This window comes from Thermoplasmata archaeon, from assembly GCA_038851035.1.
Taxonomy (GTDB): domain Archaea; phylum Thermoplasmatota; class DTKX01; order VGTL01; family VGTL01; genus JAWCLH01.
In genome coordinates, this window is sequence record JAWCLH010000007.1 from 1 (window position 1) to 57,671 (window position 57,671).

Below are 57,671 nucleotides of genomic sequence, written 5' to 3' on the forward strand. Positions count from 1 at the left end.
AGCTAGCTCGCGACTTCATAAAGGAAGGCGACGGGGAGGCGGCGATGCAGTTTGCGATGGAGGCGAGGGCGGCGCTGGGAGGAGTGGGGGGAGGGGTAGCGGGCCGGGCTGGGGGAGGACCCGCTGTTGCGGAGGGGCAAGCGAAAAAGCCAAGGGGCGGTCTCAGATGCCCCTCGTGCGGCGAGGCGCTTGAGCCCGAATGGCCCGTGTGCCCGGCATGCGGGCACAGAACGAGGTGATGTCCTTAGGCAGGGCATGCGGTCTAGAGTGGAGTAAGAAGGAAGACCTGAGAACGTGATAGTCCCATGACAATAAGTGCCGTGAGAATGGGTCGCCTCTGCTCCATGTTATTAAGCTCCATGCGTTGGATTTAGATAGTAGGACTTTGATATACCCCCCAGACAGACCATCGAGATGATGGTTCGAGGTATGCACCCCGCAAGGGGCGGCAAAGGCGAACTGGTTCTCGAAGAGTTTGTCGATAGAGAGTGAGAAACATGGAGTTTGGAGATAGAGGCGACAGGCGCAGAGGCGGCTTTGGTGGCCCGAGGGAGATGCACCCTGCGAAGTGCTCGGACTGTGGGAAGGACTGCGAGGTGCCGTTCAAGCCCACGGAGGGCAGGCCAGTCTACTGCAGGGAATGCTTCCAGAAGCACCGCCCGCCGAGAAAGTTCTGATTTCGAGAACCGGTTCGGCCCGGGAGACCGGGCACAGGGATAGCCCGATTTTTAGGGCGCATCTTTTTATTTTTTGTTTACCTTCAGCCCCGCTTTCGCTCCGCCGGGGCCTTTCCATACTTGCGACCGACGGGCGCTCCGGCATGCTTACCGAACCTGAGAGCGATTCTCCTGAACAGATCTGCCCTGAGCTTCGTCTGCCTGTCGAACCTCCCGAGGTGGGCCTCGGCGTCCTTGTAGATGTCGTAGCAAGTGCGGCTGTCGATGTCCACGAGAACCCCAGGCACGCCAATTCTCTCGAAATCATCCCTATGTTTTAAATAGAAAGCCTCGCAGCAGCTACCGATAAATCCCCTTGAGCCCTCCCTTTTTAGTTTACGTAGAACCGACTCGAGATGGTGGTAGCTGTTGATAGAAACTGGCACGAGTCCGGTCCGGCGCGCAAGTCCATACATCTCGCCGACGTCGCACCTCCCGCACTCTGCGCAGCCGTCCTTTTTCCGGTACCGGCAGTCCAGAGGCTTGGCACAGTATGGGAGGAGGAGGTGGTCGCAGCCCTCCCTTGCGATGTCCACCATTCTACCAGCTACAGGGAAAACGAGGTTCACCTCGTCAGGCGCTATTCCATACTTGACCCAGTCCTTCTTTTCCAAAGCTTCGAGGAGGACCGATGTGAAGTCATCGGGGCGAGCAAAGGGGACCACGGGCCTCTCTTCCATGAAGAAGCGCAGGACGGCGCTTTTTATCGCACGCGCGCTCAGGGGTGAATCTTTGAGACGCGCCTCTAAATTCATTATAGACTCGCGGGGGAAGGCAAAAAAGTCACCCGTTATGAGAGCGCACTGAACTCTCCTTGCGAGCGGGTCCGCGACGAGGGAGACGCGCACCAGCCCCCCCTTCGACTTTCTCGCGGCCCGGAGCACCTGCCTCGAACCCGGTGGCCTGCGAACGCCGTATATCCACCCCGCCGAGCGGAAGCGCGGCAGAGCGCGCTTAAGGAGAGCTCTCTCGTAGGCGGTGAGGGTGCCGCGCCGGAATTCAGCCCCTAGCGACTCCGCGAACCCGCGCGCGAGAGCCCTCTTTATGACGGAGAGGGGTGGGGCCTCGCCCAGCTCCTCAGAGAGCCAGGTCACTCTTCTCTTGACCGCCCTAACTTCCTTGTCCCGGAGCTTCTCTATCGGAATTCTCAGGGCCCTGAGCATCGTTTCAGCGTCGAAGTCCACGAGGAGCGTCCCCTGGAAGAGGAAGGCATTCCCGAGGAAAGTTCCCCCTGTGCCAGATATTTTTCTCCCGCGGACCTCGATGTCGTTCTTCGGCCTGAAGCGTGCCTCGACCCCCAGCTCCCTGAGGCCCAGCACCGCTCCCTCGCACATCTTCCTGTACATCGCCTCGACGTTTCTCGGTACTCCAGGTGCCTCGCGGTCCCCGAATATCTCCCAGCCGAGCTGGCTCTCGTCGAAGTAGAGCGCCCCGCCGCCAGTGAGGCGCCTGTTGATATCGATTCCGTGGCGTGCGCAGTACTCCTCGCGCACCTCCTGCTCGACGCTCTGGTGGTAGCCTACGAGCACCGCGTGAGGCCTCATCCTCATGAAACGGACCGTCTTCGGGACCCTGCCCTCCGCCCTCGCCCTCAGTATGCATTCGTCGAGCGCCATATTCACCGCGGCGCTCGCGGGCGGGGTGCTCAGGAGCCTCCAGACCTCCATCGGGACTGGAATTCGCAGGCGGTATATTACATTGCCCTCAAAGGCGCTCCGATGGTTCGTCCCCACAGGGCTGGAACTCCGCGGGGGCCGAGGCACACGACGGTCCCCCATCCTTTCTGGGACCGGGGAGAAGGGTCCCGGGCTTGGAGGCGGCTTCCCGAGCTCATGAATGAGGTGTAGGAATCACATTCATATAGGCCAACCATGTTACCGGCCTGACGATGAGCGAGGGCGGCGAAGGCTGGAAGGACCTTAGCGAGGAGGAGTTTGCGAAGCTGGGCTTCAAGTGTGGGCTCGAGATTCACCACCAGATAAGGACAGGGCAGAAGCTCTTCTGCAGGTGCCCGGCGGTGCTCCGGAGGGACCCCCCACACACTCGCATACTCAGACACATGAGGCCCACGATGTCCGAACTCGGGGTCTACGACGGCACAGCGCTGATGGAGTTCAAGACGAAGAAGAACATCACCTATCACATTTACAGGGACACGGTCTGCACCTATGAGTTCGACGACACGCCCCCATTCCCGGTGAATCAGGAGGCAGTGGATATCGCGATACACATCGCAATGCTTCTGAACTGCTCGATTGTGGACGAGCTTCACGTGAGCCGCAAGCAGTACCTGGACGGTTCCATACCCACGGGCTTCCAGAGGACGATGATCGTGGGCGTTAACGGCTGGCTACCCTATAAAGACAGAAAAATAGGAATTATCCAGCTCGCGCTCGAGGAGGACGCGTGCCGGCAGGTGACCAACTGGCGCCACGACATCACGTTTAAGACCGACAGGTTGAGCATACCCCTCGTCGAGGTTGTGACACGCCCGGACATCATGCATCCTAGCGAGGTACCGGAGGTTGCGAATGCGATCGGCAGGCTGCTGAGGGCGACTGGGCTGGCGCGCAGAGGCGACGGCTCGGTCCGGCAGGACATCAATGTCAGCATCAAGGGAGGCACGAGGGTCGAGATAAAGGGCGTCCCGAAGCTCGCCTGGATGACGCCCCTGACGAGAATCGAGGCCCTGAGACAGAGGGCTCTGCTCGAGCTGCGCGACGAACTCGCAAGGAGAGGGATCACGAAGGACACATTCAGGGCTGAAATCGTCGACTGCTCCAGCGCCTTTAGGTCGACGGCATTCGAGCCGATAAAGCGGGCACTGGAGGAGGGGGGCGAGGTCCTTGGAGTCAGGCTCGAGGGCTACAAAGATATTTTGAACCACCCGACCCAGCCGGGGAAGACTTTCGCGAGCGAGCTCGCGGGCAGGGTGCGTGTGATCGCGTGCATCGAATACGAGCCCGTAAACATCCTCCACACCGACGAGATGCCCAAGCTTGGCTCGACCGAGGAGGAGAGGAGGAGGGTTCTCGAGCTCTGCGGGGCGGGGCCAGACGACGTGGTTGTCTTGGTCTGGGGGAATCTGCAGGACGCCACGACGGCCGCGCAGGAGGTCAGGACCAGGGCGTTGGAGCTGACGATAGGAGTGCCCAACGAGACCCGCCAGCCCCTGCCCGATGGAACGACGGACTTCGAGAGAATTCTGCCGGGCCCGGACAGAATGTACCCTGACACTGACAGCCCACCATATGTGATAACGAAGGAGAGGTTGGGGCAAATCGCGCGGCGGCTTGGGGAGACCCCAGACAAAAGGATGGCGCGCTACGAGAAGCTCGGAATTCCGCGGCATGTGGGCTGGGAGCTGGCGATTCACCCTCGCGCCCTCCTCTTTGACCGCCTTCTTGAGGAACTGAATATTGACCCGAAGTTCGCTGCTGCCTTCCTTGTTGAGACGATGAAGGCACTCGCGCGCAGGGGCATTCCTGTGGACCAGCTCAGCGACGACGTCATAGCTGCGGTCTTCAGGGCTTATAAAGAGGGCAGGCTGGCGAGGGAGGGGGTAGAGCTGGCTATCTCGGCGGTTGCTGCGCGGGGCGAGAGCGTGGAGGAGAGAATCGCTGAGCTCGCCTCCGGGCGCCCCGGAGAGGAAGAACTTGCAGCGCTCGTTAAACGAGCGGTAGAGAGCGTCGGGAAGAGGCTTCCGCCGGGCCGCGACCTCTTTGGCGCGGTGATGGGCTCCCTGATGGCGCAGCTCCGCGGGAAGGTGGGTGGGGCAAGACTAGCGGAGATGGTTAGGCGTGAGCTCGAGGCGGGCGCCGCCCGCGCGGGTCCCCCGCGCCGTGAGAGCGAGACGGCCGCCGGAAATCTATAAAAACCCATACAATATTTATGCTGTAATGGTACCCCGCGAGAAAATAATGGAGCTCCTGGGGTCCTACGACCTCTCGAGGCTGACGATAGCGACCGTCTGCTCTCATACAAGCCTCCAGATATTCGACGGGGCCCGTAAGGAGGGCTTCCGAACCCTGGGCATCTGCATAGGAAAGCAACCAAAGTTTTACGACGCCTTCCCGAAGGCGAAGCCGGACGAGTTCTTCTGCGTCCGGGAGTACAGCGATATAGTGACCAGGGCTGAGGAGCTGGCGGAGAGGAACGCGATCATCGTCCCCCACGGCTCCTTCGTCGAATATCTGGGGACCGAGCTTTTCGAGGAGCTCCCCCTCCCCACCTTCGGCAATAGGCGGGTTCTGGAGTGGGAGTCGGACAGGGAGAAGCAGAGGGAGTGGCTGGAGAGCGCGGGCGTCCAGATGCCAGCTAAAATCGCGCGCCCCGAGGACATAAAGCAGCCCGTGCTTGTCAAGTTCTTCGGAGCGAAGGGTGGGAGGGGCTTCTTCATCGCCAAGAACTACGAGGAGTTCATGGAGATTAACCCGAAAGAGAAGTACACGATTCAGGAGTACGTGATAGGCACCAGGTACTACATGCACTTCTTCTACTCCCCGATATCGACCGAGGGCTACAGGCTGAGCAGAGGCACGCTCGAGCTCCACTCAATGGACAGGCGCGACGAGGCCAATATAGACGAGATGTACAAGCTCGGGAGCGCGGAGAGGCTCAAGAAGCTCGGCATCCTCCCGACATTCGTGGTCACGGGAAACGTGCCGGTGGTCATCAGGGAGTCCCTCCTCCCCAAGGTCTTCGAGATGGGCGAGAGGACGGTCGAGCGCTCCATCGAGCTCTTCGGTGGGATCATAGGCCCCTTCAGTCTCGAATGCATCGTGACCGACAAGCTGGAGTTCAAGGTCTTCGAGATCAGCGCGCGCATCGTGGCCGGGACGAATTTCTTCGTCTCCGGGTCACCCTACTACGACCTGCGCGAGAGCGGGATGTCCATAGGGCGGAGGATAGCGAGGGAGATAAAGCTCGCGAAAGAGATGAACAGACTGGGCGAGGTTCTGTCCTGAGGGCAGGTAAGAGGATGGCCTGGCTCAGAGCACGATAGCGATCTCCTTGTCGCATCTCGCGCACCTGCGCCCATTCAGGCCCACGACCTCCGCGCTGAAGCCGTAGCGCTCGATCAGTAGGGAGCCGCAGGCGGGGCATCGCGTGTTTTCATAATCGCCGTGGGGCACGTTCCCGGCGTAGACATACTCCGCGCCGGCTTTCTTCGCCAGCGAGCAGGCCTCTTCGAGCTTGGCTAGGGGAGTGGGGGGGAGGCTCGTCAGCCTGTAGTCGGGGTGGAAGCGGGAGAAGTGGAGGGGCACGTCCGGCCCCAGCTCTCTGACGGCCCACCTGCAGAACTGCTCGATTTCCGAGGAGGAGTCGTTCTTCGTAGGGATGACCAGATAGGTCAGCTCCAGATGTATCTTCAGCTCCCTGTAGAGCCTGCAGGCTTCGAGCACGGGCTGGAGCCTCGCTCCCGAAACCTCCCTATAGAACTTCTCCGTGAAGGCCTTGACGTCTACATTGGCGGCGTCTAGAAAGGGCGCGAGCTCGCGCAAGGGGGCCTCGCTGATAAATCCATTGGTCACATAGACGGTGTAGAGCCCGTGCCTCTTCGCCTCCTTGCAGCCCTCAAGGGTGAATTCGTGCCATATCGTCGGCTCATTATAGGTCCAGGCAATGCCCGTCGAGCCCGTCCTCTCCGCCATCGGTGCGAGTTCGGAGAGCTCGAGCGGCCTGAGGAGGGAGAAGTCGGCGTCCCGGGCCTGCGATATCTCCCAGTTCTGGCAGTGCAGGCACCTCAGGTTGCAGCCCAGCGTGCCGAAGGAGAGGACAGTCGAGCCCGGGTGGAAGTGGTATAGGGGCTTCTTTTCCACTGGGTCGGGGTGGACCGAGGCGATTCGGCCATATATCAGCGAGTAGAGCCTCCCATGTCTGTTCTCGCGAACCCCACATATTCCCCGCTTTCCATCGGTGATTGTGCAGCCGTGCGGGCAGAGTCCACACCTCACCCTCCCATCGCCCAGAGCCGTGTAGTGGGAGGCCTCCCTCGGCCAGCCCGCTCCTTCGGGGTCCCCGCTCCCTTTTTCCGCCACTTTCATCGTGATTCCTCCAGACGAATTTTCGCGCGCTGCGTTCTCCGGCGCGCGTAAGATTCTTAGAGCCCTTAGAGCCCATACATCTCTTTTTTCCCCGGCTCTGCTGCTCAACCCGAGCCGTCATCGTCATTCGAGGAGTATTATCGTCTCCCCGGCCGAGACTTGGGTCCCGGGTTTCACCCTTATCTCCTTGACAACGCCCGCCGTGGGCGCCTGAATCTCGTTCTCCATCTTCATCGCCTCCAGGACGGCCACGCACTGCCCCGCCCTGACGCTCTCCCCAACCGAGCAGAGAACCCTAGTCAGGAGGCCCTGCATGGGCGCGGTGATTGATTTCTCAGGGGCCGTGGTGGCCCCGGCGCTGGTAATGGCCGGATGGTGTGAAATCTGGGGAGCGCCGGGTCGTTGAGGAGGCGATGGGGTGGGGGTGCTGTCCAGGGAGCGGGTTGGGGATAGCCCAAGACGCCGCGCAGTGGGACCGGAGCGCGGCCTGGAAGTGGGGAGGGGGGATCGCGAGCCTTCCCGACGATTCTGCGATCGGCTTATACCGAACGGGAACCAGACAGCAGGCCCCGCCCGGGGCCTAGCACCCGCGTCCTCGACGCTGACATCAAAGACCCTCTCGCCGACCCTGACGAGGTACTGGCGATGTCCCGACAGGGCCCTGGCCGAGAGCACCTGTTCCGTCAATATTGGGTCGGATGCCCCCTCTCCCCCACCCCTCTCCTCACCAACTCCTCCCCCTTCCCAAGGGCATCCCGAGCTCTCCTCTCGCCCAGGAGCGGCCCACCCGGGCGGACGGAGCGCTTCGCCTCTGGCTCCTTGAGGGGGGAGGGGCTCCTCTTTGAGTTCGCCCCTGAGGAAGCTCTTCGCCACCGATGGAAATAGCGCCAGCATGAGCAGCTCCTCTTCGTCCGTCACGCCCAGCTTCCTCCCCTCCTCCACCACAGCGGGCCACTCCGGTGGCAGGAGGTCTGCCGGCCGTCCAGCGATGGGCTCCTCGTCCCCAATGACCTTTTTCCGAATTCTTTCGTCAACAGGTGCTGGGGTCCGGCCGTAGCGCCCCTTCAGGTAATCCTTGACCTCATTCGAGACCACCCTGTACCTCTCGCCGCAGAGGACGTTGAATACTGCTTGTGTGCCCACGAGCTGGCTCGTCGGGGTGACCAGCGGCGGGTAGCCGAGCTCCGCCCTGACCCTTGGGGTCTCCCGGAGGACTTCGGCGAACTTGTCCATCGCGTTCTGCTCCTTCAGCTGCGAGATCAGATTTGAGAGCATTCCGCCTGGAATCTGGTAGACTAAGACGCTGGTGTCTACCCTCTCGGACACCGGGTCGATCAAGGCCCCGTATTTCTCCCGAATTCGGGCGAAGTATTCCCTGAGCTCATTAAGGAGGGAGAGATCCAGACCAGTGTCAGCTGGAGTGCCCTGGAGCGCTGCCACGACAGCCTCTGCCGCGGGTTGCGAGCTCCCGCCGCTCAGCGGGGATATCGCGGTGTCGAGGATGTCGCAGCCTGCCTCCGCCGCGGCCAAATAGCTCATCGGGGCCAGACCAGCGGTGCAGTGGCTGTGGAGGCAGAGGGGGAGGCCGACCTCCTTCTTCACAGCCCTGACCAGCTCCTTCGCCGCTGCCGGGGTGATCAGGCCGGCCATGTCCTTGATGCAGAGCGAGTCACACCCGAGCTCCGCCAGCCTCCGGAATGTCTGGACATAGTTCTCGACGGTGTGGACCGGGCTCAGGGTATAGCAAACCGCCCCTTGGACCTCCTTCCCTTCTCTCTTCGCCACCCGGATCGCAAGCTCCATGTTTCTCACGTCGTTCAAAGCATCAAACACTCGGAAAATATCAATGCCCAAACGGGCCGCGCGGGCGACGAAGCGCTCGACGATGTCGTCGGCGTAGTGCCTGTAGCCGACAAGATTCTGGCCCCTGAGAAGCATCTGGAGTCTCGAGCGCGGCAGGGCACTCCTCAGCATCTTGAGCCTCTCCCACGGGTTCTCGTTGAGGTATCGGAGGCAAACGTCGAAGGTCGCCCCGCCCCATACCTCTAGCGAATGAAAGCCGACCCTGTCCAATTTGTCACAGGCTGGAAGCATGTCGCGGGTTCTGAGCCTTGTGGCCAGGAGGGACTGGTGCGCATCGCGCAGGGTGGTGTCGGTGAGCCTCACCATGCTCCAGCCCCCGCATCCCCTTCTTTGCTGGTGGAACCCAGCCAGGAAGGCCTTGGGGTGACGGCCAGAGCCACGAGAGAAGCCCTGCCCTCCCTAAGTTCGACACTGAGACTTGCCCTTCCGAACCGGGGGGCTCTGGTGTCCTCTTCGAACGCGGTGATGGCGGCTATGAGGGCCGCGAGCTCTTTAGTTCCGGCTCGCGTAGCGCTTGGAAACCGTACGAACCGAGCTCCTTTACATAGCATTGGGAATACTTTAAACCGCACAATAATAAATAGATTGCCATTTCGCCGTTGTGATAGTTCGGCAAATGTCGAACTTTTTGGCCTTCAACTGGGGTTAATAAGGGTCGTCAGAAAATAAGCGGCCCCGGAAATAATGGCTGAGAGGGGTATTGTCAGTATCCAGGCCCACACGATGTTCCGAGTAACGCCCCACCTGACCGCTGAGAGTCTCCTGGTGCTCCCGACGCCGATGATCGCCCCCGTTATCGTGTGGGTCGTACTCACAGGAATTCCAGCGATGGAGCAACCGATTATCGTTGCGGCACCTGCGCTCTCCGCGACGCACCCGTGTATCGGCCTGAGCCTGGTGACCCTCATTCCCATCGTCCGAATCACCCTCCAGCCCCCTACCAGCGTCCCCAATGCTATCGCCGTGTGGGCCGATATGATCACCCAGAAGGGCACGAAAATGTCCCCCACTCCTTCCCTCCCTATGCTAGAGAAGTAGCCGGCGCCGTAGAGCAGGAAGATGATGATGCCCATCGTCTTCTGGGCGTCGTTGAGCCCATGGCTGAAAGAGAATGCGCTGGCCGAGATGAGCTGCAGCCGGCGGGACCAGCGGTTTATCCTCTCGAGGGAGCTGCGGCGCACGGCATTGAGCGCCAGGACCATGAAAACGAAGCCGAATATCATTCCGATGAGCGGGGATAGAACCATAAAGGCAACGACTTTCCAGAGCCCGCTCTGGACAACCCCCGAACCAGCGGATACGAGGCCCGCGCCCACCAGTCCCCCGACGAGGGCGTGGGAGACCGATATCGGCAGGCCGCCATAGGTCGCCAGGGCGGTCCACACGATCGCACCGAGCAGAGAGGCGAAGACGAGTCGAGTCGTGGCGATTTCTGGGCTGATGATTCCCTTCCCCATGGTGAGAGCGACCGACGTCGACACCGCGAATGCCGCGATGAAGTTGAAGAATGCAGCCATCGCCACGGCTTGCCCGGGCCTCAGGACCTTCGTGGACACGATCGTCGCAATAGAGTTGGCGGCATCGTTCATCCCGTTAAGAAAGTCAAATATGAGGGCCATTAGAATCAATACAACGACAAAGGGCGAGAGGGCTAGGAGCGCCTCCAGCTCGGTCATTCAATCACGCGTGCTTGACCATGATATCGCTGAGAACATTTGCGACATCCTCGCACTTGTCCGTCGCTACCTCAAGCATGTCGTAGATCTCCTTCTTTTTCATTATTGTCACCGGGTCGAGACTACAGCTGAAGAGGTCGCCCAGGGCGTCGAGGTGGATATCGTCGGCCTTGTTCTCGAGGCTGTGGATGGCCCGGGCGCGTTTCTCGAAGGTGTTCGAGGGCATGTGCCTTATGCATTTGAGAGCCCTTGTTAGCTCGTCGGTGGTCTGGGAGAGGTTTTCCGCGAACTGCTTTATCACCTCGTCCTTCGTGGGGTCGATACCGTATATCACCATCCGCCTGACCGAAGCGTTCACGAAGTCTAGAATGTCATCCATGTGCGAAGTCAGGGCCGCGATGTCCTCCCTGTCTATGGGAGTGATGAAGGTCTGGTTCAGAGCGCGGTATATTTCGTGCACCTTGTCGTCGCCCCTGTGCTCCACTACCTTCAACTTCTTCTGGTAATGGACCGCACCCCGAACCTCCGAGTCACTCACCATCTCCTTCAGTATTGCTATCCCCTCCCTCACTATGGCGAGCTGTTCCTCGAGGAGGTCGAAGAAGCGCCTCTCCTGCGGTATCAGCCACGCTGTGATTCCCATATTTATTGGAGACGGAAAATTAGCAATATAAATAAATAGATAAGCACTAAAATATATAGTGATTATAGATATTCTATATTATTCTATTTCTTCTTTACTACACTCAGCCTGTGAAGCTCCCAATGCCGGCGGGAGGTGGGGGCCGCTCCGCTACCTTGAGCTAGGTACGTTGCTTCCACTCACGCGATAGTCCGCCCGGAGAGCTGAGCGGGGGGAGCCGACCTCCCCGCAGTGCTCGTCCCGTGGGCCTCAGAAGACTTCTGTGTAGACCTCGAAAAACGCTTGCGGGTGGGCGCAGGACGGGCACTCCTTCGGGGCTTCTGTGCCCTCATGGATATAGCCGCAGTTGCGGCAGCGCCACTTCACTGGTTTGGCGCGCTTGAAGACCTGCCCCTTTTCCAGATTCTCGAGCAGCAGCAGGTAGCGCCTCTCGTGCCCCTGCTCCGCCACGGACACGCTCCTGAACACGGCCGCGATCTGGGGGAAGCCCTCCTTTTCAGCGGTCTTGGCGAACTCGGGATAGAGCTTCGTGTACTCCATATTCTCCCCGGCCGCCGCGGCTTTGAGGTTCGCCTTCGTGTCCCCGATGACGCCGGCGGGGAATGAGGCGCTGACCATCGCCTCCCCGCCCTCAAGGAACTTGAAGAACCTCTTGGCGTGCTCCTTCTCGTTGTCCGCGGTATCGGAGAATATCGCGGCTATCTGCTCGTAGCCCTCCTTCCTCGCCTGCGAGGCGAAGTAGGTGTAGCGGTTCCTCGCCTGCGACTCCCCCGCGAATGCTGTCAGCAGGTTCTGCTCGGTTTTCGTCCCCTTCAGCTTCTGCATTGTCTACCCTCCGTTTTTTAGTGTCGCTCCGTTCTCAGCACGGCTTCATCGGCGCCCCGCAGCATATTAAGTCGCATGCCGCGCAGCCGCAGGGCTCCTCGACAACAACGACCGCTCCACAAACCTCGCACTTCATTCTTGGCTTTTTCCCTTCCTTTTCCTTGCCCTTTTTCTTTCCTGGCATATCCATCCCTCTTCAAGCCTTCCATAGGCCGTGGATGTTGCAGTACTCCCTCGCCGAGAGCCTCTCTGCCTTCACGGGGAAGAGGGCCTCGGGCTTCTCCCCCGGCTTCAAGAACTTGATGTGCAGAGCGCCGTCGGCCTCGAGCTCCACCCACTCGATGTAGTGCTTCGCCTCCATCGGGTGAGGCGCGCTCCCGACCCTCACAACAACGCCCTCTGTTCTCCTCTCGATGACCGGGACATGCTTCTCCTTTGACGCATCCACGGTATTCTCCCTCATCAGCTTCATCGGCTGGCCGCAGCACACAAGCTGGCCCACACCCGCGTGCATCACCATCACAATGTTCCCGCAGACCTCGCATCTGTAGACCTGCTTTACCTCAGTCATGCGCGTAACCTCCAACCCGTCTGGCCCATACCCAACCCGCATGAGTATATAAATTTTTTAGTAAACGCCCCCGTTGCCGGCGCGGGGCGAAAATTGAATATCCAGGGGGGCGATTGGCGGATTTGTGGAGCGGAGTCGGGTGGTGAGAAACTGGAGAACTCTGATATGAGAAAATACGCCGCCGAGCTGGTCGGGACCTTTGCGCTTGTCTTCATCGGCTGTGGGAGCGCGGTGATCGCCGGAAAGCAAATAGGCTTCCTCGGAGTCTCGCTCGCGTTCGGCCTCTCGGTTCTGGCGATGGTCTACGCCATAGGGAGCATCTCGGGCTGCCACATCAACCCCGCGGTCACAGCCGCGATGCTCGTGGCCCGGAGAATCGGGGCCCGCGACGCTCTAGTCTACATACTCGTGCAGTGCGTGGGCGCAGTGCTGGCTTCGGTAGTGCTCTTTTACATCGCCTCCGGCCTCCCTTCCTATAACTTGGCGCTCAACGGGCTCGGCCAGAACGGATACGGCAGCCACTCGCCTGCAGGCTACTCGATGTGGGCGGGCTTCGCCGCCGAGCTCGTGCTGACCTTCCTTTTCCTGATGGTCGTTTTAGGCTCGACGAGCAAAAGGGCCCCGGGGGGCTTCGCCGGGCTCGCGATCGGCCTCTCGCTGGTGTTCATTCACCTCGTCGGGATACCTGTCACTGGAACCTCCGTCAACCCTGCGCGCTCACTGGGCCCGGCGCTCGTGACGGGCGGGGACGCCCTTACACAGCTCTGGCTCTTCTGGGTCGCGCCGCTCACGGGCGCCCTGCTCGCGGCACTCGTGTGGATGCTGGTTTTCGAGGAGGGGGGCAGGAAGGAGGCCTGAGCAAAGGATAAATATAACATCCTGAATCGAAGGCCGATGAAGGAAGACCCCCTCTCGGGCCTCCTCGAGGAAATAAGGAAGAACCCGGAGCTGCTGCTGACCAAGTACCTAAAGGCCGATAGGCTCGTTCTCAGAGAGGAGGGAGCGAAGGGCGCAAGGACCGTTTACCGCGTCTATACCGACGTTGTGGTCCTTTTCACCGAGGGAATGGCGCTCTTCATAGACGCCGACGGAAGACTGCACCAGCTCAACCCCGACGCCGTTCAGGAGATCGTCTATTCCCATGAGGCCTCCCAGTGGCTCCGGCATCTTATGATATACAGCGCTAGCCAGCTGATTCATCAGCTGATGCTCTCAAAAAAGTACGAGAGGCCGGAAACCTGATTCCGCCCCAGGAGCCCCGGCTCGGAGATGGCATTCTGGGGGAGGTTAGGGGTCGGGCGGGCTCCACGCCCTTTGGGGCACCGCCCAACGGTCTGGGCCCCGCCCCGAGAAAAGCCGGGGGTGTCCGAGAATCCCAAAGCCTCAATCCGTCCTCCACACCTCGATGGACCTCTCGCCGATTTTGTAGCCCATTGGGATTCTTGGGCTCCCAGGGGTCGCTATGGTCATCTGCCCCGTCTCAGGGTTCATCTCTATGAGCATGTCCGCGAGCTGGAGGATAGTCTTCACAGCCTTCTCCTCGTGGAGCTCGGGCTGGATGAGCAGGAAACAGACGGCGCGGAAGCTCTTCGTCTTCGCCCTGAGGTAAGAGAGAAACCTATAGACGCCAGCCGGTGAGACATACATCAAAAGGGTGTCGATGGAGTCGAAAACGAGCCTCTGCTGGAGCATCCCCCTGCCCATGAACTCTCCCATCGCGGCGATTATGGTGTTGCTGAGCTTTGCGAAGTCGGCGACTGAGGCTACGTACTTCACCGTGGCCGTGTCTTGTAGGGAGGGGTTTGACTGGGGGGAGTAAATGTCGATGAATATGTACTTCCCCCAGTGCCCAGAGAGGTCGAGGGAGTGCTCCGCCATCTGGGCGATAATGTCCTCGGCGAACTCCTTCGTCGTCACGTAGGTCCCGGCCTCGCCGCTCACGAGGCCTGCGTGGAAGAAGGTCTGGGCAAGCAGCTCCCTACCCGATAGCGCGGGGCCACTGAGGAGGCAGAAGGAGCCTATACGAATTCCTCCATCTAGGGCGGCGTCAAGTTCGTCGAGGCCCGTCTTAGCCCTCAGGGTGATCATGACGCCCCCCCTCACGCAGTGCCTCCGCCTCCGCAACCTCCATGAGTTTGCTGACTAGGACATCGAGCAGCTCAGGCACGCCCTTGCCCTCGGTCGCAACCGTCGGGATTATCGGTGTGCTCTCTGGCAACCTGAGCCTCTCCCTTATCACGGGCAACGGGAGCGCGCCATCCCTATCCTGGTGGTTTGCGGCGACTATCAGGGGCAGGGAGTGGGCGTGGGTGAGCTGCATCATCGTTCTGGCGCGGTCGAAGCTCCCGACGTCCGCAGCATTGATGACCAGGATTACAGCCACGGCCTCCTCAGCAAGGGTTCCAAGAATGGGGTCGAAGAGCTCCTGCCCCGGCGTTCCGTAGAGGTCGCAGGCAAACCCCCTGTAGTCTAGGTAACCGTGGTCCATCGCTATGGTGGTCCCCATCCTGTCCACGCTAACCGCAGCGGTAGACATTGCCCTGACCAGCGTTGACTTGCCCGATTTATACGGGCCCGTGATGAGCACCTTGGGGAAGTAGACCCTGACACCGCCCGGCTTCAGGACCTTGACCGGCACCGCGAGCCTCTGGGTCAGCCCAGACCCTATCTTCTCTGCTAAAAGGAACTGCCTTACAAGTGATATCTCCTGCATCGGCCTAAGGCAGAGCACGGTGTCGAACTCAGCCTTTACCCTCTTCACGCACTCGGGGTCGTAGTCCCACGTCGAGAAGAACACCATGACAGAGGCGCGGCGCTTCAGCTCCCTGACCAGCTCCAGGAACTCCTCGACACCGTCGCCCTGCATGTCCATGTAAGACGACATGCTGTCGACAAAGACCACCGAGTCCTGCTCGAGCGCGGGCTCGATTGTCCTGAGCACCCCCTCTAGGTCGAATGGGTCCTGGACGACGTACTTCTCGTTGGAGGGCCCCCCGCCATAGGACGAGTAGGAGTCGACTAGGTAGAGCCTCCCCTGCTCCTCCAGCCCGCGGAGGTCGTGCCCCATGAGTTCCGCCTCCCTCCTCACGGAGGAGGGGGGCTTGTTGTTCACGAGGTATATGGCGCGCCCTCGCCCCTTCAGCGAGCTGTTGATGGCGTGGATTCCAAAGGGGGTGGGGTCGAGACCGGGGGAGCTTATGAAAAGGACCGAAGACTTCTCCGGGAGTTCCTTCAGCCTCTCGTCAAAGACCCCGACGCCGAGCCTGAGCATTCGCTCACACCGCCTCACCTCAGGCCCGGCTGGACCGAGATGCCGTCCCGGCCGATATCCACGGCCTGCTCGCCCGTCAGGTGCTTGGTTCCCCTCATCTTGAGAACCTCGATGTACTTCCTACGCGCGTTCTCTTCCTTTGGGTAGGAGAGAACGAGAATCGAGTCGGCCATGTAGCCCTCGACCGAGTGGGGGATATCGGCGTAGCCCATCTCCGAGGTGAGGAAGGTGATGCAGTTGAAGGCCTTCATGAATGTGGTGAAGTCGTGGAGGAACTCCCTGTACTTCCTCTGGCTATCGAACGCGATTTTCATCACGGTCACGGGGTCCAGCACCAGCCGGTTCGGGGAGTAGCGCTCGACTTCGGCTTTCAGCGCGTTGAGCACCTCATCCGGGTTCTGGCGCATCGCGTCGCCCATGTCAATAAAAACCACCCGGCCCATCTCGACCAGGGACTGGTCGAAGAAGCTGAAGCTGGAAAGGAACTTCTGGACCACCCAGTTGGGCTCCGAGATTCCCGTGAGGTACATACCGGTCTCCCCCGCCCTCGCCCCGTGGAAAAGGCTCTGGACGGTCAGGGTGGTCTTGCCCGTCCCGGGCTCCCCGGCGACAAGGATGCTGGAAGGAAGCGGGAATCCGCCCTCTATCATCTCATCCAGCCCGGCTATTCCTGACTCGACCCTCTCCAATGGTAGACCTCCCGTGCAGGTAATTAAATAATGCTATGAGCTTATATATATTTATCCCGACGAACCGCCCCGCTCTATGTCCCGGTCGAGAAGGGGGCAGCTTGCGCAGGGCGGCAGGGCCCTTTCAGAGCTCGATGAGTTCCCTCGGCGCCTCCGTGAGAATTCGCGGCTTCCCGCCGGTCACGATGACATCGTCCTCTATCCTCACCCCGCCGAGGCCGGGGATGTAGACCCCCGGCTCCACAGTGAACACCATGTTCTCCTTAAGAATGAGCGACTGGTCGAATATCCTCTGGCCGTCGTGGACCGCCAGTCCCAGGCTGTGGCCCGTCGAATGGGTGAAGCGGCCCTTGAACTCTGTTGCGTCAATGTAACCTGCGACCGCTGCGTGGACTTCCTTGGCGTCCACTCCCGCCCTGATCATGTCGAGCGCTAGGGCCTGCGCCGCGTAAACAACCCAATGCATTCTCTTCAGCTCCTCTGGGGCCCTCCCGAGGACGAGCGTCCGGGTGATGTCCGAGTTGTACCTCCCAAACACGCATCCGAAATCGAGGAGCACGATGTCGCCCCTCCTCAGCACGGCCTCCCCGCTCATATAGTGGGGCTCGGCGCTGTTGGGGCCGAAGGCGACGATGCAGTAGTTTGGCCTCGAGGCGCCCTTCCTCTGCATTCTGTAGGCAAGCTCGGCCGCGAGCTCACTCTCCCTCATTCCCTCCCGGATGAGGCTCGGGGCCTCTCTCGCCACCTCCGAAGCTATCTTACATGCCTCCGAGAGGAGCTCAAGCTCCCTCCCATCCTTAACGGCGCGCGTCTCTTTAATCTCCTGCGAGATGTCCACGAATTCAGCACGCGGAGCCATGCGGTCGAGCTTGCTGAAGCTGGCGTGGGTGAGCTCTTCCGCGTTGACTCCGATTCTCTTCTTCCCCGCGAGAAGAGAACGCAGGAGCTCCTCGGCCTCCTCCTGCTTTTTAAATATGTGCAGGGTGGCGTCCGTCTTTCGGGCAGTGGTCTCCTCGAGTGTGGAGGAGACGAGGTCCACCCCTCCGTCCGGGTGGATGACGGCGGCGCAGCCCTCGAAGAGGCCGTCGGTCAGGCCGCTGAAGTAGAAGAAAGCGTTGTCCAAGTGGGGCTCTACACCGTTGAGGAAAACCGCGCAGTCGAGCTTTCCGCACCGCTCGTATAGCCTCTTGACGCGCTCCCTCATGCACCGGCACCCTGATGTGGGGCCACGGCGATTTGAACGCCGGTCGCCAGCACTCCGGGCCCGCCAGAGGCGGACTCCCCAAGCTGGTAGGATACCAAGCTACCCCATGGCCCCAACGGATGCCGGATGGCGGGGGCGGCTTAATAGTTTTATGGCCTCAGCTCAGGCCTGTTATCCGACCGCTCCCGTCGATGTCCATCCTCTCGGCGGCGGGGACCGGAGGAAGGCCCGGAATCGTTGTTATCTGCCCTGTGAGAGGGACAATGAAGCCAGCCCCGGCGGATATTCTCACCTCCCGCACCGTCAGTCTCCAGCCCATCGGCGCGCCCTTTGCCGCAGGGTCGTCCGTGACGGAGAACTGGGTCTTCGCCATGCAGATCGGCAGGGCGCCGTAGCCATTGTCCTCGATGATTCGGATGGCCCTCTCAGCCTCCTCCGTGTAGTCCACGCCGCCCGCGCCATAGACCTGAGTGGCTATGGTGTGGATTTTCTCCTTCACCGACCAGTCGAGCTCGTAGAGGAAGCGCAACTGCCCCCTTTCCTTCTCCATCGTCTCCAAAACAGCGCGCGCTAGCTCCACCCCGCCCTCCCCACCGTCGGTGTAGACGGTGGAGACAGCGCACCTGACGCCCAAGGCCGTGCAGTGTCTCCTGACCAGCTCGAGCTCTTCGTCAGTATCCTGCGAGAAGCGGTTGAGGGCGACCACCGCGGGCACGTTGAACTTGCGCACCGTTCTGAGGTGCCTGTCGAGATTAGCGAGGCCCCTCTCAAGGGCCGCCGCATTGGGCTCGGCGAGCCTCTCCTTCGGCACCCCGCCGTGCATCTTAAGGGCCCTGATACTCGCCACTAGAACCACGCAGTCCGGCCTGATTCCGGTTCCCCTGCAGACGATGTGGAACGCCTTCTCAAGACCCAGGTCGGCGCCGAACCCCGCCTCCGTAACGGTGACGTCCGCGAGCTTCAGCGCCATCCTGAGCGCCAGAACGCTGTTGCAACCGTGGGCGATGTTGGCGAAGGGGAAGCCGTGGACGAGCACGGGCTGGCCCTCCAGCGTCTGGACGAGGTTGGGGCGGATCGCGTCCTTCAGGAGAAGGGCCATCGCGCCCACGCACTTGAGCTGCAACGCCGTGACCGGCCTCCCGTCCCTCGTGAAGGCTACGACCATCCTCCCCAGCCTCTCCTTCAGCTCATCGATGCTGCTCGAGAGCGCCAGAATCGCGCTCACCTCCGAGGCCGCGGTGATGTCGAACCCGCTCTCGTGCTCCACGCCCCCGTTCCTGCCGCGCCCCACCACTATACTGCGGAGCTCCCTCGCGCTGACGTCGATGACCTTTCTGAGCAGGATGCGCTCCGTGTCAATGTTCAGCGCATTGCCCCTGTAGATGTGGTTCTCGAGCACCGCGCTGAGCAGATTGTGGGCTGCGCCGACGGCGTGGATGTCGCCGGTGAAGTGGAGGTTGATGTCCCACATCGGGTAGACCTGCGCCCTGCCTCCCCCAGTGGCTCCGCCCTTCACGCCGAAAACCGGCGCGAGCGAGGGCTGGCGCAGCGTGCCCATCACCCTCCTCCCGAGCCTCGCGAGCGCCTGAACGAGGCCGATTGTTGTAACGGTCTTTCCCTCGCCCGCGGGCGTGGGCGTGATTGCGGACACCCACACAAGCCTCCCATCCGGGCGGTCCGCCAGCCTCTCAAGGAGCCCTAGATGCACCTTTCCTGTGTACCTCCCGCAGTTCTCGAAGAGCTCGTCAGGGATGCCCGCCTCCGCGGCGACCTCGCATATCGGCCTCACCCAGGCCTCTTGAGCTATCTCGATGTCCGTTTTGATGTGAGTTCCCCCCATCTATCCTTGCGCGTGTGCAACCGGTCTGAGAGTGAGAGCCGATCTCCCCTCCGTCGCCCGCCCCTCGACCCCACCTTCATTCCCACCCCCTTCCCGCAGGCCATTTTCTTCCGCTGCCCGCCTACCCCATCACCTAACACGCCCCCTGCACCCCTGACCCCGCTCTTGTCCTGCCCCCGATTCCCTGAGTCTCTCCTCGCGCCTTGGGGTCCGGGGCTACTCTCCCCTGAACTCCGGCCGCCGCTTCTCCATGAAGGCTCGCATCCCCTCCGCCTTGTCCCGCGTGGTCATGCACTTCATCACAGTCTCCAGCTCGTACCTGAGGCCTTCTTCAAGACCCGTCTCGAGGGCCTTGTTTATCGCAGACTTCGCGAGTGCGACCGCAATGGGCGCGCCCGCGGCGACCGCATGCGCGAGGACCCTTGCCTCGGCCATCAGGCGCGCGGGCGGGACGACGCGATCCACGATTCCGAGCTGGAGGGCGCGCTGAGCGTCAATGGTGTCGCCGGTGAATATTAGCTCGCACGCCCTCGACTTTCCAATGAGTCGGGTCAGCCTCTGCGTGCCCCCGAGGCCCGGGAAAATGCCTAGCCTGACCTCGGGGAGTCCCAGCCTCGCCCTCTCGGACGCTATTCTGATGTCGCAGGCGAGCGCTGTCTCCAGACCGCCGCCGAGGGCGAAGCCGTTTATTGCCGCGATGACCGGCTTTCCGAGCCCCTCGAGCCTTCTTAGGACGCGCTGGCCCAGCTCCGTGAACTCACGGATTTTCTCGGGCGGCATGGAGCTCATGTCCTTTATGTCGGCGCCTGCGATGAATGCCCTGCCCTCGCCAGTCAGAATCACGGCCCTGACCTCGCGGTCCCCCTCCAGCTCCTCGAGAACCCCTTCAAGGTCCCTGAAGACCGCTCCATTGAGGGCGTTCAGCTGGTCGGGCCTGTTGACGAGGACGGTCGCTATCTGCCCCTCCCTCTCCAGCCTGACCACTCTCGCCTTCCAGGGCAGGCCGCTCGCGGCCTGCCGCTCCAGAAGCGCGGGCACGGGGAAGGTCCCCCTCGACCTCTCGCTCAGCCCCCTTACTAGGGCAAGTGTAGCCCCGAGGCCGAGCTCGTTCATCATCGCGAACGGTCCGACCCTCCAGCGCAGGCCGATTGTCGCGCCCGTGTCCGCGTCCTCTATAGTAGCCACGCCCTCCTCGACCATTTTTACGGCAACGCCGAAGACCACGGCCCTCAGACGGTCGGCGACGGCGCCGAACCTCTCCTTGTCCACCTCTCCCGTCAACTCCCAAGGCTTCCCTGAGCCGGCCTGCTTCCTGAGAGACTCGGCCGGCTCGTAGAAAGGCCCGAGGGCCTTCGCGAGAGAGCTCTCGGCATGGAAGGCTATTGGAACGCCCGTGGCGTTCATCAGCTCGAAAGGACCCATCGTGATTCCAAAGGCCTCCTTCGCGGCCTCGTCAATCGTCCGGATGCTGGCCGCGCCCTCCTCCATGAGCCTGCAGGCCTCATTGAGCCACGGCACGAAGAAGCGGTTGACGGCGAACCCGGGTGCGTCCTTCACGCGAATCGGTATCTTGCCGGTTATCCGCGCCAGCTCCATGAGTGCGGACACAACCTCCGGTGCGGTCCTTTCCCCTGCCACAACCTCGAGCAGCTGGTTGACCGCGGCCGGGTAGAAGTAGTGGAGGCCTGCGAAGCGCTCTGGCCTGTGCGTCACCTCTGCCATCTCGGTGATGCTGAGCGAGGACGTGTTGGAGGCAAGAATCGTGTCCGGCGCGCAGACCGCGTCCAGCTCGGCGAAGAGCTTCTTCTTCACCTCGAGGTCCTCGAAAACGGCCTCGACCACCAGCCCCGCGCCCTCCACGGCTTCCTTCATTGATGTGAAGCCCCGAATACGGGCCATCATTTTTTCTAGCTCGTCCGCCTTCATCTTGCCCTTTGCGACCCTCTTCTCAAGGGGCCCCCGAATTCTGGCGAGCCCCGCCTCAACGAATCTCTGCTCGATATCCAAGAGGGAGACCTCGAAACCCGCCTGCGCGAAGGACTGGGCGATTCCTGAGCCCATGTTGCCAGCGCCGACAACGCAGACCTTTTTGATTCCGGCGACTATGTCATCGGCGGTGCTGCGAGGTCTGAACCTGAAGAAGACCCTCCCGTCCTCGAGGGCGATTGTCCTGAACTCAACATCCATCCCGGGGGTCACGTCCTCGTATTTGACGCCGTCTATGCGCGAGGCCACTTTAATTCCGGTGCCCTCGAGCTCCACCACGCCCAGAACGAATGGTACGTCCCTCTCGAAGCCCATCGGGGCTCCCGCTAGCATCGCGCTGTAGTTCACGAGCTTGCCGAACTTTGGCAGGTCCACCCACTCTAGCTCGTCCGAGTTACATGAAGGACAGACCACTCGAGGGTGCCAATGGAGCTCGCCGCACTTTTTACATTTTGTCGTGGTGAGCCTCCCCCTCCTCAAGTTGTCGAAGAAGGGCTGAATTCTCGTGTTCTTCTCCCCCTGGAGGGGGTAGAAGTCCAGCGCCACTGGCAGGTCTATTTTCATTTCTTATCCCTCCCGTAGACGAGGATGCTGTGAACGTTGGCCGAGCCGCTCAGGTTGTGGCTTAGGGCTCTCTCCGCACCCGCGACCAGCCTCTTTTGCGGAACGAGTGAGTTGAATTGCCAGAATATCTCGATGGCCTGCCCGATGCCTGTGGCGCCGAGAGGGTGGCCGCAGCCGAGCAGACCGCCGCGGGTGTTGACCGGGATTTTCCCGCCGATATCCGACTGCCCATCTTCGATGAATTTCCCGCCCTTCCCCTTCTCGCAGAACCCGAGCTCCTCGTACTCCATTATCTCCGATATTGTGAAGCAGTCATGGGTCTCGGCGAAGTCGAGGTCCCCTGGCTCTAGCCGGGCGCTTCTGTAGGCCTCTTTTGCCGCCGCCCTGAGGGGCTCCCAGGTTGCCATGTCCCTGTGCCTGTATATCAGATTCCCCATTGCGCACTGGCCGCTGCCGATTATGTAGGCCGGGGTGTCGCAGTACTTCTTTGCCTCCTCGGCCGGTGCAAGAAGCACCGCGGCCGCGCCGTCGGTGATTCCTGAGCAGTCGAGCAGCCTGAGAGGGGGGGAGACCATTAGAGAGTTCGATATCTCGTCGAGCGTGTACTCCCTCTGGAAGTGCGCGTAAGGGTTTGTGGAGGAGAACCTGTGGTTCTTCTGGGAGACGAGCGAGAGCTGCTCCCTCGTGGTTCCGTACTTCCTCATGTGCTCCTGCGCCACCATTGCGAAGAAGGGTGGGGCCGAGAAGCCCATCACTCCCTCCCAGTCCCTGTCAAGGACCGCCGCCATGGAGGCCTGGGCCTCGAGCATGTTGGGGAGGTTCATCTTCTCCGCCCCGACCGCCAGAGCGAGGTCGCTCATTCCGGTCGCTATCGCCATGTAGGCGACGCGAATCGCGCACTGGCCCGAGGCGCAGGCGAGCTCGGTCCTCATCGTCACTTTGCGCGGCGTGATGCCGAGCGCCTCGGCCACCATTGGCGCCACATGGGCCTGAAATGTGAACCTCTCGGGCTGGGCGGCGCCCACGATTAGGCTGTCGATGTCTTTCTTGTCGAGATTGCGCGTCGTGTCGAAGAGCATCTTCCCCGCCTCCTGCACCATCTCGCGCCAGGAGGCGCTGCGCACCCCCCACTTCGACAGGCCCGCGCCGACTATCGCGACCTTCCGCATTTTATCCCCCGGATGGGGCGGTATGAGTGATATGTATTAAGGATTTTTGGAGGGGCTCTCTCTCGTGATTCCGCAAACCCTGGGGGGAAGGTGTACAATGAATTTCGCCGCCGCGCAATCAGCCTGGGAGCCAAGGACTCTGGCGTCCCGGCGAAAATCCTATAGGGGTGGGGGAGGCCTGGGCGGGTTTGAGGGTGAATGGGCGCGTGTTGGCAGAATGGCTATCCCCTCAATTCCGGCTCCGGCGCGCCGAATCTGCGGAAATTCATCGCCCAGAGCTATTCCGTTGAAAGGAGCAGCATGGGTCGCGATCTGCCGGCTGGGCGGCGAGGTGTCAGGCCGCCGGACCGGCCCCGCTAGAGCAGCATCAGCACAGCCACGCCCGAGAAAGCGACGAGCGCTCCGAGGATGCCGCGCGCGCTCGTCCTCTGGCCGTAGACGACCCAGACAACCGGAATCACGAAAACGGGCATGAGCGACATCAGCGTCGCGGCCACGCCCGCGTCTGCGTTCGCGACCGCAACCATTGATATCCACACGCCTAGGAATGGGCCGATGAGCGTCCCGGCCGCGGTCATTCCCATCCCCTTTCTGTCCCCGAGGGCTTCCCTCATTTTCCCAAGCCTGCCCGTGAGCGAGACGAAGAGGGCGAAGAAGATGGTGGCGGCCAGCATCCGAATCAGGGAGGCCGAGAGGGGACTGAGGGGTCCAGTGTCGGAGGCGTTTATCATGCCGTACTTGGAGAGTACGAGGCCCACGCCCTGTCCCGCGGAGCCGACCACGCCCGCCATGACGCCGAGCGCCTTCTGCCGGCGCGAGAGCGCGGGCTCGAAACTGTTCTCCTCCCTTTCTAGTATCACCCAGCTCACGCCAGCCAGAGTCAGCGCGATTCCGGCAATCGTCCAGGCGGAGAGGAGCTCCCTGAGGGCGAATATGCCCAGCACGACCGAGAATATCGGGTTGATGGCCATCAGGAGCGTCCCCCTCCTCGGGCCGATTATCATCAGCGAGGCGAAGTAGCCTAGGTCGCCTATCGCGAGGCCGATGACGCCGCTCAAGCTCAGGTAGAGCCACTGCGCTCCGTTCGCGGCCGGCGCAGGGGAGCCCAGAATCGCGATGTGGGATATGAGAAGAAGCCCGGAGGCGAAGAGCATGCGCCACATATTGACCGCGAAGGGCCCGATGCGCCTGCTGGCGACTGTGAACGCGAGGGAGGTGAATGTCCAGAGCACCGAGGCCGCCAGCGCCGCCCCCTCGCCGAAGCCGCTCATCGGGCCGGGAACTCCCGTGCTGTATATGTAGTTATTCGGCCGTATTCGGCCGCCCCGGGGGCAGGCTGTTCGTCAGGCCGCCGGACCGGACCGCGCGCCCCTCACCGCCCCCTCTCCTCGACCCTGATGGCCAGTTCCTGACCCGCGGGAGGTTCCACCCGCTCCACACCCGCAAGCTGCACGGGTGAACGCCCCGGGAGGGCCCGCCTCCCCGTCGAGAGCGAAACATGCCCGCTCCGGCGGAGTCCATGAACTTCTCGGTATTGGGGGTCGCTAGTGCTCCGTCCTCCTCCGGGCCAGCACGACCCCCGCCGAAATCAGCACGAGCAGTACCACCACCAGAGCCCCCAGCTCCACCGGCCCGAGCCCGCCCGCCTTCGTCGGGGTAGGGGCGGGGGTCCTGACGGTCAGATCCTGAGTGACGACGCTGTTCCCGGACATGTCGGTCAGGTTGAGCCTGTAGTGGTAGGTTTTCGATGCGGAGAGGTTGGTCAGGGTCACGCTGTGGACCCTGCCCGCCACGGGGGACTCGGCCCGGCGGCCATAGGAGCCGTTCTGGCCGTACTCCACCCTGCACAGCGTTTTTTCGGTGGTGTATATCACCAGCGTGACGGATTTCTCCGTGACCCTCGAGGGTGTTACGTTCAGCACCCCCGGGCCGAGCTCATCCACGGCGTCGAAGGCCCGGGAGCCCGCCGCCAGAGGGGTTGAGTTGCCCGCGAGCTCGGCGAGGTAGGTGTAGGAAGCGCTGTGGATTCCCGTCTGGTCCGTCGAGTTGAAGGGCACCGAGAACGACCCGCGGTTCTCGCCCGGGCTCAGGTTCCAGGGCACCTCGCTCTCCCCGGCCACATTTCCCTGTGGGTCGTAGACCGTCAGCACGAGCCTGCCCACGGTCGGCCTGTTAGCCTCTATCGTCACAGAAACGTTCAGGGTCTCGCCGGCCTCGTGCTCCCCGCCCTCCAGCTGCGCCTCAACGAATCTGGCAGAGTAGCCTGAGACGTCGAAGGGGACGCTGCCGTTGAAGCCGCCGAAGGAGTAGAGGATGTGGTAGGTTCCGGACCTGAGCTCCGGAACCGGCACCCGAATCGTGGTCGTGCCGTAGTGGGAGAGGGAGCCGCTGTACCACGGCGTCCTCAGGGTCAGGAGGCCCTGAACGGTCGACTCCGCGGTTACCCGTATCTCCTCGCCTATCTCGTAGACCTGCTTGTCGGTGGTCAGGACCACGTCTCCGGCGGGCCTGACACGGACATAGAGCGAGTTGATATATAGCGACCTTCCGGAGGATGTGTAGACCGAGTAGAAGAGCTTCTCCCCTCCCGCTTCGACGACCGGCACATCGAAAACGAGGGTGGTATTACCATGTGCGCTCAGATTGAAGGGCCGGACTTCGTCAAAGCTACCATACTTGACGCGGGAGAAAAGCTCGACGTCGAAGGCCTTCAGATTAGCGACTTCGATGGAGAGCCGCGCCACATCCCTGGCTCTGTAGAGGTTCCTGTCAAGGGAGGCATTCACGGCCACCTTCATGCCCCTGACGATGATTCTCTGCTCATGCCGGACCCCTTCCATCGTGAAGAATGCTTTGTAGCCCCTCTCCTCGAGGTCGTCGGGGAAGGTGAAGTTGAAGAACACCCCGGCCTCCTCGCCCGGCGGCACCCAGGCGTAGCCGTTTTCCTCATAGATGCCCGGAATCGTGAGGTTCACCTCGGCCTTCCCGACTAGGTCCCCGATGTTCCTCACCCTGACCTCCACGCTCGCGGGCTCGCCGATAAAGTATATGTTGTAGCCCGGCAGGGAGACGAGCTCGAACTCTGGGGGGAGGACGCCCCACTCGCCGGAGCGGGTCATGTATATCTTTCTGCTCACATCCCTGTTCACGAGAACCGTTGCGCTCCCCTCGAAATCAATGTATCCCTCGGCGCCCACGAGCATAGTGTAGCTGCGCGAAGGGGCCTCGACCCTGAACGCGCCGGCGGCGTCGGTGGTAGTGTTGACGAAGAGCGGCTCGGGGTAGCCGGAGTAGAGCGATATGCTCGCTCCCCCGACGGGTCGGCCAGAGACCTTGTCCAGCACAACGCCGCTCAGGTTGCCGGTGCCATTCTCCAGTACGAGATAGAAATCAATGTGCGTGGTCCTAATCCAGGGAACGCTCACATTGAGGCTCGTGTTCAGGTACCCCTCTGACGAAACCTCTATCGCGCACACGCCCTTCGGCAGCGTCGCAGTAAAAACCCCGTTCTCGTCCGTGGTGACGCTCAGGCCGCCAAGATTGAGGGTCGCGCTCAGGGGCTCGCCCGTGACCATGTCCAGAACGCGGCCGGTGAGGTTGCCTGTGGAGGGGGTGGGCCTCGGCATCAGATAAAAGTCGAGTCGCAGCCCGGTGCCCCTGTATACCCACACGCCGGGGCTCTGGCCGCGCGTGTCGAGCCCGTCGTGGTTGTCGGTCCCGCGCACTATTAATTCGTGGTTGCCGTGGTAGTATGTGAATGAGTAGGAGCCGTTGGCGTCCGTGGTGACGCGGTCCCAGCCGTCGTACCAGATGGTGATTCCCGGCACGGGGAGTCCGGAGACGACGTCGTATACGGTTCCCGATAGCGTGCCCTTTCTGGGCTCGATGTAGAAGTCAAGGTTGAGGTTCCGGCCGCGGTAGATGCACTGGCCCACCGTCTGGCCGCGTGTGTCGATGCCGTCGTGGTTGTCGGTCCCGCGCACTATTAATTCGTGGTTCCCGTGGTAGTATGTGAATGAGTAGGAGCCATTCCCGTCCGTGGTGACGCGGTCCCAGCCGTCGTACCAGACTGTGATTCCGGGGACGGGGAGTCCGGAAATGACATCATAGACTGTTCCCGAGAGCGTGCCCTTCCGGGGCTCGAGGTAGAAGTCCAGTGTGAGGGTGCGGCCGCGGTAAATGTACTGGCCAACGGTCTGGCCGCGCGTGTCGAGGCCCTCGTGGCCGTCGGTCCCGCGCACTATTAATTCGTGGTTCCCGTGGTAGTAAGTGAAGGAGTAGGAGCCATTCCCGTCCGTGGTGACGCGGTCCCAGCCGTCGTACCAGATGGTTATTCCCGGCACGGGGAGTCCGGAGACCGTGTCATAGACCTTTCCGCTCAGGGTCCCTTTTCTGGGCGAGAGATGGAAATCCGCCGTTGTATTTCCACCCGCGTATATCACCCAGCCGGTGTGCCCCAATGAGTCCAAGCCGTCGTAATCGTCTGTTCCGCGGACGATGAGGCGGCACACGCCCGCGCGGTACTGGAAGGAGTAGAACCCGGTCTCATTCGTCGTGACGCGGTCCCAGTCGTCGTACCATATTGTGATTCCCTCCACAGGCTGGCCGCTCACGAGGTCATACACGCGCCCGGTCAGATTGCCCGTGGTCACTGGGGGCGTGTAGCCCTGCGGGGTGAGGCGGAAGTAGAGCGGCGGGGAGCGCGCGGTCACCAGAACGGTGGTCACCAGGGTGTCGTAGCCTGTTTTGCTGATCTCGACGTCGTGGAGGCCCCTCGAGAGGGTGACTGTGAAGCCCCCGTTTCCGTCCGTTGTGGCGGAGGTGGAGCCGTCGAAGACCACGCTCGCGCCCGGAAGGCCGGCGGTCTCGTTCAGGTCATTGACCGTGCCCGATACTGTAAACGCATTGGGCTCGAGGTAGAAGTCCAGCTCCGAGGCCCTGCCCGCGAGGTGGATGCCTGTGGTGAGGGGGTCGTAGCCCGTCTTCGAGAGGCTCACGGTGTGGTAGCCCGTCCCAAGATTCTTGGAATAGCGGCCCCCGGCGTCGGTTGTGGCGGTCAGGGAGCCGTCGAAGGTTAGCTCCACGCCCCCGATGGGCGCCCCGGTGACTAGGTCCCGCACGGTTCCGTTGGCGTAGCTCAGGTTGAAGGAGGGGGGAGTGAGGTAGAACACGTAGTCAGATGAGTTGGCGGCGACGTGAATTCCCGTGGTGAGGGGGGAGTAGGAGGGGTTGACCAGCTCCACATTATGATAGCCCGTGGAGACCGTCATGCTGAACCTTCCATCGGGGCCTGTGGTCGTGTTGTGGGTCGAGTCGATGCTCACCCTGACATTTGGTATCGGAAACTCATAGATGAGGTCCAGGACAACACCCGCTATCGGTCTGGTGAGGGGCTTCAGGAAGAAGTCGTAGCCCGAGCTCCTCTTGGCGACATGAACGCCCGTCGAGATGCCCTCGTAGCCCTCGAGGGCGAGGGAGACGGAGTGGTAGCCGACCGAAAGGGCTATGGCGTAGCCGCCGTCCGGGCCGGTGGTCGTGTTGCTGGTCCCGTCGAAGCTCAGCGCGACGCCGGCCAGCGGGAAGCCGTACACTAGGTCCCTGACGGTGCCTGATATCTCCTCGCCCATCGGTTTTAGATAGAAATCCATATCAGAGCTTCGGGCCGCCACATGAACCCCGGTCCTCACGCTCTCGTAACCCTCCGCTGAGACCTCCACGCTGTGGTGGCCCGTCCCGAGCAGGGCCCTGTACCGGCCCTCTGAGTCAGTTGTGGCGTTGACAACTCCGTCGAAACTGACCATTGCCCGGGATATCGGGCTCTCGTCCACCAGATTCCTGATAACACCCGTCGTCCAGTTCGTCGTGGGGAAGAGGAAGAAGTCCAGGTCGGAGGTGCGCTGGGCGACGTAGATCCCGGTCTCGAGCCCCGCGTAGCCCCCGGCGGAGACGGAAACGCTGTGGTGGCCGACCGCGAGCGCCACAGTGTAGCGCCCGCTCCCGTCGGTGAGGACCGCTGGGCCCCCGTCGAAAACGAGCGACGCGCCGGGAATCGGGGTTCTGTAGACTATGTCCAATACAGTCCCGCTCTGGAGGTCGGCGTCGAGGTATAGGTCAAGTGTGGTCATCCTGCCCGAGCAGACGATGGCTTCGGTGGGTGCTGATTGGGAGCCCCCCAGCTCGGCCATCACGCGGTACTTACCCGGAGGCAGGAGAATCGAGTAGCGCCCGTCATCCTCCGTATCAACGAAAATCTCGTTCGCGCTCAGGTTCACGAGCACCGAGGCGCCGCCGACCCCCTTCTCGCTCAGGAGCGTCAGCACCCTCCCCTCGATGCCCTGCCTCCCAATGTTGAGCGCGCCCGCGCCCCCCGCGGTGGTGTAGATGTCCCTCGTGTTGTTCGTATACGCATAGACCGGAATCATGACCCGGGCGCTGTTGTACCCCTGGGCCTTTGTGACCACCTTGTAGTAGGCCCCGCGCAGCTCGAGCGAGTAGGAGCCATCGGCGTCCGTTGTTGCGCTGCGCACCTCCCCCAGCGCCTCGAAGGTGATGGTCGCTCCGGGGATGCTCCCGTTCGTGAGCCAGTCCGCGAGCCTCCCCGAGACCCTGCCCTCCCCGCCCGTGTAGTTTACCCTCGCGGAGCCCATGCCCGTGTCCACGAGGGCCTCGGCTCTCGCGACGAGGAGGTAGCTGCCGGAGAGGGCCGTGCGCGGCAGAGAGAGGGTGAAGGTCTCGGTCGCGGGGGCGCCGTAGAGCTCCACCTCGCGGCTCTCCGAGGCGGCGGAGTTACCCACCGGGTCGAGCGCCGAGAGGGTGAGGCTCGCGATGCCCAGAGCGGATGGGGAGGAGACCGAGACAGTGACGTTGATTCCCTCCCCCTCGGCATAACCTCCCCTGTCCGCCGAGACCGACACCTTTATTGATGGAGTGAAGCCCCAGATGCCCTTCGAGGCGACGCCGAGCTGGCGGCCCGACTCGTCATAGAACCAGGCCCAGAAGCGACCCGTGTCGGCGTTCTTTCTCTCATAGACGAGGTCAATGCTGCCGCCGGCGGGGACCGCGACCCTCCTCTCGTCGAAGACCACGTGGCTCCAGTCGTATTTGACTGTCACGTTCTGGTCCGTGGAGAGATAGCTGCGGATGTGAATCGTGAAGTTCACGCTCGAGCCCCGGGGCACATGCTCTTTATCAGAAGTTATGTCGAAGAACATACCGGAGAAGTTGTAGAGGAAACCGCGGGGATTCGCTCTGTACATGGACACGGCGAGCCTCTGGGCGTCGAAGCCCTGCGAGACCACTTTTCCCGAAGAGTCTTTGAGATTGTAGTCCAGCCACCAGATGCCGGGGGTTGATGGCGCGGTGAGGCTCAGGTTGAGGGTCGTGGAGGAGCCGGGGGAGAGGCTCACAGACTGTTCAAGAGACGCGACAATGGCGCGGTCCGGGCTGACGGTCGTTATGGAGACCTTGCTAGCCGCGACCGGGCCCCTGTTCTTCAGCGGCACCTCGACCGACGCGGAGGAGCCGGGGGCTGCTTCCGTCAAGGGGGCGGGGTCCACGGCCCAGGCCACGAGGTCTTGAATCAGGCGCTTCCCGTCGGCCGAGAGCGCGTTGTGGGAATGGGCCCAGTCCTCGTATGCGGAGAGGACCACGACCCTCCCTCTGCCCCACTCGTAGGCCAGCATCGCCGGCTGGGCGTTTTTCGTTCTCGAGAGCACGACCGTGGCGCTCTCGGGCCAGCTCGTGAAGTAGCCGTCCACATTTATGCTGGGCGAGGGGCCGGATTGGCCGGCGAGGAAGGGCATGTATGTGGTGATTCCCACTGAAGCGTACTGGCAGCTCTGGTCCTCTATCCAGCCATATCCCTTCAGATTCCCGGGAAGCGCCCCGTAGTCGTTGCCGTACTGCTGCGCCAGCGCTATTATCGTTCCGCCGGCCTCCAGATAATCCTCGAGCTTTGATTTGAAGCTCCGGGAGCCGTCGAGGCCGTAGAGCCCTCCCGATGGGATAATCAGGACCGGGTGGCACACGAGGCGGTCGAGCTCGCAGTTTACGTCAACAAATGTCACAGGCTCTCCGATGTTAGTGAGGAGCCAGCCAGACTCACTCCAGAATCCGTTCCGCAGGACCGCCACCCTGGGCAGCTCCAGAATTTCAAGGAAACAGTCCTGATGGGCCTTCATTATGCCGTAAATGGCCGACGGGTCCTCGTTGAGGGTCTGGTTCACTATGCGCATTGAGAAGGGCTTTACCGTAGTGTCGGATATAGAGGTGCTGGGCTCGAGGCCGATGTTCTTCACCGACACCGTCATGGTATAATTGTCCATCGCCTTTAGCGCCTCCTCGGGAAGGGAGGCCACGAGCGCCGGATAGACCTCCATGAAAATCTCGTACATCATGCCCGCCAGCGCCAGCACGTCGGGCCTCCAGGCTGAGACCACATTCTTATTTACCTCATCGGACTGGCTCTTGATGTGTTGCATCATCATTACTATCTGGGTGGAGTTCCGGATATCCGCGATTCGCTCGTATGCATTGAAGAGGCTCTGGTCCCGGACTATGACGCCGCTGGAAACGTCCTGGTTGTCATCTGGATGGTCGTTGCCTGGGGTTGTGGGCGGCCTATAAGGCGGTTTGGGCGTGGGCTTGGGGGGCTTCTGCGGCTTGGGTAGCTTGGGTGGCTTCGGGGGCTCGGGCGGTTTGGGAGGCTCAGGCGGTTTGGGGGGCTCGGGCGGCTTTTGCTTTGGCTTAGTGTGGTTCCACGCCCATTTAATAAAGTCCACGACCTCATCAACGAATTCGTTAATGCTCTCGCCGGCGTTCTCGAGAAGGGTCTTCTGGGCGCCCCTCGTGTTTTGGGCGACCCAGAGGTCCATCTGATACTTTACTTCAAGCGCTATGAACATGTTCTTGTAGTTCCCCTTGAAGTTGTCCCAGCACTCCTTGTCGGTGTCAAGAGGAAACTCCTGCTTGACCTTATATAGAGGGTTTTCGGGGCGGATGGTGATGTCGTTGTAGGCACTGGCAATGTCCTTCGGGCTCAGGCCGGCCTCCCGGCACCTCTGGTACGCGGCGGCGACCCTCTTCTGCTGCGCGCTCATCGCCAGCTCGCCGAAGTAGACGCCCGTGTCCTTGGCCCATGTGAGCCAGCCGAGGCTCGGGTTTATCTGGTCCACGCCCTTGTCCATTATGTAGGACAGGACGTCGTTCTTCATTCCCTCCGTGTCGCCCGCGTTCATGTGAATCAGAAGGTTGTAGCCGTTGGATATCTCGCTCCCGTGCTCCACGGAGGGCGGAAGCGAGGGCATGGGCGAGGTCTCGATCTTCCCCTGCGCGTCCTCCTCGACCAGAGCGCTGAGGCCCGTGAGGAGCAGAAGGCCCGCAGCCAGCACAGTTGACAGCCCGCGCAATATACCAACCATTACATCAGCTCCCTTGTCCGCTCCGCATGGAACGGAATGGAGCCGTATCGATAATTGGCAGTATAATAATTTTTGGATTGGTGGTCTTCTAGTGGGGGCTGTCGGAGAAGTGGGCGTGGCGCCCGCGCCCATGCGCACAAATTGCGGCTCGCATACGCTCCCGAAATTTGTGGACTAGAACGAGAGCCCTCTCTGCCGTGTCGGGCGCTCGTTCAGTCGAATCCCAGTGCGGGCTGTCAGAGAAGTGGGTGTGGCGCCCGCACTGGGATTCGAACCCAGGTCTGGAACTCCGCAGGCTCCTAGGATATCCGTACTACCCCATGCGGGCGCGGGGCGAAGGAAGGGCGGCGGGATTTATAAAGATATGCGCGGACCTTCGCGAAGCGATGCGAGCCGCCCGCTTTTTCCTCAGGGCGTGGGAACCCTCATTGCATCTACCTTTAGTGCCTGAAGAACCCTCCATCCGAGCGGCTGTTCATGGCCGAATCAACAAGAAATTTATCCCCATTTTAAATATATGGGTACGATGAAAGGCTTTACAGGCAGAATTCTCAGAGTTGACCTCTCATCGGGCCTCTGGCGGGCGGAGCCTACAGACCCGGTGGAGGCCAGGGCCTTCCTCGGCGGAAAAGGATACGCGGCCTCGAGGCTATTCCGCGAGCTCGCTCCCGGGACCGAACCCCTCTCCCCAGAGAACAAAGTAGCTCTTATGGCGGGCCCCCTCACGGGCACTAGCGGGCCGATGGCAAACCGATTTGCGGTCTGCACGAAGTCCCCACTCACCGGTGCGTGGCTCGACTCGCACTGCGGGGGCCGCTGGGGCGTGGAGCTCAAGCGCGCCGGCTGGGACGGGATAATTCTCGAGGGGAGGGCGGAGGGGCCCGTGCACATGAGAATTCGTGACGCGGATGTGGAGCTGGCCGGCGCCTCCGATTTCTGGGGAAAGGGGACGTTTGAGACGACGAGAGCGATTCAGGAAGGGGAAATTGAGGGGTCCGGCGGGCGGAGGCCCTCGGTCCTCTGCATCGGGCCCGCAGGCGAAAGCCTCTGCCTCACCGCGTGCGTTATCGCCGACGCGAGGGCCGCGGGCCGGGGCGGCGCTGGAGCGGTTCTGGGCTCGAAGAACCTGAAGGCCATATCGGTTCTTGGCACAGGCAGCGTTCCCCTCGCTGACGAGGCAGCGTTTGAGGAACTCGCGCGGAGGACTCGTGAGAAGCTTCTAGCTAGCCCCTCCCTGCGAGAGAGGCACATTCTCGGCACCGCCGGGAACGTGAGGCCGGTTAATGCAACGGGCGGGCTCCCTACCCGCAACTTCCAGAAGGGAAGCTTCGAGGCTTTCGAAGAGATAACTGGAGACGCCTTCTCGAAACACCTCTGGAACAACTCAAAGAATTTGAGGCCCTGCTGGGGTTGCGTCATCCCCTGCGCGCACTACGCCGTCCTCCGCCCCGGAGGACCCGCTCGCTACCTCGGCCGCCCCGGCGCCGGGGATGAGAAGCGCTGTGCAGATGGAAAGGAGGGGGTCGCTGAAGGGGGAGCTCAGCAGGCTGGACAGAGCGGGGAGGAATGGTGGGGGAGAGAGGGGAGGGGAGTCGTCTCTGGCGCGCAAGCGCGGAGCGAGCCAGGAGCCCGGGAGGATGGGGAGAAATGGGCGCTGGGGGAGCGGAGCACCGAGATTGTCGACGAGGGTCCCGAGTACGAGACCATCGCCATGCTCGGCTCCAATCTGGGCATTGCTGACAGGGAGGCAATCGCTCTCGCCGACTATATGCTCGACGACGTCGGCCTAGACACAATCTCATTTGGCAACACGCTGGGCTTCCTGATTGAGTGCTTTGAGACGGGCCTTCTCGGTCTCGAAGAGACCTCCGGCCTGAGGCTGGAATTCGGCTGTGCCGAGGTCCTTCACCGAAGCATCCTCATCGCCTCGAAAAGGGCGGGGCCGCTCGGCGGGCTGCTCGCAGACGGTGTGCTGAGGGCGTCGAGGAGGATAGGGAAGGGGAGCGAGGGATTTGCGATGCATGTGAAGGGCCTGGAGATTCCCGCCTACGACCCCCGCGCCTCCCCGGGGCAGGCGCTGGCCTACGCCGTCGCGGACAGGGGGGCCTGCCACCTCAGGCCATTCATGTACGGGAGCGAGCACTTCGGGAAGTCCCCGCGGCTCGACGCCCTCACTTACGAAGGAAAGGCGGCGGAGGTCAAGAGCGGTCAGGAGAGGTGCGCAGTCGTCGACTCCATCGGCCTCTGCCTCTTCCACATGATGGCCCTGAGCCTCACTAAGGATATCCTTCCGCTTCTGAACGCCGCCACCGGCTTCAACTACTCGGAGCAGGAGCTCCTAAAGGTGGGGGAGAGAATCAACAATCTGACCCGCGCCTTCAACTGCCGCGAGGGCTTTGACGTTAAGGACGACGCTCTCCCCCCGAGGTGCCGGGAGCCCCTGAGGGACGGGAAGCGAGCCGGCCTGCCCATGGAGCTCGAGCGGATGCTCCCGGAGTACTACCGCCTCTGCGGCTGGGACGAGAGAGGAGTTCCAACCCCAGAGAAGCTGGGGGAGCTGGGGCTGGAGTTCGCAATTGATTCACTGACGGGAAGGGGGCGTTGAGCCCGCCCGCGCTACGCGCTCTTGCCGGCGAGCTGCCCCCCGAGAATTCTCTCGGCCTCTTCGAGGAAGCGCTCCTCACTACCCTCGGGAATCGTCCCGCCGGCCGCGACGTTGTGCCCTCCACCCGTCCCGCCCACGGCGGCGGCCGCGCCGCGCATCACCACAGAGAGGTCGAGCCCCCTCTCGGTCAGGGCCCGGGTGCCCCTTGCCGAGACCTTCACCCCGGATCCGTCCTCGGCCTTTGCGAAGGCTACCATTGGAAGCCCCGGATCTACTCCCGCTTCTCCCGACGCCAGGAGCATCCCCGCGACCACGCCGACGATAGTGTCCGATATTCCGTCGCCCGCGTGGAAGTACTGGAGGTGGCGCCTCCTCCTGACCCCGAGCTCCTTCACGAGCTGAATTCCGTCGACGAGAGAGCGCCTGTGGCCTTGCAGAAGCGAGAGGGCCCTTCGCAGCCCCTCGCCCCTGTCTCCCCTGCACACCGCGAGCCCGACCTCCGGCCTGTCGTGCCTCCCGCAGGAGTTGAGCAGGGTCGCGAATTCCATAGCGTCCCTGAGCTCCGTTCCCGGCTCCTCCTTTATCAAAGTGTAGACCTCGCCCAGAACCCTACGGGCGGCGGCGTGGCCGGCGCCGAGCTCGATAAGGCGAATGACGATGGCCGAGGCTATTTTCCTCTTTTCCTCTAGAGAGAGCGAAGCCCAGCTCCTCCACCTCTCTCCGTCCTTCAGTGGAACGCCGAGAGGCTGGAGGAAAGCCAGCGACCCCTCCTCGCTGCCCGACACTCCCGGAATTCCGGGGTCGCTTGCGTACTGGAGCATCTTGTGTACCGGCCGCGTCTCCCGGCCAAAGTACCGGATGTCTATGGACCAGTCGAGGACTCCCGCCCTCTTCCCCTCGTCGAGAATCAGCCTGTTGGTGCCGACCAGCCTTCCGGCGCGCCTGTCCTGAAGGTCGCCGACCGCCCCAACAACCGCAAGCGCCGTGAGTTCCCCGGCCTGCGGCGCGAGCTCGCGCGCGACGAGATAGGTTGCTCCGGCGCCGCTTAAGTCAGTGGCACCATCGAGCCCCGCGAGATGCGGATTGACCTGCGGAATTCTAGTGGTGCCGTCTGGGACGTGGTGGTCGGTTATCACACACTCCAGCTCCCCGAGGAGCGACTGGGAACCGCTGCCCAGATCCGTGAACCATATGAGCGAGTCCGTGTCCAATGTGGAGACGGTGGCCACGTCGAGCTGCTTCAGGAACCGCACCCTGTGCTCAATGCCCGCGCGCTCCAGCGCGAGCGAGGCGATCGCACCGGAGCAAATTCCGTCGGCGTCGATATGAGTCACGACGAGGACCCTCTTCTTTCCGCGCAGGAGCGCCGCGATGCTCCGGGCCCGCTCGAGCATGTCGTCCCGAGTAATTGCTGCCCATGCTTAAAGGTTGCCGGTGGGGGCGCTGGTAGCCGCTTTCCCGGAGGCCCGACGAAAGCCCGAAGGGGATCGCGCGCACCCGAATGGATTTCTGTGCCTCTCGGTGCCCGGCTCTGGCGCGCCACCGCTTATCCGGCCGATAGATAAGTCAAAAGAATTTGCGAATCGTCGAGAGGTCCTCCATGGAGATCTTCGTCAGCCTGAGGCGCTTCGTCACGAGGGCCTTCATCGGCCCCATCTCCTTCTTCAGCAGGGCCTCTAGGGTCGCGCTGTCGGTGGTGATGTGGATGTCCGGGTTCGGCAGGACCCCCTTCGAGAATTCCTGTATCTGGTTGTCCCGCAGGGTGAAGTGATAACCCTCCGCATCCGTAAGCTCGATGAAGACACCTCTGGTCTTCCCCTCGAGCTCTGACCTCAGCTTCGGGTCGGTCCGAGCCCTCTCATTAAACCTCTCTATGACGCTCCTCAGCTCGTCCTCAAGCATTTCGAATCAGCCCCCTTTGAGCTCTCACGCTTCTCACTGCGGGCACCCTCCGCCGGTGCGAACTCATCCAGTTTTCTCTCCTGCCTGACCAGCTTCCGGACGGTCTCCCAGCTGGTCCTTGTGTGGGGAGGGAGAGTTCCCGTTGTTTCAAAGTATTTTTTTATATAGGCTATCGTCACCGGGTCGGCAGGGTAGCCACTGCCCGCGTCCTCCCCGGCCTCTCTCGATATCTTCTCCATCTCCTCGTCGCGGATTAACTTTGCGAGAATCGACGCCGCCGATACAACTGGGTACTTCACGTCCGCCCTGTGCTCGGAGACGAGCTCTATTCTCAGGCCTAGGTGGTGGAGCACCCTGAGCCCGAACTGGTGGGCGTCCGTGTCGACCGCGTCGACGAAGACCCTGACGCCCGAGGGCGCGCGTCCGGCGGGCAGTCTGGAGGTCAGGAGGGCCTTGATGACGTCCGCGAAGACCTCCGCCTCTAGCTCGTTGAGGCTACCGCGGTCGCGATATGAATCTATCTCCTCCGCGGGTATTTTCCTCACGACAACGTCCTCGCAGAGCCGGCGAATTCCGGCCCCTAAGCGGCGCCTGGTCTCGGGAGTGCACAGCTTAGAGTCCCGCACCCCGAGCTCGCGCAGCGTGCGGTCGTCTCGGATCCTGACGCCGACGATGACGAGTGGTCCCAGGACCGGGCCCCTTCCCGCCTCGTCCACGCCGATGAGCTCCTCCGCACCCGGCGCCTGAAACCCCTTTGCCTCTCCGGACAACGTGACCGTATCCGGCGGTGGGTAGTTATGCGTATTGGTCTCCCGGGGCAGGCACCGATGAGGGGCGCTGGAACCGCGGCGGGCCTCTGTCGTGGGTTAGAGCCGAGACCAGAACGGCCCGGCCTCCGGGTCTAACGGCCTCAGGGTTCTCCGGCGCAATCAAAAACAATCAAAAAATAATAATACTTATAACACACTATATCCAGTCTGGAGAAAGGCATGGAATACTGGGTAACGGGGCTAGTTGTTTTAATTATCGGAATGATTCTTCTGGTCGTCGAAGTCGCCACTCCCGGCCAGACCTTTATGGCAATACCGGGAACTGTGGCGGTCGTCCTCGGCTTGATAATGATGGCGCTGGGCCCCTGGCTCTTCTCGGAGGTCTGGTACGCCCCCGTGATCGCGCTTCTTGTCGTGCTCCCCGTCACGGTTATCACGATATGGTTCTACAGGAAGCTCGGGAGGGGCCACCCACCCATAACCACCGTCGGCGACTCTCTCATCGGCCGGCAGGGGGTAGTGATAGAGAGGGTCGAGCCAGAGAGTATCAAAGGGAAGGTCAAGGTGGCGAGCCAGATATGGAGCGCCACGGCCGACACCGTGATTGAGCCGGGAGAGAGGGTAGAGGTGGTGGCGAGCGAGGGAGTTCATGTCCACGTCGAGAGGGTGGAGAAAATCGCAAGGATAGAGAGGGAGATGATGGAGAAACAAGAGAGGGGAGAGTGATGCAGTGGCGGATGCCTCTGAGATGCTAATATGGATGATGGTCATCATCGTGGTTCTGGTCGTCGTAGTGATACTCCTTTCCTCGGTTAGAATCATATACCCCTGGGAGAAGGGACTAAAGATTGTACTGGGAAGCTACAGGGGCAAGCTTAACCCGGGGCTGAACCTCGTCATCCCTATGGTGACGACCGTTGTTCGGATGGACCTTAGGACGCAGGTCTTCGACGTCCCCCGCCAGGAGGTCATCACCAAGGACAACTCGCCGACGAACGTGGACGCTATCATATACATCAAGGTCACCGACCCCGAGAAGGCGTTCTTCGAGATCACCAACTATCGCCAGGCCACCATCGCGCTCGCCCAGACCACCCTCCGGTCCACCATCGGCGACATGGAGCTCGACGAGGTCCTCTACAACCGCCACGCCATCAACATCAAGCTCAGGGACGTGCTCGACGAGGCGACCGATGCCTGGGGCGTGAAGGTCGAGGCGGTGGAGATCAGGGAGGTGGACCCCGTCGGGCCGGTTAAGGCTGCGATGGAGGAGCAGACAGCGGCGGAGAGGGAGAGGAGGGCTGCGATTCTGCGCGCCGACGGCGAGAAGCGCTCCGCGATTCTGAAAGCCGAGGGCGCCAAGCGCGCGCGCATCCTTCAGGCGGAGGGAGTCAGGCAGGCCAGGATTCTGGAGGCCGAAGGCGCGCGGCAGGCGAAGATACTGGAGATGCAGGGTGAAGCCCAGTCCCTCCGGCTCCTGACGCTCGGAGCCGCCCTGATGGACCAGAAGGCATTGACCGTCAAGTCCCTGGACACCCTCGCGGCGATGGCCAGCGGTCAGGCGACGAAGATAATATTCCCGTTCGAGCTCAGCAGGCTGCTCGAGGGCGCCTCCCAGTACATCGGCGCTGGAACCAAGATACCCGATAGGCAGCCGGCGAACGTCATCGAGCTTGAGAGGCTGATAGGGAAGGCGCAGGATATATTGGGCCCGATTCCGAGCGCGCAGGAGCTCCGCGAGGAGATCGCGGCCATAGACAAGGAGATCAGGAGCGAGAGCCTCCAGTCTCAAGAGATCGCCCAGATTGGAGGAAGGGGGGTCGCGAGACCCGGAGAGCCCTCACCAGTTGGTAGCATGGAGGATGTCCTGAGGAAGGAGCCCCCGCCCCTCTTGCAAAAGCCGGCTCAGAAGTAACGCTCTTCATTGATTCCCCCGAGGGCTGCCGGGCACAAGCATCGCCACTTGGCTTCTTATCAGGTTGGAGCCTCCGTGGTCCCGAGAAAAATCGCCCAGCACCGCTTTCTCCGGCCGGGGCCATGCGGCGTTCCCCATCCCAGAATGGGGAGCGTCAGGGCTCCTTCCAGTCGATTATTTTCCTTACCGGGCTGATGTTCATCCCGAGACCCAGGCGGTCCGGGTCGAGGCCCATGGCAAGGCCCAGTAGCTGGGTATAGTAGATCACGGGAAGGCTGAGCTCGGCTCCTATCGTCCTTCCGCATATGTCCTGCGTGTCGAGCATCTTCTGGCAGGAGGGGCAGACGGTCACGACGGCGTCAATGCCCGCCTCCTGAATCGCCTTGATTTTCTGACCCGCCATCGTGAAGGCTGCGCTGTCGTTCTTCAGGAGCAGGGGTGCGCCGCAGCAGTCAAGCTTCTGGGGATAATAGGGGGAGGATGCCCCGAGCGCCTCGATGAGGCGGTCGAGCTTCTGGGGATTCTCCGGGTCGTCCTGCCTGCCGACCGCGCTGGGCCTGAGGGCGTGGCAGCCGTAGTGCGGCACGATTTTCAGCCCCCTGAATTTCCTGAGGGCTGAGGCCTTTATCCTCTCCGGGCCTATGACGTCGTGAAGGAGCTCGACGATGTGCATCACTCTCGATGTCCCCCTGTACTCAAGACCCTCTGTGGAGAGGACAGCGTTCACCCTCCGCTTCATGCCGTCGTTATGGTCAAGGACGTGCTTGGCCTCGAGGAGAGTCATCCGGCAGCCCGTGCAGAATGTCATTATGTCCAGACCAGTCCCCTCGCCTATGGCGATGTTGCGCGCGGCGAGGTATAGGAAGGCGAAGGGGTTGATGCTGCGAATCGTCACCCCGCAGCACGAGTGGCCCGGACAGTCCACGAACTCCACCCCGAGCCTGCCCAGCGTCTCGCGGGCCGACATCTCGTAGGCGTAGGCCTCGGTGGTTATTGCGCAGCCGAGGTAGAGCGCGTACTTCATTGCTGGTCCTCCAGAAGGCTCTGGCAAAGGGCGCCGGTCAGCGCCTCCCTGAACTTCTCCATGTCCACGGGCCTCGAGGCCTCGCCGAGACCTGCGCCCTTCCTGTCGGTAAATCTCTTTTTACCGGTCGCGACGCTCCTGTAGAGAACCTCGACGGGGTCCTGAATCAGCCCCTTCTCAATGACCGCTTGAAGGACTCCTGCGAAGCCGGGAGGCACGGGGAGGCCCCTCTGGACCGCTATTGAGCGCAGGAGGAGAATGACGTCCACCGGCGTGACCTTCTGGGGGCACCTCTCCTTGCACTTGAAGCACGTAACGCAGCACCATATGACCTCCGACTTCAGCAGCTCTTCTGTGAAGCCGAGGTTGAATAGTGCCATGACCTCGTGGGGGTGGAGCTCGAGGAGCTTCATCGCCGGGCAGCCGGCGGTGCACTTGACGCACTGGAGGCAGTAATCCGGTGTTTCCTCCCTCATCTCCCTGAGCATTCGCCTCTCTAGCTCGCTGACCTCGCTGGAGCTCTCAGCGGAGCTCATTTGGTCAGTCAGGTCCGACATCTCGCCATCACCCTAGCCCTCCGTTTATTTAAATTATTTGAGAAGCTCCGCCGCCACCGCCAGCCTATGCGAGTCGGGTGGCGATGGATAGACCGCGAGAGCCATTGCGTCCCTATAGTATCTCTCCACCGGCATCTCCTTCGTATAGCCCACCCCCCCGTGAACCTGTACCGCCTTGTTCCCGACCCGCACGCTGGAGTCTGCGGCGTGGGCCCTAGCCATCGCCGCCGCCATCCTGATGTCCTCCCCGTTGTCGCGCGCGAAGGCAGCTCTGTAGACCAGGAGCCTCGTCGCCTCGGTCTCTATCGCCATCTCGGCCAGCATGGTCTGAATCGCCTGAAATTTCGCGATAGGCTGGCCGAACTGGACGCGGATTTTGGCATAGCCCACCGAAGCCTCAATCGCGGCCCTGGAGACGCCGACCGAGGCCGCCGCGAGCCCGATTCCATCCACGGCTAGAACGCTCTCCAGAATTCGGCTGGCCCCGCCCTCCGGCCCGATCATGTTCGCCACCGGGACGTGGGCGCTGAACTCAACGGGGCCGATGCCCGCGCCACGGAGACCGAGCAGCTCCTCCCGCTCTCCCAGCGCTACGCCATCTCCCCTCTCCACCACGAAGAGGGTCGGGCCCTTCTCCGTCGTCGCCAGCACTATAAAGACACCCGCCTCGGACGCCATGGGCACGAAGAGCTTTTTACCAGTGATTCTGAACCCGTCGCCCTCGCGCGCGGCGGTGGTTCGCAGGGTCGAGAGGTCCAGACCCGCTCCGCTATCGAGGAGGGCCAGGGTCCCGAGGGTTTGACCCGAGGCCAGTGCGGGGAGGAGAGAGGCCTTCTGCTCCTCGCTCCCGAAGGCGGCGATGGGAAGGATGCCCAACGCGTTGTGCGCCCCGACCACGCGCGCTGTGGAGGCGCACGCCCGGGCCAGCTCTTCAACCGCTATCGCGAATGTGATGGTGTCCACTCCAGCGCCGCCGCACTCTTGGGGGGCGAGAAGGCCGAGGAGCTGGAGCTCCGCCATCCTCCGGATGGTCTCGACCGGAAAGGTCCTCTCCTCGTCGGTCCTTGCGGCGCGTGGCGCGACCTCCTTATCCACGAACTCCCTGACCATGTCCCTCGTCAGCGCCTGAACCTCGCTAAGCCTGAAGTCCATTCCATTCCCCCTAGCGATCCACGCTCTCCGCAACTCAGCCGCATTATAAAAACCTTTTATCATTTGGCCGCCTTCTCACCAACAATATTTATTACACCAGAGCGCCTTTTAGCACCGAGGCGCCGGAGAGCCATCACCGGGTGGATAAATGCCGAATCTGAGCGAGGCCTGGAAGTACGAGGCCGAGGGTCTTGTGTGGAGCGTCAGCGTGCCGCCCGGGGGCGGCCTCGTGGCCGCGGGCTCGTGGGACGGGCACCTCCACATCATTGATGAGAAAGGCTCGCTCCTGTGGAAGCAGAAGACGGGCGACATGGTCGGCGGGACCGGTATCTCAGGGGACGGGGGTATAGTCGTGGGAGGCTCCTACGACAAACACGTCTACGCCTTTGACAGGGGCGGGGGCCTCCTGTTTAAGTTCAAGACGGACAGCTTCGTTAGGGTCGCTTCCATAACTGCTACCGGTGACAGAATTATAGCGGCCGGGTGGAGCGGGACCCTCATCGCGCTGGATAAAAAAGGTACTGTGGAGTGGAGGGCGGACCTAGGGACCAACCCTCTCTGCGCGGTGGCGGTTGAGGGAGGCGGGGCGCTCGTTGGCTGCGCGGACAGCACCGTGCGCCGGCTCGACCCCGCCGGGAAGGAGATGTGGAAGCTGGAGGCGGGGAGCGCTGTGATATCCGTCGCCGCCTTGCCCTCCGGGGGCCTGATGGCCGCAGGATCTACCGACACGAACATCTACCTGATTTCCCCGGATGGGAAGGTGGTCTGGAAGTACAGGACGGGGGGCATTGTGCGCGGCGTGACCCTCTCAGAGACCGGGGACTACTTGGTCGCCACCTCGCATGATCGATATATTTATTTTTTTGAGCGGGGCGGCCGCCTTCTATGGATGACGAGGGTCGGGCCCGAGGTGTGGTCGATCGCAGCAACCGGAATGTGCGACACGCTTGTCATAGGATGCAGGGACGGCACCGTTCGGATGCTCAGGAACCCGGAGATATTGAGAATTCAGCTAGAATCCGCGAAGACGGCCATACTACTCGCGGAGAGTGAAGGGGCGGACACGAAGGAGGCCAAGCGGCTCCTCAGCGAGGCCGAGGCATCGGCGGCGGCGGGAAGTATGCAGATTGCCCTCTCCAGCGTCTCGGCCAGCAGGGCATCCGCCGAGAAAGCCCTCCGGGCCCAACTGAACCAGCTCTTGGACGAGAAGCTTGCGGAGTTCGAGAAGATGGCCGCGGAGCTGAAGCAGGCGGGCAAGAGCACCGCACGCGTCGACTGGGCGATACAGAGGGCGAAGAAACTCCGGGAGGCGGGGAGACTGAAAAGGGCCCTTGATTCCGCTCGCAGGAGCGAGGAGTACCTCAGGGGCGCGCCGGAGGCGCCGAGGCCTCCCCCCGTGGCGGAAGAAGTGCCTCCCACGCAGGCCCCGGCGGCGGAAGAGGGAGCGGAGGACCTCAGGCCTGTGGTCGAGTCTGAGTACAGCGCGACCCTCCAGGAGATCAGCGAACTCGGGAAGACCGGAGCCGACGTGACGGACGCCATGGCGCTGCTCGAGAAGGCGAAGGGAGCCATAGCGAGGAGGGACTATCTCGTCGCCGCGGAGTTTATATCTTCGGCGAGCAAGCAGGCCCAGACCATTGCGAAGAAGAGATCGGATGCCGCCGCGAAGCTGGCGGAGGCCGAGACGGCGCTGTCCGCGGCCCGCGCCGTAGGTGCTGAGACGGATGAGGTCGCCGGAACACTGAAAATGGCGAAGGACGCGATGGAGGCTGGGGAGTATGACCTCGCGATGGACTACGCCAGTCAGGTGGCGGCCCAGGCCTCGGAGCTAAAAAAGAAGAAGCTCGCGGAGCCGGTGGCGAAGGCCCCAGCGGGCCCGAAGCCCGAGGGACCCCCGAAGTGCCCGAGCTGCGGGAGGAAGGTCAAACCCCAGTGGAAGACCTGCCCATTCTGCAGGACAAGGCTGAAGTGATTAATTCCCGTCGACTTCGTTCTCATCCAATCTCGAGAGCCGCACCCCCGGCCCTACCCCCTCCCCCTCTCTTTTCCCGCACCCCCTTTTCCCACACCCCCCTTATCTCTATCCCGAACCCCCCAGCAATTGCCCCGCTACTCCTCCTCCCCCACCCCCGAGGGTGACAATACACTCTCCTCAAGAGGCCCTCGGAGGATTTTCCCGTCCACGAGCTTCACCACCTCCAGCTTTTTCTCGATTTTTTCCAGCTCCTCGAGGCACCTCCTCGAGAGCCTGTTCCCCTCTTCGTAGAGCCGGAGAGCCTCCTCGAGCCCGACCTCCCCCACCTCGAGCGTCCTGACAATGTTCTCTAGTTTGGTCAGGGCCTCCTCGAAGCTCAGCCTCTTCTCCCTGCCCTTTTTCCCTTCATCTCTGTAAATATCCATCCCTCCCTCCTCGTGCTTGTGCCCTTGACGGCGCTCACGACCTCTCCTCCGGAGAGAACGGTCAGGAGCTCCTCGCCCCTCCGCAGCGAGGCGGGGTCGCGGACGGCTCGCCCCGTGGACCGTCTGAGCGTTATGCTGTAGCCCCGCGCCAGCACTTGCCCAGGGGACATAGCATTGAGCATTGACGAGAGCCTGAGTAGACGCTCCCTCTTCCTCGCGAGCAGGTTGCCCACGGCCCTTCCGAGGGCGCGTGTGAGCTCGTCCGTCCTGAGCCGCGCCTGGTCGAAGCGGCTGATGAGCTCCCGGTCCAGCGCCCGCCGGAGGTCGGCGATGCGCCCTTCGAGCTCGGCCTTGTCGGGTACGACCATCTCAGCCGCCTTTGACGGCGTCGGGGCTCGGGCGTCGGCGGCGAAGTCGGCAATGGTGAAGTCGGTCTCGTGCCCCACGGCCGACACCACCGGAACTCTTGAGGAGCGAATCGCCCTTGCGACTTTTTCTTCGTTGAATGGCCAGAGGTCCTCGAGTGAGCCTCCTCCCCGAGCCAGGATAATCACGTCCGGCCCCTCCTCTTCAAGAGAGTTGAGGAGACGGATGGCCGCAACGAGCTCGTCCGCGGCGCCCTCACCCTGCACCCTCGCGGGCGCGAGGAGGAGGTGTGCGTTCGGGAAGCGGCCGAATAGAATTCGCTTGATGTCCTGAAGCACCGCGCCGGTCGGTGAGGTCACCACCCCGACTATCCTAGGGAGGAATGGCAGGGGGCGCTTGATTTTGGGGTCGAAGAGGCCCTCCTCCTCGAGCTTCCTCTTCAGTTGCTCGAAGGCGAGAAAGAGCTCCCCGACGCCCTCCGGCCTGGCCTCGGCAACGCGGAGCTCGTACTCACCCTTCGCCGCGTAGACGATTACACCGCCCCTGACCAGGAGCTTCATCCCGTTCGTGATGGTGAACCTCAAGGCGCGATTGACTTCGCGAAACATCACACACCTGAGGACCGCCGCCGCGTCCTTAAGGTCGAAGTACATATGGCCGGACTGGTGGTGGTGGAAGTTCGAGACCTCGCCTCTCACCCACACATCGCGCAGGAGGGGGTCGCCCTCGAGAACGCTGGATATGTATCGCGTTAGCTCTGTTACTCCAAAAACTCGCGGGCCGGGCGGCGCGCCCGCGGCCCCGCTCCCTCCCGGTCCCTCCGGTACCCGTCCTCTTTCCTCGAGCCGGTCCCCTCCGTACGAGAGCAGCGTGGCGTTCCTGAGGGACCCCCGCCGGCGCATCGGGGGTCACCCCGGCTCCCTGACCGTCAGCATGACCTTAAAGTTGTCCTGGAGACCGATCGTAGCGTTCCCCACACCCCCCGCCTCGACGCGCACTGTCCAGGGTCCGTCAATCGGCCCCATCGCGGTAATGTTCTCGTGGGCTGTGGCATAGTAGGTCTGGTCCAACCAGCTAGTGCCGTCGGAGGTGATAACCTCGACGCGAAGGTATCTCTGGAAGTAACCCGTGATGTCGGAAATATCTATAGGGAGGAGGTTGAAGTCGACGATCGTGACGTCAATGTAGACCTTAAGCCACTCAGTGCCCCTTTTGACAAATGCCTGCTGGGACGCCACGTAAACCCAGCTAGCGGGGTCCGCAAATTTGTAGTTGAAGGCGTGAGCTATCAGGACCTTGCACCTCTCGCGATAGCTCGGTCTCGGGGAGGGTTTCTTTCCGCCGAAGAGCTCGCGCGCTCCATAGATGTCCACGCAGCCTGAGGCCGCCACAAGGGCGGCCGTGCAGATAATGGCTACCGCGGCCTTCAATCCACGCATCCCGGCGCCACCACGTCAGCCCAATCCACCTCCCAAGATAAAGCTTTTTCACGGCGCCAGGCCCAGGCGCGGGCCGACATCCGCCTAATGGAGAGGGTGAGCATTCAGACCTTTCAGGCGCGAGGGCACGGGACCTCATCCCTTTGCCCTGCCCAGCACAAAGAGTTATTTAACCTTCAGAGAATCATTATATTGCGCCAGATGAGGACAAGAGGGTCAGGCGACGTCGGCCGGTCAACCCCTGCGGCCGGCAGGGCCCTTCGGCCGTCAAATTTCAAGCCCTGAGATGGCGGATGAGCGGACCTGTGAGTTCCGATGGCGCCCGGGTGTTTGGCTGAGTTAGATGGGGCGCCCAGCCGCCGAACCCCCTCCCGTGTGTTATTCTTGCTGGGGAGCCAGTGGTCGAACCCCGCCTCCGAGGGGGTCTGCGCCCGGGGGTTATCTGACCAAACCTAGCTTCCCGCACTTCGGACAAAGGTTGAGGAAGGGCCTTTCGGTTTCAAAGACCGGGTTCGAGGCCCCACAAAAGCACCTAGCAGTCAGGGAGGGCTTTCGGCTGGAGAGGGGTTTCTCGAGCGCTTCCCGCGCCGATATCTCAACGGCGGCCATTGCCTCCGGAGTGACTACGCCGTCGGCGGACTTCTGAATCGCGCTCAGGGCTTCCTCGTAGTACCTGCATGCGAGCTCCGCCGACGCCAGTGCTCCACGGAGGTCGGAGGAGGAGGCGGCATTGAGAGCGTCGAGGAAGGAGCGGTCAGCCATGGGAGCGGCCTGTCCGGCCCTTGCGCACTCGTCTGCGAGTACCCTCGACGCTCGGAGTAAGTAGTCAACGAGCGAGGGGCCGACGTCGAGAATGAATAGATGGGTCGAGCCCCCAGCCTCCCCGATGGAGAATATGGTTCCCATGCCATCGTAGAACGCGAAGGAGGCGCTGGCGCATGCCACGGGCACTGGGCATTCCAGCACCAGGTTGCCCCATTTGTCCACGGCGGCCGCCCCACCCTGGAAGGGGAGTAGAAGGAGTCTCGGGCCCGGCATGACCGAGCTAGATGGGGGGTGGCTGTCTATATCGCCGAGCCACTGTCTCTTCCCGCCAGGGAGGTATCTCGCGACCGTCCGGGGCCCGATGGCGTATATCCCCTCCCCGTCCTCTGGCATTCTCACAGCACTCGTACCCTCCGGAACGTCCACCGTCCAGAGCTCGCTCCCGTCGAAGGAGAGGGAGTGGAGCGCATGGCCCGTCAGGACCACCGTCCTGCTCAGACTCCCGGTCGCGGCGAAGTCCCTGACCCCGTCCGGAAAGGCCCTCCTCCAGAGGACCCTGCCGCCCTGGGCGATGAGCGAGACTCCACCGGCCTGGTCAAGGGAGAGGGCGGCGGAGCCGTCGCCGGCCATCCTGAGCGCCCTCGCCGGTGACTCGAGCCTGGCGCTCCATAGAGGCTTTCCATCTAGGGCTATGCAGGCCACTCGTCCCTTCTCGTCGGCCACGGCCGCGCATTGGCCCGCCGAGGAAGAGGCGAGGGCCATGACCTCAGGTCCAATCCTGTACTTCCACTGCGGCTTCCCCGCGCGGCTTAAGAAATAGAGCAGCCCGCCTGAAAGGGCGGCGAATATCCCCCCCTCAGCCCCCTCGACCGAGACATACTTCATTGGGGCTTCGAGCTCCCTGACCCACCTGAGCGCCCTTTCAGAGGATATCGAGAGGAGGCTCGGGGAGGCCCGGAACCCTAGAACGAGCGCCGGGGCCTCCTTGGTCACGAATTTCGATGTGACTTCCATGGCTTTGGTCCCGTGAGGAATTAAAGGTGGCGAGATTTGTAGGGCGTCACCCGCTGGGTGGGGGGGAGGAATCAAGGCCGCTGACCCGAATGGCTTCTCAAGAATCGCGTAGAACTTGAGCCTAGAGCTCTTAATTGAGGCGTCCATGTAGTACTTCTGCCACCTGAGCTCCCCGGGCATCAGTCGCCACCTCCGTACTCGCCGCGAGGGAGGGACGCGGCCCAGTCTATGAAGGAGTGCAGGGGCCAGCCGCTCCCCCAGCGCATTACGTAATTATTGCTCCTCGTGTACTCCAGTTTCGGGAGCCTGCTGTAGAAGAGTCTCTGGAGGCCATAGAGCTTTTTCTCGTCGAGCTCGATTGTGAAGAGACGCCAGGGGTCTCCGCCCCTCAGGCGCTTGAGCCGATAGGCGTAGACGGGAGTCACCCCCGCTTCCATGCACAGCCTCTTCAGGTGCTCGGCCTGCTCGATGATTCTGGGCTTGTTGAAATGGTATACGTCGTCAACTGATGTCTTCTCTTCAACGAGAAATGGGATGATTCCCACGACCGCCATATCCACGCCGAATGAGCCCGCGGCGCGCACAACCACGAAGGGCCTCTCAATTATTCTCATGTACGCGAGCTGCTCCTCTGGCGGGAGGTGCGCCACGACGCGCTTCAGAACCTCCGGGTCGGCCATCAGAATTCCCTTGAGCTCGCGCTCGTATACCTGGCTCACGGTATCTGAATCGGTCTGAGGATATTAAATGATTGATTGCCTGCGAGACCCACTTCCCGCAACGAGAGTAACCCGGGAAAGGGTAAAGAGGCCCCGTCCGGCAGTTGAGAGCTGCCGGGGCTTCACCCGCTCCTCCCGAACTTCCTCTCCAGCTCTTTCCTCGTCATGTGAATCATCGTGGGCCGACCATGGGGGCAGGAGAAGGGGTCCTGCGCTTTGTAGAGCGCTTCGACCAGCTCCCTCATCTCGGCGACCTCGAGCCTCTCGCCACCCCTCACCGACTCATGGCACGCCATCAGCTTCAGCGCCCTGTCGGCCTGCGCCTCGAGAGTCCTCGCCGGCCTCCCCGAAGCCTCGAGAACCTCGCCCAGAACCTCCCGCAGGGTCTCGGCCGGGAGGGCGGTGCCACCGACAACCGGAACCGCCTTGACCACGACACTCCTCCCTCCGAACTCCTCGACCTGATAGCCGAGCCTCCCGATTAGCTCCCTCCCAGCCTCCAGAGCCCGCCTCTCCCTCGCTCCGAGCTCGAGAGTCCTGGGCTGGAGCAGAGTCTGGCTCCTGACCCTGCCCGAGGAGAGCTGCTCCCTCAGCCGCTCGTAGTTCACCCTCTCTTGAGCGGCGTGCTGGTCTATCATCACGATTCCGTCGGGTGCCTGACCTATGATATAGAGGTTATGGGCCTGGCCTATGATTGTGAGCTCGGGCAGGCCCTTCTCTGGCTCGGGGGGCGGGGGAGGCGGGGGGGCCTCGGCGCCGTATATCGTCCTCTGGACCGGCCCAGCCTCGACCTTCGGCGGCGTTGTGGGCGTGAAAGGCAGGGGCTCTAGAGGTCTCCCGGGGATGCCGTGCGGTTGGCTGGCGGCGGTTGCGAGCGCGCGCCTGACAGCGTCCAGAAGCGCTGTCCGCACCTTCTCCTCGTCCGCAAATCTGACGACGCTCTTCGCTGGGTGGACGTTGACGTCCACTAGGGCGGGGTTCATCTCAAGGTGGATGACACCGATAGGGTACCTTCCCTGCGGGATGAGCTCGCCGTAGGCCTCGAGAACCGTCTGGGTCAGGGCCCTGTCGGAGAAAAGGCGGCCGTTGATGAAAAAGCGCAGCTCTGAGGAGCGCCCCTTGGTCAGGGTGGGGCGTGAGACGTACCCCTGCACGAAGCAGCCCGAGAGGGGATACTCGTCGTAGGAGTGCGGGAGCTCTCGGCAGGCACCCAATACTTGAAGTAGCTCCCGGAATATCTGGACGCCGTATAATCCTGCCACCCTCTCGCCGAGGCTTGCCGCCGGGTGAAGCGACAGGACCTCCTTTCCGTCCGAGAGCGCCCTGAACCCGACACGGGGGCGGGCGAGGGCGTAGCCCGTCAGTACGTCCAGTACATGTTCCTCCTCGACGCGCTCGCTCTTCAAAAACTTCTTTCGCGCGGGCACATTATAGAAGAGCTCGCGGACCTCCACAGTCGTCCCGGGCGAGCGGCTCGAGGCCCTAGCGTCCAATACTTTCCCCCCCTCCGCCCTGACTTCGGTCGCCTCCGCCTCCTCCCTGACCCTGGTGATAAGCTTTACCCTAGCCACAGCGGCTATCGCCGCCAGAGCCTCTCCCCTGAAGCCCAGAGTGGTTATGCTCGAGAGATCCTCCGCCGAGGTTATCTTGCTGGTCGCGTGCCTCTCGAACGCCTTTATGGAGTCTTCCCTGCACATCCCGCAGCCGTCGTCGCTGACCCTTATGAGCCTCTTCCCCCCCTTTTCCATCTCGAGCACGATATTAGTGGCACCGGCGTCGAGAGCGTTCTCTATAAGCTCCTTCGCCACCGATGCGGGCCTCTCCACGACCTCACCGGCCGCGATCTTGGCGACGGTCTCTGGAGGGAGAACCCGAATTTTCCCTCTCATTTCCCGACCTCCCTGACCTCTGGGGCCGCCTTGGGGGCCACCCCCAATTTCTTCTGCAGCTCGTGGAGCCTGACCAACGCCTCGATGGGCGACATCCGCTCGAGGTCGAGGCCTCGCAGCTCCTCGATTATGGGGTCGGTGGCGGGCTGCGGGGCGAAAAGCGTGGTCTGCCTGGGCCCCCGGGGCCTCACCGGGACCGATCCGGCCTCGAGGCTCGCGAGGACGGCCCTCGCCCTCTCCGTTACCTTTTTCGGGAGGCCCGCGAGCCTGGCGACTTGTATCCCGTAACTCCTGTCCACGCTCCCCGGGACCACCCTTCTCAGGAAAACGATCTCCTCGCCCGCTTCCTTAACAGGCATGTGGTAGTTCCGTGCCCGGGGCAGGCTGCGCGCGAGCTCGGTGAGCTGGTGGTAGTGGGTGGCGAAAATGGTTTTGCAGCCCGCGCGCGGTTCGTTGTGGAGGTACTCCGCAACTGCCCAGGCGATGCTCAGGCCGTCGTATGTGCTTGTGCCCCTCCCGATTTCGTCGAGCAGGACGAGACTACGGCGGGTGGCGCTGTTCAGGATGCTCGCGGTTTCGACCATCTCGACCATGAAGGTGCTCTGCCCCCTGACGAGATCGTCCGTCGCACCGACCCTAGTGAAGACCCTGTCGACGATGCCGATTTTTGCGCTCCTCGCGGGCACGAAGGAGCCTAGCTGGGCCATGATTACAATCAACGCAACCTGTCTCATGTAGGTCGATTTGCCAGCCATGTTGGGGCCGGTGAGAATCATTATCTGCTCCCGGCTGCAGTCAAGGTGGGTGTCATTGGGGACAAAGCTGCCGGGGGGCAGCGCTCTCTCTATGACGGGGTGCCTGCCCTCCCTAATGTCGATGGCGTCCCCCTCGTCCACCTCCGGCTCGCAGTAGCCGCCCCTAGACGCGGCCTCTGAGAGGCTCAGAAGAGCGTCCACCTCGGCCACGGCGCGAGCGGTGGCCAGAATTCCCGGCGCCCGCGCGGCCACTTTCGAGAGCAGCTCGGAGAAGAGCCTCTGCTCAAGGGCTTTAATCCTCTCTTCGGCGCTCAGGACGATCTCCTCGTATCTCTGGAGCTCCTCGGTGACGAACCTCTCCCCGTTCGCCAGGGTCTGCTTCCGAATGTAGTCCGGGGGGACCATCCCGAGGTTGGGCTTAGTGACCTCTATATAGTAGCCGAAAACTCTGTTGAAGCCGACCTTCAGGGACCGAATTCCTGTCCTTTCCCTCTCCTTGACCTCGAGACCAGCGAGCCAGTCGCGGGCCTCGCGCGTACTCGCCCTCAGCGCGTCCAGCTCCGCGCTGTAGCCGTCCTGAATGAACCCGCCTTCGCGGGTGGTGGCGGGCGCGTCGGGGGGAATGGCGCTCGAGAGCAGGGAGGCCAGTTCCTCGAGCGGGTCGATTTCCTCTGCGAGCTGGCGGAGCCGCTCCGAGCGGGCGGGCTCGAGGACCCTCCTGAGCTGGCCCGCGACCCTGAGCGACGAGGAGACCGCGAGCAGATCCCGCGGCGTCGCCGTCCCGAATGTGACTCTACCCGTGAGCCTCTCGAGGTCGTGCACACCACGGAGGAGCTCGCGGGCGGTCTGGGACAGAACGGCGGTCTCAAGGAGCTCACGCACCGCCTCCAGCCTCAGGCGAATTCGGGAGACGTCCATTAGGGGCTGGAGAATCCATCCGCGGAGGAGCCTCCCGCCCATCGCCGTGACGGTGTGATCCAGAACCTCGAGAAGGGTCCCCTTCGCGCTGCCCTCACGCAGGGACTGGACGAGCTCGAGGTTCCGCTGGGTGACGGCGTCGAGAACCATGTGCTCCCCCGGTGTCTGGGTCCTGAGGGTGTCGATGCAGAACTCCGCCCCCTTGCGGACGCGGTCAAGGTAGGAGAGCACCGCCCCGGCGGCGGATATCGCAAGCTCTTTTCCGGCGCACCCGAAGCCCTCCAGACTGACGGCCTCGAAGTACTCCATTATCCTTCTTGCGGCGGCCTGAGGCTCGAAGGCCTCCGCCTCGAGCCGGACCAGCGCCATCTCCGAAAGATTCCTCAGCTGCTCCGTCAGCCTCCTGTCCCCGAAGAGCTCGGGAGGCAGGAGGCACTCCGAGGGCTTCAGGCGGGACACCTCCCCGAGGAGACGGGTGAGGGCATCTTCGCCGGTGAGCTCCATGGTGACGAACTCGCCCGTCGAGACCTCGACCGCGGAGAGGCCGAAGCCCCGCTCAGACCTCGATATCGCTACTAAGTAATTTCCGGCCTTTCTCTCCAGCATCGAATCCTCGAGGACTGTTCCGGGGGTTATGACGCGCACGACCTCCCGCCTGACGAGCCCTTTGGCGAGGGCAGGGTCCTCCATCTGCTCGCATATCGCGACCTTGTGGCCCTTCTTGATGAGCTTGGCTATATATGACTCCGCAGCGTGGTAGGGGATGCCCGCCATCGGGACCCGTTCCTCCCCCCTGCCCCTCGACGTGAGAACTATGTCCAGCTCGCGCGAGGTCAGGGCTGCGTCCTCGAAGAAGGTCTCGTAGAAATCTCCGAGTCTATAGAGAAGAATATAGTCCTGATATTCCTTCTTTATGGCCCTATACTGCTCCATCATTGGGGTGAGCTCGCCCATCGCCTGCCCGACCGGATATCGTCGGAGGATATTAATATCTCGCGGCAATCAGGTTTATTAGCCCTCAGATGCATTATCGTCGGGGAGACCATGAGAACCTATATAGACGTGACCATCAACCCCAACAGCGCTGGCCCCTCTGAGGTCGTCCACGCGATGATGAAGCTAGGTATCAAACCAATATTCGGGGCTCACGATTTTTATATAGACTGGACCACAGAGGAGGAGTTTAAGAGCAAATTCAAAGAGGTCCACAGAGTCCTCCAATCCCTGAACATCTCCTACAGGCTGCAAACCTACGAGTTCCCCCAAGAAGAGGCAAGGTCAATAGCAGTTCTGAGCAGGAAGCGTGAGAGATAGGGATGGGGGCCCTGGCATGAGCGGGGGCCGTCCGTCGGAGGTTATGAGGCAACCCTTTTCACAGCCTCATACCGACAGCACAAAATAAATATACGGGAGAAGTAATCTCCCGCCCCGGCAAGAAAAAGAGGGAGCGGAAGAGAATGCTCGAGGGTGTTTCGGACAGGGCCAATAAGGTCTATGAAGTGATGAAGGGCGCGGGGATAGTGGGCGAGGAGAAGATGGCCAACGCAGACAGAATAACGCAGATGTGCAAGATGCCCAAGAACCAGGTTCTGGCCGGTCTGCAGGAACTCGAGCAAAAGGGATACGCAAAGAGGAAGGCGCGCGAGAAGGCGGCGGGTTATTTCCTCCTGCCCGGCAAGTGAAGGGAGCATACCACCCGTCTCATACCCGCTCAGTGCGCCCCGGCACCGATGGGGAGCATGAAGAATTCAGCGATAGCACGCTATAGCGATGGGGGGGAATAGGGCGATGCCCCTCCGTCGCTCTCCAACCCAGCTCCGTCGAGATCCATTTCCCGCTTATTGTTACTTTTTATACACTATGTGAGTGCAGTTGGTGCACTTCCAGACCTCGAATACATCGTGGCCCATGGAGAACGGTATCATGTGGCCCTTGTTGCATCTCGGGCAAGGCGGGAATATGCTGTCCATCAGGCCCACCTAAAAAGGGATTGAGTACTTAGTACTTAAGGACTTCGCAGGGGAAAGAGTTAATTCCGGCGAGCCGGTTTTGGATGGGCGCCATGGAGGATTCAGGGACCATAGGTAAATGCGCGGTGTGCGGGTCCGAGGTGCTCGTGGGCGCAGGTGCCTGTCCGACGTGCGGGACTAAGACAAGCCTCGTCCCCGTCATTAAAGTCAAGAGGGCAAGGCTGAGGCCGTTTGAGACGCCCGAGCAAGGTCTGGAACTCGCCCAGCACTCACTAGAGCAAGGCAGACTCCAGGAAGCCCTCCGTTATTGCGACCGGGTTCTCAGCCTTTTTCCTAACCACGCGGAGGCGCTGCGTGTCCGCGCCGTCGCGCTCGACCGACTGGGGAGCAGAGACGAGCTCCTCCGCACACTGGACACTCTCGTCTCCATCTCTCCGGGAAGACCCGAGCCCCTGAGAGAGAAGGCGGCCGCACTCCAGAAGTTTGGAATGTCTGAGGAGGCCCTGAAGACCCTTGAGAAGGCACTGGAGTTGGACAGGAACTCCCACGAGACTTGGTTCTCGATAGGCGAGGCGCACTTCTCGCTAGGACACTACGAAGAGGCCCTGCGCGCCCTGGATGGCGCAGTCGAGGCGAACCCTGAATTCGGCCAGGGGTGGCTACTCAGGGGGAGGGTTCTGGAGGTCCTTGGAAGAATGGAGGAGGCCGCGAGGTCCTACGAGCGGACGCTCGCTCTCTCGCCCGGTCTGGAGGAGGCCTGGATTCGCAAGGGGCGCACGATGCTGGCGATGGGGAGAGGAGGTGAGGCGCTGGAGTGCTTCACAAAGGCTCTCGCGATTCGGCCTGGGAGGGTGAATGCGCTCCGGGGGAAAGGGCAGGCCCAGGGCCTGATGGGCGACTGCGACGCGGCTCTGAAGACCTTTGAGGAGCTCGTTCTCCGGTGCCCGGAGGACGGGGAGGCATGGCTTTTTCAGGCTGAGTATCATCTGGACGAGGACAGGGTGGACGAGGCCCTCCGGTGCGTCAACAATGCGGTGGTGTACCTGCCCCGGAGCGCAAAAGCATGGCTTCTGAGGGGGCATGCTCTCCTTAGGTCCAATCTGTTTAAGGAGGCTATGGCGAGCTATGAAAAGGTTCTTGAGATGGACCCCGAGAGCAGCGAGGCCCACTTGGGTTTCGCCGCCGCGGCGGAGAGGCTCAGGAAGCTCCCAGAGGCCGTCCAGGCCTACACCGAGGCGCTGGAGCTGGACCCCCGGAACCTCCAAGCATGGCTCAAGAAGGCGGCCCTACTGCAGGAACTCAAGAGGTATGGCGAGGCGGTTGAGGCCTACCAGAGGGCCTCGGCGCTGGACCCAGACAACCCCGACGTGTGGAGCGCGCTGGGAGCCCTCTACCACCAGACCGGAAGGAACGAGCTCGCCGTCAAGTGCTACGATAGGGTCCGGGAATTAATAAAGGAAGACGCGGACGTCTGGTATAAAAAGGGCCTCGCTCTCGCGGGGATGGGAGACCATCAGGGAGCCGTTGATTGCTTCACCAGGGCGCTGAAGATAAAGCCGGACCTATTCCAAGCCGTCAAGGGCAAGGCGGATTCACTAGTAGCCCTCAGAAAGTTCCCGGAGGCCCTGAGAGCCTATGACGGCGCCCTTAGGCTCAACCCTGGACTTGCGGAGGCATGGTATGAGAAGGCCGGGGTGCTCTCCGTCCTCGGGAGGCACGAAAGCGCGGTCAGGTGTCTCAACCAGGCGGTCTCGCTTAGGCCGGACTACGCCGAGGCTTGGTACAAACTGGGCCTCACCCTGGCCGGTATAAGGAGGCGGGAGGAGGCCCTCAAGGTGTTTGATCGCGTTGCGGAGCTGCGCCCGGACGACCCCGAGATATGGTATAGCCGGGGGGTACTGGAGAGAGAGATGGGGCGAGGGGCTGAGGCTCTAGCGTCCTTCCGGAAAGCGATTCAGAAGAGTCCACATCACATAGCGGCCTGGTACGCCGGTGGCACTGCCCTCCTCGAGCAGAGAAATTTCGAGGAGGCGATTCAGTGGTTCGAACGCGCGCTTGCGCTCAACCCCCGCCACAGCTCCTCCCTCGTCGGAAAGGGCGAGGCCCTCTTAGAGCTGGGGAGGTGGAAGGAGGCGGAGAGCGAGTTCGACCGGGCCATCGAGGTCAACCCCCACCTCGCGCTGGGATGGGCTGGGAAGGCCCGGGTTAAGGAGGAGAGGGGGGAGCTGGAAGGCGCTCTCGAGTGCTACGAGAAGGCCGCCGCCGAGAACCCTGGCTTAGTCTCTGCCTGGCTGCGGATGGGCGGAATTCTGAGGAGGCTGGGGAGGCCTGAGGAGGCGCTGGCGCGCGTGACCAAGGCGACGGAGGTCAGGCCCGACCTTGTCGAGGGATGGTCCGAGAGGGCGGCCCTTCTCGAGGAGCTCAGGAGGCCCGAGGAAGCTCTGAAAAGCTACGAGACCGCCCTATCCATCAACCCGAAAAACACGCCGGTCTGGATTCGCCGTGGGCACATCCTCCTCGGGCTGACGAGGACAGAGGAGGCGCTGGCATCCTTCCAGCAGGCGGTCACCCTCTCGCCGGACAACCCGGGTGGCTGGTTCGGGCGGGGACTGGCTCTAGAGGCTCTTGGGATGTGGCCTGAAGCAGAAATCGCCTTCAGGCGCACTGTGGAAATCAACAAGGACGACATGGAGGCTCTCCTACACCACGCCCTCTCGCTGCGTGAGTGCGGCAGGTTTGCGGAGGCTCTTTCCCGCTACGAGCAGGCGGCCGCGAGCGCCGGGGAGAGCACCCGAACCCTGCTCGGAAAGGGGCTCTGCCTCGAGGGCATGGGCGAGTGGGACAGGGCGGTCGAGGTCTTCGACCGCATCATAACCGACGAGCCCGAGAACGTCGACGCCTGGCTCCACAAGGGCCTGGCACTGGAGCGGAAATGGGCCCTGGACAAGGCTCTGGCTTGTTACGAAACCGCCCTGGCGATAGATGACAGGAGCGGCGAGGCTTGGATGAAGAAAGCCGGCCTGCTGGA

At 62.2% G+C, this 57,671-nt stretch carries 45 protein-coding genes and 2 tRNA genes (1 of these 47 running past the window's edge); 13 read left to right on the forward strand and 34 right to left on the reverse strand.

All coding sequences use genetic code 11. The annotated features are described in order from the left end of the window. Together QW379_03445 and QW379_03450 are read left to right on the forward strand one after the other, a co-directional pair. Positions 1 to 239 (forward strand): zinc ribbon domain-containing protein (locus QW379_03445; GenBank protein MEM2869462.1); only part of this gene is annotated, 239 nt, incomplete at its 5' end. A 258-nt stretch (positions 240 to 497) separates the two neighbouring features. Beyond that, entirely contained in the window at positions 498 to 677 is a 180-nt protein-coding gene (locus tag QW379_03450) for a CxxC-x17-CxxC domain-containing protein (protein MEM2869463.1), read from the forward strand. 83 nt (positions 678 to 760) lie between these two features. On the opposite strand, the gene QW379_03455 is transcribed toward QW379_03450, so the two are convergent. Further along, positions 761 to 2,383: a DUF116 domain-containing protein gene (locus tag QW379_03455; GenBank protein MEM2869464.1), complete on the reverse strand. Its 1,623-nt coding sequence runs from the start codon at positions 2,381 to 2,383 to the stop codon at positions 761 to 763. 221 nt (positions 2,384 to 2,604) lie between these two features. Between QW379_03455 and gatE the strand changes: the two genes are divergently transcribed. Together gatE and QW379_03465 are read left to right on the forward strand one after the other, a co-directional pair. After that, on the forward strand, positions 2,605 to 4,590 hold the full coding sequence (gene gatE / locus QW379_03460) for a Glu-tRNA(Gln) amidotransferase subunit GatE (GenBank protein ID MEM2869465.1): 1,986 nt from the start codon (positions 2,605 to 2,607) through the stop codon (positions 4,588 to 4,590). Between the two features lie 25 nt (positions 4,591 to 4,615). Then, positions 4,616 to 5,683 (forward strand): formate--phosphoribosylaminoimidazolecarboxamide ligase, encoded by a 1,068-nt coding sequence (locus QW379_03465; GenBank protein ID MEM2869466.1) that lies wholly within the window; start codon positions 4,616 to 4,618, stop codon positions 5,681 to 5,683. A 24-nt stretch (positions 5,684 to 5,707) separates the two neighbouring features. Here the strand turns inward: QW379_03465 and amrS are convergent, their stop codons facing one another. The 8 genes from amrS to QW379_03505 all read right to left on the reverse strand — a co-directional run bounded on the left by amrS (position 5,708) and on the right by QW379_03505 (position 12,341). Further along, positions 5,708 to 6,763 (reverse strand): AmmeMemoRadiSam system radical SAM enzyme, encoded by a 1,056-nt coding sequence (amrS, locus tag QW379_03470; GenBank protein MEM2869467.1) that lies wholly within the window; start codon positions 6,761 to 6,763, stop codon positions 5,708 to 5,710. Between the two features lie 123 nt (positions 6,764 to 6,886). Next, positions 6,887 to 8,932, reverse strand: a complete 2,046-nt coding sequence (locus QW379_03475; GenBank protein ID MEM2869468.1) for a pyruvate/oxaloacetate carboxyltransferase — start codon at positions 8,930 to 8,932, stop codon at positions 6,887 to 6,889. Continuing rightward, entirely contained in the window at positions 8,926 to 9,177 is a 252-nt protein-coding gene (locus tag QW379_03480; protein ID MEM2869469.1) for a hypothetical protein, read from the reverse strand. Before QW379_03480 ends, QW379_03475 begins: the two co-directional genes overlap by 7 nt. A gap of 84 nt (positions 9,178 to 9,261) precedes the next feature. Beyond that, complete coding sequence (locus tag QW379_03485) at positions 9,262 to 10,302, reverse strand: inorganic phosphate transporter (GenBank protein ID MEM2869470.1); 1,041 nt, start codon at positions 10,300 to 10,302, stop codon at positions 9,262 to 9,264. A 4-nt stretch (positions 10,303 to 10,306) separates the two neighbouring features. Next, entirely contained in the window at positions 10,307 to 10,945 is a 639-nt protein-coding gene (locus QW379_03490; GenBank protein ID MEM2869471.1) for a DUF47 family protein, read from the reverse strand. 249 nt (positions 10,946 to 11,194) lie between these two features. Next, positions 11,195 to 11,770: a rubrerythrin family protein gene (locus QW379_03495; GenBank protein ID MEM2869472.1), complete on the reverse strand. Its 576-nt coding sequence runs from the start codon at positions 11,768 to 11,770 to the stop codon at positions 11,195 to 11,197. A 34-nt stretch (positions 11,771 to 11,804) separates the two neighbouring features. Continuing rightward, positions 11,805 to 11,954: a hypothetical protein gene (locus QW379_03500; GenBank protein MEM2869473.1), complete on the reverse strand. Its 150-nt coding sequence runs from the start codon at positions 11,952 to 11,954 to the stop codon at positions 11,805 to 11,807. Positions 11,955 to 11,966: 12 nt separating this feature from the next. Then, a complete protein-coding gene (locus QW379_03505) occupies positions 11,967 to 12,341 on the reverse strand; it encodes a desulfoferrodoxin (GenBank protein MEM2869474.1) in 375 nt (124 codons plus the stop codon). Positions 12,342 to 12,506: 165 nt separating this feature from the next. On the opposite strand from QW379_03505, the gene aqpZ reads away from it, so the two are divergent. Next, positions 12,507 to 13,199 carry an aquaporin Z gene (aqpZ, locus tag QW379_03510; protein ID MEM2869475.1) on the forward strand — a complete coding sequence of 231 codons (693 nt, stop codon included), beginning with the start codon at positions 12,507 to 12,509 and terminating at the stop codon, positions 13,197 to 13,199. Positions 13,200 to 13,235: 36 nt separating this feature from the next. After that, a complete protein-coding gene (locus QW379_03515) occupies positions 13,236 to 13,583 on the forward strand; it encodes a hypothetical protein (protein ID MEM2869476.1) in 348 nt (115 codons plus the stop codon). Between the two features lie 141 nt (positions 13,584 to 13,724). Here QW379_03515 and QW379_03520 read toward each other — a convergent pair whose 3' ends face one another. From QW379_03520 to QW379_03570, 11 genes are all read right to left on the reverse strand, one after another. Continuing rightward, entirely contained in the window at positions 13,725 to 14,429 is a 705-nt protein-coding gene (locus tag QW379_03520; GenBank protein MEM2869477.1) for an RAD55 family ATPase, read from the reverse strand. Next, positions 14,410 to 15,612 (reverse strand): ATPase domain-containing protein, encoded by a 1,203-nt coding sequence (locus QW379_03525; protein MEM2869478.1) that lies wholly within the window; start codon positions 15,610 to 15,612, stop codon positions 14,410 to 14,412. Before QW379_03525 ends, QW379_03520 begins: the two co-directional genes overlap by 20 nt. A 14-nt stretch (positions 15,613 to 15,626) precedes the next feature. Further along, complete coding sequence (locus QW379_03530; GenBank protein MEM2869479.1) at positions 15,627 to 16,301, reverse strand: ATPase domain-containing protein; 675 nt, start codon at positions 16,299 to 16,301, stop codon at positions 15,627 to 15,629. A 124-nt stretch (positions 16,302 to 16,425) separates the two neighbouring features. Next, complete coding sequence (locus QW379_03535; GenBank protein ID MEM2869480.1) at positions 16,426 to 17,505, reverse strand: Xaa-Pro peptidase family protein; 1,080 nt, start codon at positions 17,503 to 17,505, stop codon at positions 16,426 to 16,428. A 17-nt stretch (positions 17,506 to 17,522) separates the two neighbouring features. Continuing rightward, positions 17,523 to 17,619 (reverse strand) — tRNA-Pro (locus tag QW379_03540). 43 nt (positions 17,620 to 17,662) lie between these two features. Then, positions 17,663 to 19,330 (reverse strand): formate--tetrahydrofolate ligase, encoded by a 1,668-nt coding sequence (locus QW379_03545; GenBank protein MEM2869481.1) that lies wholly within the window; start codon positions 19,328 to 19,330, stop codon positions 17,663 to 17,665. A gap of 231 nt (positions 19,331 to 19,561) precedes the next feature. Next, complete coding sequence (locus QW379_03550; protein ID MEM2869482.1) at positions 19,562 to 21,895, reverse strand: enoyl-CoA hydratase-related protein; 2,334 nt, start codon at positions 21,893 to 21,895, stop codon at positions 19,562 to 19,564. Next, positions 21,892 to 23,064, reverse strand: a complete 1,173-nt coding sequence (locus QW379_03555; protein MEM2869483.1) for a beta-ketoacyl synthase N-terminal-like domain-containing protein — start codon at positions 23,062 to 23,064, stop codon at positions 21,892 to 21,894. Before QW379_03555 ends, QW379_03550 begins: the two co-directional genes overlap by 4 nt. 356 nt (positions 23,065 to 23,420) lie before the next feature. After that, positions 23,421 to 24,335: a DMT family transporter gene (locus QW379_03560; GenBank protein ID MEM2869484.1), complete on the reverse strand. Its 915-nt coding sequence runs from the start codon at positions 24,333 to 24,335 to the stop codon at positions 23,421 to 23,423. Between the two features lie 273 nt (positions 24,336 to 24,608). Continuing rightward, positions 24,609 to 32,483: a carboxypeptidase regulatory-like domain-containing protein gene (locus tag QW379_03565; protein MEM2869485.1), complete on the reverse strand. Its 7,875-nt coding sequence runs from the start codon at positions 32,481 to 32,483 to the stop codon at positions 24,609 to 24,611. Between the two features lie 251 nt (positions 32,484 to 32,734). Further along, positions 32,735 to 32,811: transfer RNA gene (locus tag QW379_03570), tRNA-Arg, on the reverse strand. Between the two features lie 198 nt (positions 32,812 to 33,009). Here QW379_03570 and QW379_03575 point away from each other — a divergent pair. Further along, positions 33,010 to 35,088, forward strand: coding sequence for an aldehyde ferredoxin oxidoreductase family protein (locus QW379_03575; protein MEM2869486.1), 2,079 nt, complete (start codon positions 33,010 to 33,012; stop codon positions 35,086 to 35,088). A gap of 11 nt (positions 35,089 to 35,099) precedes the next feature. Here the strand turns inward: QW379_03575 and QW379_03580 are convergent, their stop codons facing one another. From QW379_03580 to rnhB, 3 genes are all read right to left on the reverse strand, one after another. Continuing rightward, positions 35,100 to 36,482 carry a DHH family phosphoesterase gene (locus QW379_03580; protein ID MEM2869487.1) on the reverse strand — a complete coding sequence of 461 codons (1,383 nt, stop codon included), beginning with the start codon at positions 36,480 to 36,482 and terminating at the stop codon, positions 35,100 to 35,102. A gap of 172 nt (positions 36,483 to 36,654) precedes the next feature. Next, positions 36,655 to 36,990, reverse strand: coding sequence for an SCP2 sterol-binding domain-containing protein (locus QW379_03585; protein MEM2869488.1), 336 nt, complete (start codon positions 36,988 to 36,990; stop codon positions 36,655 to 36,657). Then, complete coding sequence (rnhB, locus tag QW379_03590) at positions 36,972 to 37,760, reverse strand: ribonuclease HII (protein ID MEM2869489.1); 789 nt, start codon at positions 37,758 to 37,760, stop codon at positions 36,972 to 36,974. The genes QW379_03585 and rnhB overlap by 19 nt, the downstream gene beginning before the upstream one ends. A gap of 219 nt (positions 37,761 to 37,979) precedes the next feature. On the opposite strand from rnhB, the gene QW379_03595 reads away from it, so the two are divergent. Both QW379_03595 and QW379_03600 read left to right on the forward strand, forming a co-directional pair. Beyond that, positions 37,980 to 38,486 carry an NfeD family protein gene (locus QW379_03595; GenBank protein ID MEM2869490.1) on the forward strand — a complete coding sequence of 169 codons (507 nt, stop codon included), beginning with the start codon at positions 37,980 to 37,982 and terminating at the stop codon, positions 38,484 to 38,486. 22 nt (positions 38,487 to 38,508) lie between these two features. Continuing rightward, the gene (locus QW379_03600; GenBank protein ID MEM2869491.1) at positions 38,509 to 39,675 is read left to right on the forward strand and encodes an SPFH domain-containing protein; all 1,167 of its coding nucleotides are present in this window, start codon (positions 38,509 to 38,511) and stop codon (positions 39,673 to 39,675) included. A 154-nt stretch (positions 39,676 to 39,829) separates the two neighbouring features. On the opposite strand, the gene QW379_03605 is transcribed toward QW379_03600, so the two are convergent. The 3 genes from QW379_03605 to QW379_03615 are packed head-to-tail and all read right to left on the reverse strand — an operon-like array spanning position 39,830 to position 42,441. Then, a complete protein-coding gene (locus tag QW379_03605; protein ID MEM2869492.1) occupies positions 39,830 to 40,699 on the reverse strand; it encodes a CoB--CoM heterodisulfide reductase iron-sulfur subunit B family protein in 870 nt (289 codons plus the stop codon). Continuing rightward, complete coding sequence (locus QW379_03610) at positions 40,696 to 41,256, reverse strand: 4Fe-4S dicluster domain-containing protein (GenBank protein ID MEM2869493.1); 561 nt, start codon at positions 41,254 to 41,256, stop codon at positions 40,696 to 40,698. The genes QW379_03605 and QW379_03610 overlap by 4 nt, the downstream gene beginning before the upstream one ends. 33 nt (positions 41,257 to 41,289) lie before the next feature. After that, the gene (locus QW379_03615; protein MEM2869494.1) at positions 41,290 to 42,441 is read right to left on the reverse strand and encodes an acyl-CoA dehydrogenase family protein; all 1,152 of its coding nucleotides are present in this window, start codon (positions 42,439 to 42,441) and stop codon (positions 41,290 to 41,292) included. Between the two features lie 115 nt (positions 42,442 to 42,556). On the opposite strand from QW379_03615, the gene QW379_03620 reads away from it, so the two are divergent. After that, positions 42,557 to 44,380 (forward strand): PQQ-binding-like beta-propeller repeat protein, encoded by a 1,824-nt coding sequence (locus QW379_03620; GenBank protein ID MEM2869495.1) that lies wholly within the window; start codon positions 42,557 to 42,559, stop codon positions 44,378 to 44,380. 137 nt (positions 44,381 to 44,517) lie between these two features. Here the strand turns inward: QW379_03620 and xseB are convergent, their stop codons facing one another. The 7 genes from xseB to mutS form a co-directional block, all read right to left on the reverse strand. After that, positions 44,518 to 44,808 carry an exodeoxyribonuclease VII small subunit gene (gene xseB / locus QW379_03625; protein MEM2869496.1) on the reverse strand — a complete coding sequence of 97 codons (291 nt, stop codon included), beginning with the start codon at positions 44,806 to 44,808 and terminating at the stop codon, positions 44,518 to 44,520. Continuing rightward, positions 44,760 to 46,076: an exodeoxyribonuclease VII large subunit gene (gene xseA, locus QW379_03630; GenBank protein ID MEM2869497.1), complete on the reverse strand. Its 1,317-nt coding sequence runs from the start codon at positions 46,074 to 46,076 to the stop codon at positions 44,760 to 44,762. Before xseA ends, xseB begins: the two co-directional genes overlap by 49 nt. Before the next feature lie 6 nt (positions 46,077 to 46,082). Further along, entirely contained in the window at positions 46,083 to 46,613 is a 531-nt protein-coding gene (locus QW379_03635) for a hypothetical protein (GenBank protein ID MEM2869498.1), read from the reverse strand. Between the two features lie 438 nt (positions 46,614 to 47,051). Further along, the gene (locus tag QW379_03640; protein ID MEM2869499.1) at positions 47,052 to 48,572 is read right to left on the reverse strand and encodes a PQQ-binding-like beta-propeller repeat protein; all 1,521 of its coding nucleotides are present in this window, start codon (positions 48,570 to 48,572) and stop codon (positions 47,052 to 47,054) included. Then, positions 48,572 to 49,111 carry a Holliday junction resolvase gene (locus QW379_03645; protein MEM2869500.1) on the reverse strand — a complete coding sequence of 180 codons (540 nt, stop codon included), beginning with the start codon at positions 49,109 to 49,111 and terminating at the stop codon, positions 48,572 to 48,574. Before QW379_03645 ends, QW379_03640 begins: the two co-directional genes overlap by 1 nt. Before the next feature lie 122 nt (positions 49,112 to 49,233). Continuing rightward, on the reverse strand, positions 49,234 to 51,000 hold the full coding sequence (gene mutL / locus QW379_03650; protein ID MEM2869501.1) for a DNA mismatch repair endonuclease MutL: 1,767 nt from the start codon (positions 50,998 to 51,000) through the stop codon (positions 49,234 to 49,236). Further along, positions 50,997 to 53,627 (reverse strand): DNA mismatch repair protein MutS, encoded by a 2,631-nt coding sequence (gene mutS, locus QW379_03655; GenBank protein MEM2869502.1) that lies wholly within the window; start codon positions 53,625 to 53,627, stop codon positions 50,997 to 50,999. The genes mutL and mutS overlap by 4 nt, the downstream gene beginning before the upstream one ends. 90 nt (positions 53,628 to 53,717) lie before the next feature. Between mutS and QW379_03660 the strand changes: the two genes are divergently transcribed. Further along, the gene (locus QW379_03660; GenBank protein ID MEM2869503.1) at positions 53,718 to 53,987 is read left to right on the forward strand and encodes a hypothetical protein; all 270 of its coding nucleotides are present in this window, start codon (positions 53,718 to 53,720) and stop codon (positions 53,985 to 53,987) included. 143 nt (positions 53,988 to 54,130) lie between these two features. Continuing rightward, positions 54,131 to 54,355, forward strand: a complete 225-nt coding sequence (locus QW379_03665) for a transcriptional regulator (protein ID MEM2869504.1) — start codon at positions 54,131 to 54,133, stop codon at positions 54,353 to 54,355. 162 nt (positions 54,356 to 54,517) lie between these two features. Here the strand turns inward: QW379_03665 and QW379_03670 are convergent, their stop codons facing one another. Continuing rightward, the gene (locus tag QW379_03670; protein ID MEM2869505.1) at positions 54,518 to 54,652 is read right to left on the reverse strand and encodes a hypothetical protein; all 135 of its coding nucleotides are present in this window, start codon (positions 54,650 to 54,652) and stop codon (positions 54,518 to 54,520) included. An 83-nt stretch (positions 54,653 to 54,735) separates the two neighbouring features. Here QW379_03670 and QW379_03675 point away from each other — a divergent pair, with 83 nt between their 5' ends. Then, a protein-coding gene (locus QW379_03675; GenBank protein MEM2869506.1) for a tetratricopeptide repeat protein crosses the window boundary here: on the forward strand, positions 54,736 to 57,671 show its 5' portion. It continues 2,164 nt past the right edge of the window; only the first 2,936 of its 5,100 coding nucleotides appear in the window; it begins with the start codon at positions 54,736 to 54,738; its stop codon lies off the right edge, out of view.

Coding starts and splice junctions, on each gene's coding strand:
- QW379_03450 (MEM2869463.1), top strand. CDS start 498: ATGGAGTTTGGAGATAGAGGCGACAGGCGCAGAGGCGGCTTTGGTGGC.
- QW379_03455 (MEM2869464.1), bottom strand. CDS start 2,383: ATGGAGGTCTGGAGGCTCCTGAGCACCCCGCCCGCGAGCGCCGCGGTG.
- gatE (MEM2869465.1), top strand. CDS start 2,605: ATGAGCGAGGGCGGCGAAGGCTGGAAGGACCTTAGCGAGGAGGAGTTT.
- QW379_03465 (MEM2869466.1), top strand. CDS start 4,616: ATGGTACCCCGCGAGAAAATAATGGAGCTCCTGGGGTCCTACGACCTC.
- amrS (MEM2869467.1), bottom strand. CDS start 6,763: ATGAAAGTGGCGGAAAAAGGGAGCGGGGACCCCGAAGGAGCGGGCTGG.
- QW379_03475 (MEM2869468.1), bottom strand. CDS start 8,932: ATGGTGAGGCTCACCGACACCACCCTGCGCGATGCGCACCAGTCCCTC.
- QW379_03480 (MEM2869469.1), bottom strand. CDS start 9,177: ATGCTATGTAAAGGAGCTCGGTTCGTACGGTTTCCAAGCGCTACGCGA.
- QW379_03485 (MEM2869470.1), bottom strand. CDS start 10,302: ATGACCGAGCTGGAGGCGCTCCTAGCCCTCTCGCCCTTTGTCGTTGTA.
- QW379_03490 (MEM2869471.1), bottom strand. CDS start 10,945: ATGGGAATCACAGCGTGGCTGATACCGCAGGAGAGGCGCTTCTTCGAC.
- QW379_03495 (MEM2869472.1), bottom strand. CDS start 11,770: ATGCAGAAGCTGAAGGGGACGAAAACCGAGCAGAACCTGCTGACAGCA.
- QW379_03500 (MEM2869473.1), bottom strand. CDS start 11,954: ATGCCAGGAAAGAAAAAGGGCAAGGAAAAGGAAGGGAAAAAGCCAAGA.
- QW379_03505 (MEM2869474.1), bottom strand. CDS start 12,341: ATGACTGAGGTAAAGCAGGTCTACAGATGCGAGGTCTGCGGGAACATT.
- aqpZ (MEM2869475.1), top strand. CDS start 12,507: ATGAGAAAATACGCCGCCGAGCTGGTCGGGACCTTTGCGCTTGTCTTC.
- QW379_03515 (MEM2869476.1), top strand. CDS start 13,236: ATGAAGGAAGACCCCCTCTCGGGCCTCCTCGAGGAAATAAGGAAGAAC.
- QW379_03520 (MEM2869477.1), bottom strand. CDS start 14,429: ATGATCACCCTGAGGGCTAAGACGGGCCTCGACGAACTTGACGCCGCC.
- QW379_03525 (MEM2869478.1), bottom strand. CDS start 15,612: ATGCTCAGGCTCGGCGTCGGGGTCTTTGACGAGAGGCTGAAGGAACTC.
- QW379_03535 (MEM2869480.1), bottom strand. CDS start 17,505: ATGAGGGAGCGCGTCAAGAGGCTATACGAGCGGTGCGGAAAGCTCGAC.
- QW379_03550 (MEM2869482.1), bottom strand. CDS start 21,895: ATGAAAATAGACCTGCCAGTGGCGCTGGACTTCTACCCCCTCCAGGGG.
- QW379_03555 (MEM2869483.1), bottom strand. CDS start 23,064: ATGCGGAAGGTCGCGATAGTCGGCGCGGGCCTGTCGAAGTGGGGGGTG.
- QW379_03560 (MEM2869484.1), bottom strand. CDS start 24,335: ATGAGCGGCTTCGGCGAGGGGGCGGCGCTGGCGGCCTCGGTGCTCTGG.
- QW379_03565 (MEM2869485.1), bottom strand. CDS start 32,483: ATGGTTGGTATATTGCGCGGGCTGTCAACTGTGCTGGCTGCGGGCCTT.
- QW379_03575 (MEM2869486.1), top strand. CDS start 33,010: ATGAAAGGCTTTACAGGCAGAATTCTCAGAGTTGACCTCTCATCGGGC.
- QW379_03580 (MEM2869487.1), bottom strand. CDS start 36,482: ATGCTCGAGCGGGCCCGGAGCATCGCGGCGCTCCTGCGCGGAAAGAAG.
- QW379_03585 (MEM2869488.1), bottom strand. CDS start 36,990: ATGCTTGAGGACGAGCTGAGGAGCGTCATAGAGAGGTTTAATGAGAGG.
- QW379_03595 (MEM2869490.1), top strand. CDS start 37,980: ATGGAATACTGGGTAACGGGGCTAGTTGTTTTAATTATCGGAATGATT.
- QW379_03600 (MEM2869491.1), top strand. CDS start 38,509: ATGCTAATATGGATGATGGTCATCATCGTGGTTCTGGTCGTCGTAGTG.
- QW379_03605 (MEM2869492.1), bottom strand. CDS start 40,699: ATGAAGTACGCGCTCTACCTCGGCTGCGCAATAACCACCGAGGCCTAC.
- QW379_03610 (MEM2869493.1), bottom strand. CDS start 41,256: ATGTCGGACCTGACTGACCAAATGAGCTCCGCTGAGAGCTCCAGCGAG.
- QW379_03620 (MEM2869495.1), top strand. CDS start 42,557: ATGCCGAATCTGAGCGAGGCCTGGAAGTACGAGGCCGAGGGTCTTGTG.
- xseB (MEM2869496.1), bottom strand. CDS start 44,808: ATGGATATTTACAGAGATGAAGGGAAAAAGGGCAGGGAGAAGAGGCTG.
- xseA (MEM2869497.1), bottom strand. CDS start 46,076: ATGCGCCGGCGGGGGTCCCTCAGGAACGCCACGCTGCTCTCGTACGGA.
- QW379_03635 (MEM2869498.1), bottom strand. CDS start 46,613: ATGCGTGGATTGAAGGCCGCGGTAGCCATTATCTGCACGGCCGCCCTT.
- QW379_03640 (MEM2869499.1), bottom strand. CDS start 48,572: ATGCCCGGGGAGCTCAGGTGGCAGAAGTACTACATGGACGCCTCAATT.
- mutL (MEM2869501.1), bottom strand. CDS start 51,000: ATGAGAGGGAAAATTCGGGTTCTCCCTCCAGAGACCGTCGCCAAGATC.
- mutS (MEM2869502.1), bottom strand. CDS start 53,627: ATGGGCGAGCTCACCCCAATGATGGAGCAGTATAGGGCCATAAAGAAG.
- QW379_03660 (MEM2869503.1), top strand. CDS start 53,718: ATGAGAACCTATATAGACGTGACCATCAACCCCAACAGCGCTGGCCCC.
- QW379_03665 (MEM2869504.1), top strand. CDS start 54,131: ATGCTCGAGGGTGTTTCGGACAGGGCCAATAAGGTCTATGAAGTGATG.